Origin of the sequence: Meiothermus cerbereus (genome assembly GCF_051297115.1) — a bacterium.
GTDB classification, from domain to species: Bacteria; Deinococcota; Deinococci; order Deinococcales; family Thermaceae; genus Meiothermus; species Meiothermus cerbereus_A.
The window spans coordinates 1-54,485 of record NZ_JBEVAL010000006.1; the positions used below are offsets into that span (position 1 = coordinate 1).

The window sequence follows — 54,485 nt, forward strand, 5'->3', positions numbered from 1 at the left end:
CACATCGTGGGCAGTCCTCGTTGAACCAAGAATCCCACTGGCTTTAGCCGTGGGAGTGTCCAGAGAGGCTTTTGCGGCCTGTTGCCGGCTTGCTCTGGTGTGCCTGAGTACTAGGCTCAGTAGCGCCGCTTGCGCTGGGGCAGCAACAGCATGAAAACCCCAACCACCACGCAAGCATCGGCCAGGTTCCAGATGGGAAAGCTATCCAGGATAAAGATACCCGTGCGGTTGATGTCCACATAGTCCACCACCCAGCCGTGGCCCAGACGGTCTATTGCGTTGCCGAGGGCGCCTGCGGCAATTAGCGAAAAAGCCAGCTGGCTCAAAAGCGAGACCCGTCGGTGGTTCGTGCTCAGATAGACCAGAATCCCGATGCCCACCACCAGGCTCACCCAGACCAGAATGCGGGCGCCGCCCTGGAAAATTCCAAAGGCTGCGCCGGTGTTTTTGATGAAGGTCGCGTCCACGATCCAGAACAGATTGGTCAGAAAAATGGCACCCACCCCTTCGTCAAAAATGCGGGGGCCTACCGCCCACAGCACCATAAGTTTGATGGCCTGATCGGCGACCAGTAGGACGGGAACCAGCCAGGTGGCAATATTCATACCGCTGGGAAGTCTAGCACGGCCCCGTGAGGGTATGCTATACTCGCTACTGTTGCCCTGAAGCAAGGGGCTACCCCTTGTGTTGGCAGTTAGGAGTCCTGCGATGTCGAAGATCTGCGAAATTAGCGGCAAGCGCCCCACGGTGGCCTACAGCATCATCACCCGTGGTAAGGCCAAACGGGAAGGTGGGGTAGGTAAGAAGATTACCGGCTACACCAAGCACTGGCAAGAGCCCAACCTGCGCAAAGTGACCGTAACGGTGGCTGGCCACAACATCACCTTCCGGGTGGCCAACAGCCATGCCCACAAGGTCTACGAGCTGGTTGAGCGCTCCAAAGGTATGAAGCTCGAGGGCCTCAGCGCTAAGCAGATCAAAGCCCGCCTTCTGAGCCTGCTTTAAACAAAACCATACTTAGAGACGCGGCCTGCCGCGTCTCTCTATTTTTGGCATAGAATAAACCCATGCCGATCAAACCCGGCTGGATTGTGCTCGCTCTGGTTACGCTTATCGCCTTGTGGCAGAGCGCCCAACTATCCAGTGCGCGCCGGCAGATAGCGGGTTTGCAGGCGGAAATTGTCAGACTAAAGCAAGAGCTACAAAAAGGTCCCGAGGGCTTTATGCTGCCCTTGCCGGGAGCCTGCCTTCCCAAAACCGACAGCAACCTGCCCGGTGCCCCTCGCGAATACCGCAAAGGAACCAACCCCGGTTTTGTGTTTACCGGCGACGATGCCTGTGTGCCGGTGCGCTTTGGTATGGGGGTGGTGGCGGCGGCTGGGGGCGAGGTGATTAAGGCCGAGACCGCTTACAAAGAGATAACCCGCGCCGAGTATGAGGCCCTGATTCGGGCGGTTGCCAATGGGGCCAGCCCTGAGCAAATGGATAAGCTGCGCGGGCGGGAGGTCTGGATTCGCCACCCGGGTGGCTTTACCACCGTATATGCCCACCTTTCCGAGATTGCCCCTGGCCTTAAGCTGGGCAGCAAGGTTCACAAAGGGCAGTGGATTGGCCGGGTGGGCAACAGCGGCACCGAGGCAGCACTACGGGGCCGGAGCGAGGGGGCACGGCTGCTCTTCGAGCTGTGGGATGGTGAGCCCGACAAAGACAGGTACTTTGGTCAGGGCCTGACGCCGGAGATGGTGCGGGCCAAGGCCAAGCTCGAGTTCAGTCTTCCCTAGCTGTGCGGTATTGTAATCCCCATGCGCCGCGACCTTGCCGAAATCTGGAAGCTGCTGTGGGTGCGCATTGCAGTTTATTTGATTTTGGCCTACCTGCTGCTTCAGCTATTGGGGGCAGTGTTTGGGGGGGCTAGGGGGGCTTTGGTCACGCTCTTTTTAGCCTTTATATTCGCCTACCTGACCTCGCCCATCGTGTGGGCTTTGGAAAAGCGCAGGGTGCCCCGCTTTTTGGGGGTGCTCCTGGTATACCTGGGGCTTGGGTTTTTTTTAGGGCTGGCCTCGTTTTTGATTGCCGACATGGTGAATGTGCTGGCCCGCTTCGCTGCGGAGCTCCCCCGCATTCTCACGCCACTGCTAAACTGGATAGAAAATATCCCTTCGCGCGTGGGCCAGATTGAAATTCCCCCAGCTTTGGAAGGGGCCTTTGCCCAGGCTGCCCAGAGCTTACAAACCCTGCTCGAGGGCTTTACCCAGACCCTTTTGCAAGGGTTGCGGGCCCTGCTGGCCCAGGGGGGCAACCTGGTGGGGTTCCTGGCGTCGGTGGCGGGGGGGGTGTTCCAGTTTTTTGCTGCGCTCATCATCTCGATTTATCTGCTCTACGACCTGCCTAAAATCTCCCAGACCCTCTTCCAGATGGTTCCGCTGCCCTACCAGCCCCTGGTCGCCGATATCACCACCAAGCTGGATCGGGCCGTGGGGGGCTATATACGCGGGCAGATTCAGGTGGCTTTTTGGGTGGGCTTGCTGGTGGGGCTGGGGCTCTGGGTTTTCGGTGTGCCGCTGGCTGGTTCGCTGGGACTGCTGGCGGGACTATTCAATATCATCCCTTTTGCGGGGGTGATTATTTCCACCGTGCCTGCGCTGCTTTTAGCACTGACGGTAGGCTGGCCGCAGGTCATAGCCGCGCTGGGGGTGGTGGTGGTTGCGAACCAGGTAGAGGCCCACTTCCTGAGCCCCCGTATTCTGGGGCAGGCTACCAGCCTGCATCCCGTTAGCGTGATTGGCGCAATTCTGGTGGGCTCGAGCCTCTACGGGCTGGTAGGTGCGCTGGTGGCAGTTCCGCTGCTGGCCTTCTTCAAGGTTCTCTATGCCGAGTTTTACTTGAACAGCCGCTTCTATCGCGAGGGGTAAGGGGGTATGGGCGCAACGTTGAGCTGGGCCTGGCAGAACCCCTGGGTGCGGGTGGGGGTGTACGTAGCCCTGGCGGGCCTGGCATTTTTGCTGCTGAGCTGGGTGATGAACGGGGCGCGTACTGCCGTGGGTATCGTGCTGGTGGCTTTTGTGTTTTCGTATGTGGTCAGCCCGGTGGTGCGCTGGTTCGAGGTGCGCCGCCTCACCCGAGCTTTGGGTGTGGTGGTCGTTTTTGTGGGCATGTTGTTCTTTATGGGTCTGGCTACGGTGCTGCTGGCCGGCATGGTGGGTCAGCTGGCCCGTTTTGCCACGGGTTTACCGGCGTTGTTGTGGCCTCTGATTGGCTGGGTACAAGGCCTACCCGAACAGATAGGCCGCATCGAGCTGCCGCCGGTTTTGCTCGAGGCCCTCGATCAGGCTGCCCTTAACCTGCAAACCCTGCTCCAGGCCTTCACCCAGACCTTGCTACAGGCCCTCCAGGGGGTGCTGGCCCAGGGGGGCAACCTGCTGGGTTTCTTCACCGGGCTTTTGGGGGGGGCATTTCAGCTTCTGACGGTCATTACCATCTCGATTTACCTGCTCTACGACCTCCCCCGCATTGGGGCGGCTTTGCTGCGGGCCATTCCCGCGCCCTACCAGCCGCGCACCCTCGAGCTGGCCCAAAAAGCCGATATGGCCTTTGGGGGTTATGTGCGCGGCACCATACTGGGGGCGCTGTTCAATGGGGCGCTCATCACCCTGGCCATGTATATAGCCTTTGGGGTGTTCCAGGGGTTTGGCCTCGAGGTGCTTACCCAGGCCATGTCGCTGGGCTTCCTGGCCTTCATCTTTAGCTTTGTGCCGGTGCTGGGGGTGATTATCTCGGCCATACCGGCGCTGGTGCTGGCTTTGCCGCTGGGCTGGCTGGCTTTTGCGGTGGTGGCTTTGGCCTTGTGGTTGTGCAACCAGATCCAGGGGTTTGTCTGGCCGGTGATCATGGGCCGTACCACCAGCCTGCACCCGGTCACGGGCATTTCCGTGGTGCTGATTGCAGCCTCGCTATTTGGGCTGGGGGGCGCTTTGCTGTCGGTGCCGCTGGCGGCCTTTGTAAAAATCCTGTACACCGACTACTACCTGAACAGCCGCTTTTACCGGGAGGGGTAAGGTTTTATACAAGATGCCTCCTTACCCCACTTTGGCGCTCAGTAGGCCGAAGTGGTGTTCCAGGCGGGGCAGCTCTGCATCGCGAAAGCGAAGCTGGGCCACGGTATTAAGCGGCAGGTTTTGCTCGAGGGTTACCTGCGTAACCAGCCCCAGCTCATTCAGAAAGAAGAGGCCCTGCAGGCCGCGCCGCTCTACCAGGGTTCCGGGGCCTTCATAGCCTTTTTGCAGAAGGTGCACCAGGATCCAGTGCTCCCGGCTTTTTCGCTCGGCTTCCCGCACCAAATCGGCCATGGCCTCGGCAGCGCCGACCCGCTCGAGCAGCTCGGCCTGGGATAAGGGTTTTTGCCCGCGCAGCCAGGCCCTGAGCTGCTGATGGGCCACCAGGTCGAGGTAGCGCCGCAGCGGACTGGTCACCTGGGCGTAGAAGGGCAGGCCCAGACCGTGGTGGGGCGCAGGGGTGGACTTGAGCTGCGTGCGCTTGAGGCCCTTGCGCTGGGCCCACATGCCAGCCAGGCCGGCCTCCTCTACCTGGAAACTGGGGGCTTCCTGGGTGGCAAAGGGAAAAGGGAGATCTGCTTGCAGGGCTAGCTGGGCCGCGGCATAGCCGGCCAGCAGCATGGCCTCGCGTACCCAGACCCGGCTCGGGTAAGGGGGGAGGGGCAGGATATGGACGGCTTCTCCCTCGACCCGTATCTTGACTTCGGGCAGGGCGATGTCCAGCGCGCCTTGCGCCATTCGGCGGGCCCACAACACCTCGGCGACGGCCTGTAGCGTCTGGAGCGCTGCTACCTCGAGGGCTTCCTGGTAGGTGATCCGTTGCACCCGCACCAGGCTTGGGTAGACGCTTTGCTGCAAAAGTGCGCCTTCCTTCGAGAGCCACAACTCGAAGGTCAGGGCGGGGGAGACCTCCTTTAGCCCCAGCCCTAAAGCCTCGGTGAGGGCGGAAGGCAGCATGGGAATGGTCCCTTCGGGCAGGTAAAGGTTGGCCCCTCGGCGCATGGCCTCCTGGTCCAGCGGGCTGCCTGGGGTGACCAGGGCGGCCACGTCGGCCACATGAACCAAAAGACGGTAGCCTGAGGCAACCGGCTCAACGAAAATTGCGTCGTCTGGATCCTGGCTTCCGGGGTCATCAATCGCGTAAGCAAGCTGCGCGGTGAGGTCGGTTCGTTGCTCCGGCGGCAAGGGGGGTATAGCTAACTCGGGTGGAAAGAGACGGAGGCCTAGCCGCTGGGGGTGTGGGTTCTCGTAGCGAAAGACCCCCAGGTCGAGCAGAAGGCGGTGGGCGCTCTCCGGTGCTTCGGGATGTCCCAGGGCCCGCAACACGGGGCTTTCCTTGCGCTTGCCCAAAGCCAGGGCCTGGAGTTCGGCCAGGAGAGGGGCATCCTCCGGGGCCGGGGCTTTTTGCCTAAGGCGCTCTACGCCCTGCAAAAAGGCCTGTTCACGCTCTTCTTTGTGCCTTTTATCCCTCAAGATGGCCTCGAGCTCAGCCTGGGTACGGGCTCGAGCCCCGCTTCCTTCCAGCACAAAGCGCGGGTCGTTCTGGGTCAGTTGATACGCAGCATACGCTGCCTCGGGGGTGTACTGGCCATAGACCAGCTCGGCCAGCTCCCGCAGGCTTACGGTCTGGCCTTCTAGCAGGGCCCAGGCTGTCTCCACCTCACCCTGGGGCGGGCTGAGCTGTAGAAGGGCAGGCCCGGGGTGCAGCAGGAGAACGTCCTTAGGGCGCACCCTGAGGCGCTCGCCCGAGGGCAGCTCGAGCAGTAGCTTGTCCCCGGCCCCGCGGGCCAGGGCGGGCTTGCCTTTGTAGATCACCAGCGCGTCATGCACGTTTTCAGAATAACCTTACCAGTGCCCGCCTGCTTCCAGTGCCTTACTGAACCACGAGGGGGGCTCAGCGCCAAAGCGCCTTCGGGCAAAATCCCTGGCGAACTCGCCGTAACTGCCCGCCCGAATGGCCTCCCGGGCGCTTTCCATCAGGCGGTGCAGGTAGCGCAGGTTGTGCAGCGAGATCATGCGGGGGGCCAGCATCTCCTCGGCCCGCACCAGGTGGCACAGGTAGGCCCGGCTGTAGTGGGTGCAGGCGTAGCAGTCGCACGTGGGGTCGATGGGGTTGGGGTCGTCGAGGTGGCGGGTGAGCTTGAGGTTGAGGCGGCCTTCGGGCACCAGGGCATAGCCGAAGCGCCCGGTGCGGGTGGGGTAGACGCAGTCGAACATATCCACCCCCAGCGCCACCGCGGCCACCAGGTCTTCGGGGTGGCCCACCCCCATCAGGTAGCGGGGCTTATTTTCGGGCAGAAGCCGGGTGGAAAGCTCCACTGCCGGGTACATGCCCTCTTTGGGCTCCCCCACCGCTAAGCCGCCAATGGCAAAACCGGGGGTGCCAAAGGCCACCGTAGCTTCTGCGCTGGCTTTACGGAGAGCCAGGTCAACCCCGCCCTGGGCGATGGCAAAGAGGGCCTGGTCGGGGCGGGTTTTGGCCTTCAGGCTGCGCTCGAGCCAGCGCAGGGTGCGCTCGATGGAAGCCTTCAGGTACTCCGGGCTGGCCGGGTAGGGCGGACACTCGTCGAAGGCCATGATGATGTCGGCCCCCAGGGCTTCCTGCACCTGGATGCTGTACTCGGGGGTGAGCTCGATCAGGTCGCCGTTCAGGTGGCTGCGGAAGGTTACCCCTTGTTCGCTGATTTTTCGCAGGTCGCCCAGGCTCATCACCTGGAAACCGCCCGAGTCGGTGAGCCAGGGGCCGTCGTAGGCAGCAAACCTGTGCAGCCCGCCCAGCGCTTGCACCCGCTCGGGGCCGGGCCTGAGGAGCAGGTGGTAGGTGTTGCCCAGGATAATCTGAGAGCCAATTTCCCTAAGTTCCTGGGGCGAGATTCCCTTCACGCTGCCCTGGGTTCCCACCGGCATAAAGACCGGGGTTTGCACCACGCCGTGGGGGGTGTGAAAAAGCCCAGTGCGGGCCCGGCCAGACTGGGCGGTGATGGCAAACTCGAACACCTGGGTATTTTGCGGCCTAAAGGCGCAAAGTGCAACCGCCCTCAGTTGGCCGTGCAGGTGCTGGGGGCCTGACAGCTAAAGCTGCGGGCCTGTTCGATGCTGGGCCCGTCGTAGCTGGTTTCGAGGCCCTTGCCCAGCACCTTGAACCCGGCCTCGACCTTGCTTTTGCCGTTGATGCCGGTTTTGAGGGCCGCCGTGCCGTTGTTGCCGTTGAGGGTCAGGTTGATAAAAGGTTTGGCCTCGAGGCTGGGCCCCGCCACGCCATAAAACTTGATGTCCATGGCCAGCCCCGCGAAGGCCTGGCCCGAACCTTGCACCGGAACCGAGTAGTTGAAGGTGGGGTTCAGGGCAAAGTTGGCGCTAAAGGTGTTGTTCCACCCGCCATTGCTGCTGCGGCTGCGGTCGTAGTCGAGCTGGAGGCTGGTGGTGAAGGTGGGGGCGATGCCCACCTGCACCGTTACCTTGCCGCCGGCGTTGCTGCTCACCCCGGCAATCAGCCTGGGCTGCAAGACCACCACCACCGGCACACTGCCCACCAGGAAGGCCCGCTTGATGTTCCAGGAGGCCAGCTCTTTGCTCAGGCTAAAAGGGCTGTAGCTGGCGTCGGCCTGGATGGTGGCGGTAATAGAGGATTTGAGCGTGCCGCTCAGGCCGGCCTTAAACATCTCCACGCTGCCGCTGCTAATCTTGAGGTTGAAGCTGGGTTTGAGGGTCTGCTCGATAAAGCCGTTGAGGGTGATGCTCCCGCCGGGAACACCGGGGATGTCGAACTTGACGTTGGTCAGGTTGATGCGCCCGGTGAAGTCCTGCACGCTCACCCCATCCAGGGCCTGCACCATGTTGGCCTCGCCGATGGGCAGGTCGGTCTGGAGGGTCACCTCACCCGCAGCGATGGCGTCCTCGAGGGCCGCGTTCTCGGTTTTGAGGTAGAACTTCCGCACCGCCTGACCATTGACCATACCAGCACCGGTCTGCGTTACCTCGGTGATTTTCCGCACCAAGCCCTCTCCCTCATCACTGATGACAATCTGGCCCGCGGTCAGGTTTTTATCGGTCTGAACGTTCATCTCGGTAGCGGTAACGGAATCCACCTCATCTTCCGGCAGTACCACCGCATTGGGCTTCAAGTCCAGGCTGTTCTTTGGGAGTGCAGGGCCACAGGCCACCAGTAGAATCACGGCCAGGGGCAGCAAAAAGAGGGTTTTCATTGGGACACCGCCTCCATCCAGGTTTCGGCCACATCGCGCACCTGGGCCCCGCTAAGGTAAGCCTGGGTGTGGCGGTTGAACTCCTCGTTGCTCAGTTTGCCCCTAAACAACTCCCGGTTTGTGGCGGGCACATTGGTGTACAAAAGCCGGAAGCGCGAGGGCCCCAAAGGCGGTACGACCAGGTAGGTGGCCTGGCCCTGGGCGTTGCGGTCGGTGGCCAGCGGGAAAGTGTGGCGGCCTGCGGGTAGCTGCACGTTGCGCTCGAGCACCACCGTGGTGGTGTCGGAGTCCATGGTAACCAGGGTTACGTAGCCCGGCTGGCTCAGGGTAAAACTAAAAAACACCCGTTCGCGCAGCCTGTATTTGCCGCCCTCGCCCCGGTCGGGGGCAAAGTTGCTGATGATGGGCGCTAAGCCCCATTCCCGGCGCTGGTTGTCGCTAATGCCAGGTTGGGGCGCACAGCCGGCCAGTAGAAGCAGTACCAATGGGAGGCTTAGAAATCTCATCTCCAGAGTCTACCCTTTATTGGCTGAGAGCTTTGCAGTGGACTGGATTAAGATGGCCTTTAGAGAAGATACTGTGCAAGGTGGAGCGCTATCTGCTGGTCATGCTGGGCGGGGCTATTGGGGCTGCCCTGCGCTATGGGCTGGGGGCCTGGGTGCAGGGCCTCGCTGGGCCGGGGTTCCCCTGGAGCACCTTTTTAATCAACCTGACCGGCAGCTTTCTGATTGGGCTGGTGCTGCGCTTTAGCCTCGAGGGGGCCTTGAGCCCGGAGTGGCGGCTGTTTTTGGCGGTGGGGGTACTGGGCGGCTACACCACCTTCTCTACCTTTAGCTGGGAGACCCTTACCCTGGTGCAGCAAGGGGAGTGGTTCAAAGCCTTTTTGTATGTGGCTGGCAGTGTGGTGCTGGGGTTTGTCCTGGTCTGGCTGGCCTACCGTTGGGCCGGGAGGTGGGTATGAAGCTACAGGGAGAAGCCAAGCTGGTACGCATTTACCTGGGGGAGTCGGACAAATGGCAGGGCCGGCCCCTCTACGAAGCCATTGTGCTCGAGGCCAAAAAAGCAGGCCTGGCCGGGGCCACGGTGTTCAGGGGTTTCATGGGTTTTGGCGCCCACTCCCGCATCCACACCGCCAAAATACTCCAGCTTTCCGAAGACCTGCCCATCTGCATCGAAATTGTAGACAGCGAGGAGAAAATTCAGGCCTTCCTGCCCACCCTCGACCCGATGGTGCAAGAAGGGCTGATTACCATGGAGAAGGTCGAGGTCATTCGCTACCGCTCGCGCTGAGGTTTTGTGCCCCCGCTTACCCGGCCCTCCCGGCCCTGCGCCTATCCTGCATTTATGTTTGGCAATTTCTTCAAGCCCAAAAATGTGGAGGGTGAGCGGGTGCCCCCCGGCCAGGTGCTCACCGAGAAGTTTCCCGTGCTGACCTATGGCCCCACCCCCAGCGTGCGCCCTGAAGAAGTTAAGTTTGAAATCAAAGGACAGGTGGAAGAGGCCAAAACCTTGGGTTGGGAAGACCTGCTGGCCCTGCCGCAGACCGACCTCACCGCCGACTTCCACTGCGTGACCCGCTGGAGCAAGCTGGACGTAAAGTGGCGCGGTATCCGGGTGCCCGATCTGATGCAACAGGTTCGGCTCAAGCCAGAGGCCCGGGCGGTGCTGGTTCACTGCTACGGCGGCTATACCACCAACCTGAGCCTGGAGGACTTTTTGCGGGCAGAGAATATCCTGGCCCATACCCTTTTTGGTCAGCCCCTACCACGCGACCACGGCGGCCCTTTGCGCCTGGTGGTGCCGCACCTCTATGCCTGGAAGAGCGCCAAGTGGGTGCGGGGGTTTGAGTTTTTGGACAGGGAAGAGCTGGGTTTTTGGGAGGTCAACGGCTACCACCGCCGGGGTGACCCCTGGAAAGAAGAGCGTTTCAGCGATTGAGCTGCGGCCAGGCCTGTGCCAGAGCTGCCCATGACCCACCCAATGGCGCTGGGGAAGGCCCCCGGACGCGCCCCACACCCGCAGAGATGAGGGTGGCGGGCAGGGCAGTTTGCTTTCCGGAGCAGCGGTAAAATTGGCGAAGACTGCGATAAAATGCCAGAGTGGACTGGAACGTCTGGTTTGTTTTGGTGCTGGCTTACTTGTTTGGTGCGATACCTGCGGGGGCCTGGGTCGCCCGCTACTATGGTGTGGATATCCAGAAAGTGGGCTCCGGGAATACCGGGGCCACCAACATCCTGCGTACCCTGGGGGCTGGCCCGGCTGTGGTGGTGGCTGGGTTTGACGTGTTCAAGGGGGGCATTGCCGTTTTGCTGGCCCGCTTGTTTAACATCGAGGGACCCCTCTTGGGCGGGGTGGCCCTGGCTGCGGTGCTGGGCCACAATTACTCGGTTTTCCTGCGCTTTACGGGGGGGAAAGGGGTAGCGACCAGCTTTGGGACACTGCTGTTTCTGGACCCGCTGGTGGCCTTGCTGGCCTTTCCGGTGGGCATTCTGACCATGTGGCTGACGCGGTTTGTATCGGCTGGAAGTATGATCGGGGGTCTTACGGCAGTGGTTATTACCATCGCGCTGGGACGGCCTTTCTGGGAAATTCTAACCGTGCTGCTCCTGGCAGGGCTGATTTTCTGGACGCACCGCGAGAACATCAAGCGCCTGCAGGCGGGCAACGAGCGTCGCCTGGGGGATAAAACCGGGGCCTCTGGGGCTACCCAGGCCGACTCCGTTACGCCCTAATCGAATACCGTGTGCCAAATTGGCACCAGGCCCCTCGAGTCTCGTCTAGACTGGTGGGGTGCAGGGGTTGTCAACAAAAGATAGAAAACGAGCGGCCTATCTTTGGGGCGTTCTGCTGGCCATACCGGTTTTGCTTTTGATCTGGCTCATGCGCCCAGAGGAAGGCTTTATCCGGTGGTTGTACCCACTGTTTATTCTGATGTGCGCTAACTGGGCCTGGCGGCTACTTCACCAGGCCAACCTGGCGCGTATCGAGCGCGAGACAATCGCCGCAACAACGGTGTTTTTTACCGCAAAGCTGGTCTACTACCTGTTTTGGGGTAGCCTCGAGCAAAACTGGGTCGAGATCGAGAGCACCTACTGGGTGATGGCTTTTGTCATGGTTCTGGTCTACATTGTTTTTGATGCCCGGATGGGGCTGGTCTATAGCCTGGTTCTGGCGGTGGCTACCCTCGCCTTGGGCTTGCTGCGGCTGGGGGGCGAGGTGGCACTGGGGCAGTACCAGGCCGAGTTTTTAGCGTTTGTGCGTAACCAGATGCGATTGTTGGCTATGGCGGGCTTGCTGTACGCGCTGGCCATTGTTAAAGACCAGCTTGCCCATGCCCACCAGCAGGTGGAGCAGATGCATACCCTGGCCCGCACCGACCCCCTGACTGGCCTGCCCAACCGCCTGGCCTTGAGTGAGTTGCTGGAAGAAGCCTCACACCGCATCCATGGCTTGTATGTGGTGCTGCTCGACATAGACCGCTTCAAGCAGATCAACGACCGCTTCGGGCATGCCGTGGGCGATGATGTGCTCAAAGAGGTGGGGCGCCGCTTGCGCACCTCTTTGCGTAAGAGCGATGTGCTCGGGCGCTGGGGTGGGGAGGAGTTCATGATGATCATGCGCGGCGACAACCAGCACGAAGTGCTGGCGGCAGTGGAACGCTTGCGCGAGGACATTTCCTTCTGGCCCTTCGAGAAAGTTGGGGCGGTTTCGGCCAGCTTTGGCGTGGCCGAAGGGCATATAGGTGACAGCATCCACACCCTGGTTGAGCGGGCCGACAAGGTTCTGTACCAGGCCAAAAGCCTGGGGCGCAACCGGGTTGAAATCAGCCCGGCCTAGCCCTACCTCGAGGCCACCTCATCCCCTGGAGCGGGTGTCTGGGGTCCTACCTGGTACACCGCCTGCCAGGGGCGGTAGTTGGAGTTGAGCTGGTCGGTGCTTACCCTGCCGTCGGGGTGGGTGATGGTGCGGGTGATGCGGGTGCGGAAGCCATCCACGGCCCAGTCCACCTGCTTGATCTGGCCGGGGCGCAGGCTGGTGTCCACGATGTACTGCGGCGGCGGGTGGGGGGTGCGGGAGAGGATGGTGGGCTGGGAGACCACCACCTTGCGCCCGTCGGGGATGCCGTATAGCTGAACGGTAAGGCTAGACTGGGTAAACGCTGTGCGCACGACCATGGGGCCGGGGGTGTTGTTGGTGGCCCGCAGGTTGAGGTAAGGCTGATACACGGCTGCGTCGTAGCCCACGATGGGGTCGTACCAGCGCACCCGGTAGGCGTGCTGGTGGCGCTCGAGGATGGGCAGCCCGGCCTGGTACAAAGCCCGGAAGGCGGTGGTCGAGACCTGGCAGACCCCACCGCCCACGCCCTTAACCGTGCGCCCTTCCGAGATAACCAGGGCCTCCTTGAAGCCGTTCTCCAAGCTGATGTCGCCGATGGCCTGGTTGAAGTTGAAAACCCCGCCTGCTGGCACCACGTAGCCATCCAGGTTGCGGGCAGCGGCGTGGACATTGGCGATGCGCTCGTGGCTCGAGCCCGCGTACCTGGTGGTGGCCTCGGCCAGAAGCTGCAGGTTTTCGGCTTTGGGCAGGTCGGCAGCCCGCACCTGGGCTGTTTTGGGCACCACAGTCAGGCCAAACTCGCTCAGATCGGGGCGCAGGAGGGCCACCTCGAGGCGTTTGAGGGTCTCGGGCTGGTTCATCTTCCAGCCATCTACCTCGGGGCGCACCACCAGTTCACCCTCTGGGCTCAGGGTGTAGCGGGCATCCTGGGGCAATCGGTCGTGGCGGGCGGCGAGCTGGGCCAGGATTTTGCGCAGGGCTGTGGCGTTGACCTTAATCTCGTCCTGTACGCTCAAGAGCGAGGCCACCTCGGCGATGCCCAGGGTGCGCCGGTGGACCTTTCCGCTGCCAACCGGGTGGGGTTCGGTATACACCAGGGTAACGGGCCGCAGGAGTTCATTGGCCCTCTGGGCCACTGGCTCGAGCATGGCCGCCGTCAGGCGAGGGGTGAGGCTTTTGGGGAAAAACTCGAGCACGCTCTGCGTGGGGTGCTGGATATAGGTCTCGATGGCGTGCTCGATGTCGAGTTTCAAGCCCGCCTTTTCGGGAATGACCACGTACTGGCCGTTCTGAAACACCACCCTGGCGTCGGTGGGGGGGTACTCGAGCTTGTCGGCAATGACCTGCAGGCGCTTTTCCAGGGCTGCGGCATCCACCCTGGGCACCAGGGGAACCCTGACCTGCCCCCGCAGGGCTGCCAGGCGTTCGCTCAAGCGTGTTCGTCCCACAGCAAAGGCACGCTCGGCGGTGGCCCTGGGGTCGGGCTGCCAGCCAAGCTCGGCGGCGGAGACCTCTAGGGTTTTGTCGCCGGCCTTGAGGGTGAGCAGGGGTGGGGTGGTGTTTTGCGTAGCAGCCGCAATTTTCGCGGTGGCCTCCTCCAGCGTCAGGCCCCCCACCGGCACCCCGGCGGCCTGCACGCCCGCAAAGACCCGGTTGTGGTGGTAGCGCTCGAGCAGAGCCCAGCCCAGCAGAGACCCCGTAAGTATGCCCAGACCAATCAGCAAGCCCCGTCTCATCGGCTTTCGAGTATAGCGGCCCGATGTGGGCAAGGTGTGAAGGCAAACACCCAATCGGGTTTTGCAAAATCTCATCACCTCAGCCCTGCTCAAAAGAGGCTTGCCACAAGAGCCCATGCCCGGCCCTGCTTGAGCCTGGGCTGCGGGCGGGATAGGATGCCCCCATGCTACTTTATGGGCGAATAGAGACCATGACCGAGGCTGGGGCCGAGGCGGTGTATCTGGAAGGCGACCGCATCGCCGATGTGGGCAGCCTGCAAGACCTGGGTGCGCGCTACCCGGGAGCCAAAAAGCATTTTTTTGAGCAGGTTACCCCAGGCCTGCACGAAGCCCATGCCCACCCGCAGATGTGGGGGTTGCAACTGGACAGCCTGGATCTGGAGGGGCTTGGCGACCCCCAGGCGGTGGCCCAGAAAGTGGCCGAGAAGGCCCGCACCCTGCCCCCCGGTACCTGGATACGCGGCGGGGGTTATCTGTTTCGGGCCTACCCCACCCGCGAACTGCTGGATGCTGTAGCACCCCACCACCCGGTGTTTTTGCAAAGCCGCGACCGACACTCGGCCTGGGCCAACAGCCAGGCCCTGAGAGAGGCCGGTATTACCGCCCAAACCCCCGATATGCCCGGTGGGGTGGTGGTGCGGGATGCCCAGGGTGAACCGACCGGGTACCTGCTGGAAGCTGCCCAGGAGCTGATAAACCGGGTCTTGCCTTCGCCTGGCCTGGCCGAGCTCGAGCGGGGCCTGCAAGACCTGGCCCGCCGGGGCTACACCGCCGTTCACCACATGGGCTGGTGCCACTATAGCCTGGCAGAACAATTGGCGGCCTCTAGCCGGCTTCCGCTGCGGCTGTGGTGGGCCCTGGACCGCGACCACTGGCGCGAAACCCAGCCAGGCTGGCGGGGCGACCGGCTCGAGATCGCCGCGGTCAAGTTTTTCGCCGATGGGGCGCTGGGCAGCCGCACTGCCTGGATGGTGGAGCCCTACCCCGATGGTTCATATGGTCTTGCGCTCGACCCCCTCGAGTTCATCGAAAGCGAGGGCCAGGCAGCCCTGGCGGCGGGCTTTGGCCTGACCGTACATGCCATTGGCACCCGGGCGGTGCAGGGGGTGTTGGAGGTGTTTCACCGCCTGCAAGCCCGTATGGGACAGACCGCGGGCGCGGCTGTTCACCGAGCGGACGATCCCCTTGCGGGACAGACCGCTGGCGCGGCTGTTCACCGAGCCCGGCGCATTTTCCGGCTCGAGCACGCCCAGCATGTGCGCGATCAGGAGTTGCCGCGGTTTGCTGGGCTGAACCTGGCGATTTCCATGCAGCCCATGCACCTATTGGGCGACGCCGAGCTGGTGCGCTACCACCTGCCGGGCCACGAGCACCAGGCCTTCCGCCTGCGCGACCTCTGGAACACCGGCCTGCCCCTGGCTTTTGGCTCGGATGCCCCGGTGATGAAGCCGCTGTACGAGCTAAACCTGGAGGCTGCTACCCAGCACCCCCTGAACCCGGCCCAGCGCCTGACCCCCGCTGAGGTTTTGTGGGCCCATACCCGGGGCGCAGCGCTGGCGGCGGGCTGGCCCCAGCACGGCCAGATTCGCCCGGGGGCCCCCGCCGACCTGACCTTGTGGGCGCAGGGCCGCCCTGTGGGGCGGGTGTTTGCCGGGGTGCTCGAGCTGGGTTGAGATGAACCCCGGGCGCTGGCATCTGAGGGGTTCAGCAGACGGCTCTTATTGAAGGGTGCCTATGCCTTCCTGGAGAGTAAGAACTGCTCCAGGGCCTGGCCCGCGTTGCGGACGTGGGTTCGCATGGCGGTTTCGGCAGCCTCGGGGTCTTTGTCGCGTACCGCCTGCAAGATGGCTTCGTGTTCGGCGCGGGACTGGGGCAGGCGTCCTGGAATGGCCGCCGAACTGCTGATGAGCATGCGAATCTGGCCGTCTATGGTCTCGGCGGCGGCCAGTAGGCGCTTGCTGCCCGCGGCTTCCCAGAAAGTGCGGTGGAAGGCCAGGTCGAGGTCGCCATAGGTGTCAATATCGCCCTGATCGGCGGCTTCGCGCTGCTTGTTAAACAGGCGCTCGAGCTTCCTCAAAAGGGCCTTTCCGTCATTCTCGACGGCCAATCGGGCTGCCAGCCCCTCCAGTACCTCGCGCAGGCTGTAGATCTCCCGCACGTCCTCAAGCCTCGGCTCCAGTACAAAATAGCCCCGGTGGGGCACTGCTACTACCAGCCCCTCGCGCTCCAGTGCGCTCAGGGCTTCCTTGACCGGGGTGGGCGAGAGACCCAGGTCTTCGGCCAGTACCCGCACCACCAATTTTTGTCCGGGAGAGATTTTGCGTCCCAGAATGGCTTGCCGCAAAGCCTTATAGGCCTCTCGATTCAGGGTGGTTCGTGTCAGAGCCATATCTGCTTGGTAATTGTAACACATTGACCATAAAAGATTTTAGATATAAAATCTCGTGAAAAGCAAAGGAGGATCTGGTGGCACACAGGGCCTTAGCGCATAAAAGCACCGATGACGTGGCGATAGCCGTTGCCGACCTTAAAGCGGGCGAGGAGCTGACCATTCATAGCCTCGAGGGCGGTAAAACACACAGGATCAAGCTGCTGGAGGATATCCCGCTGGGACACAAAATTGCCCTCAAAGACTTACCCGAGGGCCATGTGGTTATCGAGTATGGCGAGAAGGTGGGCCGGATGACCAAACCCGTTAAAAAGGGTGGTTATGTGCACGTGCACAATATCCGTACCCTGCGCTGGGACTACGGAAAACCTAAAGCCGAAGGCCGCAAATCAAAGACCAGAGGGGGCAGCGATGCCTAAGAAAACAGCCTCCAGGGGCATGCAGTTGACCGGCTACCGCCGCCCCAATGGCGCGGTGGGCGTGCGTAACCATGTGCTCGTCCTGCCGGTAGACGACCTTTCCAACTCGGCCGCCGAAGGGGTGGCCCGGCTGATCAACGGCACCACGGCCCTGCCGCACCCCTACGGGCGCTTACAGTTTGGCGAGGACCTCGAGCTTACCTTCCGCACCCTTTCGGGCCACGGGGCCAACGCCAACGTGCACGGGGTAGTGGTTATCGGCATCGAACCCAAGTGGACCGAGCGGGTGGCCTCGGCCATTGCCAGAACCGGCAAGCCAGTGGAAACCTTCTCCATCGAACGCCACGGTGACCTCAACGTGATTAATGCGGCCAGCCGGGCGGCCTACCACATGGTGCAAGACGCCTCCGAGCTGCGGCGCGAGCCAGTAAGCGTCTCGGAGCTGGTGCTCTCCATCAAGTGTGGTGAGTCCGACCCTACCTTGGGCCTGGCCGGCAATAAAGCCCAGGGCCGCGCGGTGGATCGGCTGGTGGATATGGGGGCCTCGGTGATTTTTGGCGAAACCTCCGAGCTGACTGGCGGTGAACACCTCATTGCCAACCGCTGCGCCACCCCTGCCCTCCGACGCAAGTTCATGCAGATCTACAACGACTATATCCGGATGATCGAAGCCCAGGGGGTAGACCTGCTGGGCTCCCAGCCCACCGAGGGCAACATCCGCGGAGGGCTCTCCACCATCGAAGAAAAAGCCCTGGGCAACATCCAGAAAACCGGCTCCCGACCCATCAACGCAGTGCTGGGCTATGCCGAGCCGGTCAAGCCCGGCCAGGGCCTGGTTTTCATGAACAGCTCTTCGGCGGGGGCGGAGCAGGTGACGCTGTGTGCGGCGGGGGGCAGCGTGCTGCACTTCTTCACCACCGGCCAGGGCAACATCGTGGGGCACCCCCTTATCCCGGTCATCAAGGTCTCGCCTAACCCCATCACCTGCGCTACCATGAGCGAGCACATCGACGTCAAGCTGCCCGACCTGCTGGTCGGTGAGATTGGCCTTGATCAGGCTGCCGACCGCATCCTGGAGGTGTTTGAGCGTACCGCCAACGGTCGCCTGACTGCCGCCGAACTCCTGCGACACAACGAGTTCGTGATTACCAAGCTTTACCCCAGCGCCTGAAGTCCTAGCCATGATTGTCGTTAGCGAGTTCATCACCCCAAGCGGCCTCGAGCGCCTAAAGCAAAGCGGCCTGGAGGTCTACTATGACCCCAACCTCTGGAAAGACCGCCAGGCCCTCAAGGCCCGGCTGGCCCCCGCCACGGCCCTGGTGGTGCGTAACCAGACCCTGGTAAACGCCGACCTGCTGGCCGCGGGGCCCAGACTCAAGGTGGTGGGGCGGCTGGGGGTGGGCCTGGACAACATCGTGCAGCCCGACCTCAAAGCCCGCGGCGTACAGCTTTACTTTGCCCGAGGCATCAACGCGGGTGCGGTGGCCGAGTACGTGCTGGCGGCCATGCTGCACCTGGCCCGCAACATTGCGGGGGCGGCGGCCCATGTGGCCGAGGGCGGCTGGAACCGCGCGGCCTTTGGGGGGTTCGAGCTCTCGGGCAAGACCCTGGGCCTGGTGGGCCTAGGCGAGGTGGGGCTGCGGGTCGCCAAGCGGGCCAGGGCCTTTGGCATGAAGGTCGTGGCCTCCGATCCCATGCGCCTGCCCTGGGAGAGCGCAGTTGAAGATCTGGAAATTCGGCTGGCCTCCACGCCCGAGGTGCTGCGCTCGGCCCAGTTCCTCTCGCTGCACGCCCCCCTGACCCCCGAAACCAAAGAGCTAATCCGGGCCGAAACCCTCGCCGCCATGCCCAGGGGCAGCTACCTGATCAACACCGCCAGGGGCGAGCTGGTGAACCAGGCCGACCTGGTGGCCGCGCTGCGCTCAGGCCATCTGGCCGGGGCCGTGCTGGACGTGGTAGACCCCGAGCCCCTGCCCGCGCAGCACCTGCTGCGGGGTGTGGAAAACCTGTGGATAACCCCCCATGTGGCCGGCCTGACCGCCGAGGCCCAGGAAGCGGTGGGTCTGCGGGTGGCCGAGGGCGTTCTGAACATCCTGGGGGCGGCATGAAGGTTCCTTATTCCGAGCTGTTGCGGGTGGTCTCGAGCCACTTCCAAAGCCTGGGGCTGGCCCCGGGCCATGCCGAGGAGTTCGCCGAGGTGATCCTCGAGGCCGAAATAGAGGGCAACCTGGGGCACGGCCTGACCCGGATGGCCCAATACACCGCCCAGCTACAGGCCGGCGGGCTCAACCCCAAACCGCAGATGCGCCTGGAACGAAGCAGGCCCAGCGTAGCCGTTCTTCACGCCGACGGCGCACCAGGGCCGGTGGCCGGGCTCTTTGCGGTGCGGGTTCTGGCTCAGATGGCCCGGGAACAAGGCAGTGCAACGCTGGCCGTGCGGGGAGCCGGACATTCCGGGGTATTGTCGGCCTACGTGGGCCGGCTGGCCCAGCAGGGCCTGGTGGCCCTGGCCTTTGCCAACACCCCACCTGCCATTGCCCCGGGGCCGGTGCTGGGCACCAACCCCATCGCCCTGGGTGCGTCTGCACAGCCCCAGCCGATTGTCGTTGACACCTCCATCTCGGTGGTGGCCCGGGGCAAAATCATCGCCGCTGCCAAGAAAGGTGAGCCCATCCCAGAGGGCTGGGCCATCGACAAGGAGGGCCGCCCCACCACCGATGCCCGAGCGGCCCTGGAAGGCTCCTTGATTCCCATTGGGGAAGGCAAGGGCTTTGCCCTGGCGGTGCTGGTGGAAATCCTGGCCGGGGCCCTGGCGGGCGAGGTGCTCTCGCCCGAGCTGCCACTGCCCTGGATGCCCCCGGAGCAGGCGGCCAGGCCCGGGCTCTTGTTGCTGGCGCTCGAGCCTGCGGCATTCGGTACAGGCTACGCAGGGCGGGTGGCCCAACTCATCCAGGCTCTTGAAGCGGCCGGCAGCCGGATTCCCGGCTCGCGCCGCGCCGCTTTACGAGAAAAAGCAATGACAGAAGGAGTAGAGGTTAACGAGACACTAGAGGCCGAACTCGGTAAACTAGGCTTGCGTCTACAAGGAGGAGGAAACCCATGAAGAAGCTTTTTTGGCTCTTGGTCGCTGTGTTGGTGATGTCCACTGCGCTGGCACAGCAAACCCGCTTGCGGGTGTTTGTGGGTGGGCAGCAGCGCCCGGATGTGATGCGGAAAATTTTTGACCTTTATCAGTCGCGCAACCCTGGGGTGCGGGTGGATGTGGAAGTGGGGGGGGCCACCTCAGATCAACAGCAGCAGTACCTCACCACCGTGCTGGCCTCGCGCGATCCCAGCATTGACATCATCCTGATCGATGTGATCAGGCCCGCGCAATACCTGGCCAGCCGTTGGGCCGACACCATCGACAAATACCTGCCTGCTGCCTCGCGCCAGGCCCTGTTGCGGCAGTACCTGCCCGCCTACTCGCAGGCCAACGTGATCAACGGCCAGCTGGTGGCCCTGCCAGGCTTTGCCGACGCCATGTTCCTCTATTACCGCACCGACCTGCTTGAAAAATATGGCTTCAAGCCGCCCACCACCTGGGATGAGGCCATCCAGCAAGCCCAGACCATTCTTCAGCGGGAGAACAACCCCACCCTTAACGGCATTGGTTATATTGGTGCCCCTGCCGAAGGAACGGTGTGCACCTTCCTGTTGCCTATCTGGGCTGCTGGTGGCGATGTCACCAACGCGCAAGGCCAGTTCAGCCTCACCGTGGAACAGGCCCAGCGCGCCTTGCAGTTCTGGGTGGGCCTGATGGATCAGCGGGTCTCGCCGCCCAACATGGCCGAAAAACCCCAGGACACCATCCGCCAGGAAATGCAGGCTGGCCGCTGGATTTTTGGCACCCTGTTTGCCTATGCCTGGAACAGGTTCCAAAACGATGCCGACAGCCAGGTCAAGGGCAAAATTGGCGTAGTACCCCTGCCCGCTTTTGCTGGAGGTCGCCAGGCCAGCTGTCTGGGGGGCTGGCAGTGGGTGGTATCGGACTTTAGCCGCAACAAAGCCCAGGCCCACCGGCTGGTGCGTTTCCTGAGCAGCCCCGAGGTTTCCAAGATACTGGCCATCGAAGCCTCTAACCTGCCGGTTTTCCCCGCGCTCTACCGCGACCCCGACATTCTGCGGGTTAACCCCTGGTTCGGCCAGGCGCTGCCGGTGGTGCAGGCGGCCCGTGCCCGTCCACAACACCCCCGCTACGCTGAGATTTCAGAGGCCATCCGCGTAACCACCAACCAGGTGCTGGCCCGACAAAAAACCCCCGAGCAGGGTGCAAGGGAGATCGTGACCCGCCTGCAGGCGATCTACGGCGGTAGGTAAAGCGCTTTTTCCACGAGAAGCCATCTGGCCCTTTGTGCTGGCGCTGGCTTCTCGTGGACACAAAGAACCAGAGGATGTGATCCATGACCCAGCCAGAGCCCAGAATCCGCCGCAGCTTTGGCGACCTGAGTGAGCGCGCACTGGCCTTCTGGTTGCTGGTTCCAGCAGCCTTGCTCCTGGGGCTGGTAGCGCTTTATCCGGTTGGGCGGCTTTTGTACACGAGCCTATTTCGTCGCCGGCTGACGGACGAGACCGGCAACAGTCCGGTTTTTGTGGGCCTCGAGAATTTCGCCCAGGCTTTTTCTGACGAACGTTTCTGGACGGCGCTTTGGAACACCCTCTTGATTGTGCTGGTTACGGTGCCGGGTGCGTTGGTGGTAGGGCTCTTGCTGGCCCTGCTGGCCAACCTGCCCTTCCGGGTCAAGTGGCCGGTTCGGCTGGGCTTGCTACTACCCTGGGCCCTGCCGCTGGTGTTTGCAGGCCTTATTTTCAGATGGTTTTTCGACAGCCAGTATGGCGTGGTCAATGATGTGATCGTGCGCCTGGGGGGCGAACGTCTGTTCTGGGTGACCACGCCCGAACTGCTTTTTTGGGCCGTTTGCCTGAGCATCATCTGGAAAAGCAGTTCCTTTGTGGCGCTTATTTTGCTGGCCGGCTTGCAGGTCATTCCCAAAGAGCTTTACGAATCAGCAGCGGTGGATGGGGCCAACCGCTGGCAGAGTTTCTGGCGTATCACCCTGCCGCTTCTGTTACCGGCCATCCTGGTGGCGGCGATTTTCCGCACCATTACGGCTTTTCAGACCTTCGACATCCCCTTTGCTATGCAGAATGGGGGTAGCTCCTTCGAGACCCTGGCTATGTACGTGCGGACCATGAGCATCGAGAATCTGAACTTTGGCTACGGCTCGGCGCTGGCGGTGCTGATGTTCCTGATCAGCTTTGTGGTGACGCTGGTGTATCTACGCTACGTGAGGGGGGCCGATGACTAGGCCAGGTCGCCCGCACAGGTTTTTCGCCTCGCTGCGCGTATCATCGCGGTTGGGGGCAGTGGCAAAAAGTAAGCCTGGTATGGCCTTTTTGGGGGGATTGCGGCATTCTTGCGGAAGAGCCATCAAGGTACCCCTGCTCAAATCCGGAGGGCTGTATGAGATGGGATAATCCACGGATATGGCTCTGGATTGCGGCGGGCATCGTGGTGGTCAACGGGTTTTTCCCTACGGTCTGGATTTTGCTCACCTCATTCAAAACCGAGGGTGAGCTTACCCGCATACCCATCACCTGGCTGCCCGAAAACCCGACCTTGCAAAATTACGTACAGGCCTTTACCAATGCCCCCATCATGCGCTACTTTCTCAACAGCCTGATCGTGGCCGGCGGGGCCACCCTTCTGTGCGTGTTTGTTTCGGCGCTGGCGGCCTATGCCCTGGCCCGTTTGCGAATTCCCAACAAGACCCTGATCTTTTCGCTGCTGGTAGGGGTCTCGATGTTTCCTACCGTGACCTTGCTGCTGCCCTTATTCGAGATGGTGCTGGCGTTGGGGCTACGCAACAACTACATTGCCCTGATTCTGCCCCATGCGGCGCTTTCGATTCCGGTGGCTACACTGGTGCTGGTGAGCTTTTTTCAGGGCATCCCCCGGGATTTGGAGTCTGCCGCTATGGTGGACGGATGCTCCCGGGTGGGGGCGCTGTGGCGCATTGTGGTGCCGCTTTCGGCTCCGGGGGTGTTTACGGCGAGTATCCTGGCTTTTGTGAACAGTTGGGATGAGTTTTTGCTGGCCCTGACCCTGATGCCCTCTCAGGCGATGCGAACCCTGCCGGTGGGCATTCAGTTTTTGCAGGGGGAGTATACCTTTCCCTGGCCGCTCATCTCGGCGGCGTTGGTGGTGGCCCTGGTGCCGGTGGCGCTGGTGATTGCGCTGTTCCAGGAGCGGGTGGTGGGCGGCCTGACCCAGGGCGGAGTCAAGGGTTAGAGCGGCTTCGGTGCAGGAAAGCGAATGAAAAGAGATATGTCGAACCTACGAATCGGCCTGGTTCCCGTCGTGCGGCCTTTGTTCAGGGGCTCGAGGTTCGGCCTCGAGCACACCAGCCGCCAGGCCCTGGAAGCCCTGGGCCCCAAGCTGGGCTTTGAACTGGCCTATGTGGCCGAGCCGGTGGCCGACGCCGTCCAGGCCGAGGCGGCTGCCCGCGCGGCCCAGGACGCAAAGCTAGACTTGCTGCTGGTGCAGCACATTACCTTTGCTACCGGCGATGCCTTTGTGCCGCTCCTGGAGCTGCCCATCCCGGTAGGGCTGTGGGCCCTGCCCGAGGTGTGGGAGACTGGCCCCCTGCCGCAGAACGCGCTCTGCGGCCTCAACCTGGGGGTTTCGCTGGCGCAAAAACCCACCAAGTGGTTTTACGGAGCGGTGGAGGATGTCTGGTTCCAGACCCGCCTGAAGCTCAGCCTGGATGCCCTGCGCGGCGCCCGGGTGCTGCGCGAGGGCCGGGTGCTCTGGCTGGGCGGCCATGCGCCCGGCTTTTTTGCCTTTGGGGCCCTGCCCGAGACTGGCCTGGTGGTGGAGAAGGCCGACCTGAGCGAGCTGTGGGAGGCGCTGGCTGGGGTGAGCGAAGCCGAGGTGGCCGAACGGGCCGCGGCTTTCCAGGAGCTTTCGGAGTACCCCCTCGAGGCCCTGCGCCAGAGCTTCCGCCTCGAGCTGGCCCTGGAAAAACTGGCCCGGCCCTACGACGGGGTGGCCCTGCGCGAGTGGCCGGAAATTCCCGAGAAAACCGGAGTGATGGCCTATGCAGCCATGGCCCGCCTGGCCGATGCAGGCCACACCCTGGCCCCCGAGGGCGACGTGATGGGCCTGGCCGGTATGCTGGCCCTGAAGGCCATCTCGGGTCAGCCGGCCATCTTGCTGGACATCGCGCACATCTCGTCCAAAGGGGTGATGCTCTGGCACGGGGGCGAAGCCCCCCAGGCCTGGGCCGATGGCCCCACCCGGCTGGTGCCGCACTTCAACCGCAACCTGCCCGCCGTGCGCGACATGCCCCTGCGCCAAGGGCCCATTAGCGGCCTGCGCCTGCTGCCGGGCCGTAAAGCCGTGGTGCACGGGGGGATGCTGAGCGGCGAGAAGGGCTACGACGGCGACTCGGGGCACCTCATCCGCCCCACCTGGGCCGGCGAGCCCCTAACCCCCCGGCAGTTTCTGGCGAGCTGGCTTAATCACCGCATTCCGCACCACCTGGCGGTGGGGATGGGCACGCACGAGGAGGCCTTGCTGGAGATGTGCGTCTGGCTGGGGCTGGAGGTACTGCCCCCACGACCGGAGGAGCGCAGGCTGGTATGGTGAAGATACTGACCGTGGGCTGGGCCAACCTGGATCAGCGCTACTACGTCGAGGAGTTCCCACCCCGTGCCAGTCGAACCGGGGTGCGGGCCTACCGCGAGACCATTGGCGGCCCGGCCACAGTGGCCGCGCTGGCGGTGGCCCGGCTGGGGGGTGCGGCCCACCTGCTGAGCCGCCGGGGTGACGACGCGGCGGGCGAGCGCCTGCAGAAGATGCTCGAGGTCGAAGGAGTCAAAACCCACTTCCAGCTGGGCGCGGCCACCCCGGTTTCGGCGGTGCTGGTGACGCCGGAGGGGGAGCGTTTTATTTTTCCCTACCGGCCTGCCCTGCCCGAGGAACTGCTGCTGAGCCAGGAAGACCTGCTTGGAGGGGCGGGGGCGCTGCTTTTGGATGGGCGCTGGGCCGCCGCCGGGTACGGGCTGGGCCAGGCCGCCCGGGCGCGGGGCCTTCCGGTGGTGCTCGACCTGGACCGCGACCGGGAGGAAGACTGGAGGCTTATTCAGGTGGCCACACACGTGGTGGCCTCGGAGGAGCTGGCGCTGCAAAAGGGCGGGGTGGAGGCCCTCCTGGCGCAGCTTCAGGCCCAGCAGGTGTTTGCTGCTGTTACCCTGGGCGCAAAAGGGGTGGCCTACGGCGCTGGGCGGCTGGCTGCCCACCCGGTGCCTGTGCGCGATACCACCGGGGCGGGCGATGTGTTTCACGGCGCTTTTACCCTGGCTTTGGCCGAGGGGCAAAAAGAGCTCGAGGCGCTCGAGTTCGCCTCGGCGGTAGCGGCCCTGCACTGTGCCAACGCCACCCCCCCGCGCCGCGACGAGGTGCAGACCTTCCTGGCTTCCCTGGCATAAGGGCTTTTACTGGGGTAGAGCCCGGCTACTCCCGCACCAGCCGGTAGTGGATGCCCCGTGCCCCCACCTGAATCAGGTTCAGCACCGGCCCGGCTCCGGTCATCTCGAAGTAGGCCTCGAACACCTCGGTCTTGTTGTTGAAGCGGTTGGTCAGGCTCATCTGCCAGTCGTTCAGGGTCATGCGGCCCTGGTATTTTTGCGAGTAGAACTGCTGTGAGCCCACAAAGCCGCTGGCCCCCACGTGGCTGGAGCTATAGGTGCCGTCGCGGTTGAAGCTGAAGCTATGCGCGCTGCTCACCACGTTCATGCCGGCATACGCGCCGGTGATGGAGTTGTAGTACTGGCCTGCGGCGGAACTGCTATCTTTCCACGTGCCGGTTAGGTCGGCAGCTTTGACCGCAAACTTGTTGTAGCCGTACATCTTGCCCACCGCCTCGATGTTGGGAAACTCTTTTTGAAAGGCGGCAAAGCTGGGGGCCATCACCTGGACGGCGTAGCCCAGGCCCTTGTCAAACGAGATGTAGAGGGCCACGTGCTTGCGTGCGCCGGTGGCAATCTCGGTTGCGCTGCCCTCGCCAAAATAGAGGCAAAAATAACAGATGTCATTTTTGAAGACCTTGAGCTCGTCCACCCGGTAGCGAGAGGCCACCAGACGGTTCCAGTAGTAGCCCACCCGCTCCTGCTCGTTGCCCATCACCCACATGTTCTCTGGCAGCGGCAGGCCATAGTGCAATAGCACCACCACCTCGCCCTTGGCCACCCGCACGAAGCCCTGCTCGATGGTGGCCACCCAGCCGTCGTTGAAGCGGGTGGTGGGGGTGGCGATGGTGCGGTTGCTGGCCGGTGCGTTGGCGGGCGGACGGGCCGCATTGGCCGGAGGCGCCTGGGCCGCTTTGGGCTTGTTGAGCCTGAGCGTGCTGTTGAACCGGTCGAACAGGTCGAAGTGCTTTTCGTCGGTGGTAATGTAGAGCACGCTGGCCGCGCGCCCGTTGCCGGTAAAGGTGGAGAGCAGCACCACGTAGTTGAGCCCGTCCTGTGTGGCCGCAATGCCCCCCGCCATGTTCTGATACTCGCCGTTGGGTGGCCCCATCTCGGTGGTGGGCTCACCCGACAGCCCCAGCCCCTCTTCCACCAGCCGCTTCCACTCGCCCTTAAAGTTTTGCTCGGGGTTGTTGCCGGCGGGCACGCTGGCATACAGCACAATGCCGCCAAACGATTCTTTGGTTTGCAGCGACAGCATCACCCCGCCCTGCAGGTTGGTTTTCTTCCACCCCTGGGGTGGGGTGTACTCGAAAATGTCGAAGCTATCGGCCAGGGCTACCCCCCACCCCAGCCACAGCACCGCCGCCATAAGCCCAAACAGCTTTTTCATGCCCGTACCTCCTCAGGTTCTCTACCAGGGTACACACTGCAGGATGACTCGAGCGTGACTGAGGGGTGGCTGGCTTGGCAGCGGGCGCGTCAAGTGCAAATTGCCGTCTGAAATGGGCAGGGGTGGGTTAGTATGCGGCAAAAATACAAGGTCAAGCGGTTTTGGGGCAATGGATCATTTGGATAATATGGACACGTAGCGCGTTATTGGAGACGTTGAAAGAGGGTTGTAAGCGCCATTTGCAAAGAAAAGGTCGAGGTGGACATTGGCAAAGCGTAAGAACAGCACAAACAAGGCAAGTAACTCTGCAACCGTAGGTTATGAATCCCAACTCTGGCAGATGGCCGATGCCCTGCGCGGCAGCATGGATGCCGCCGAGTACAAGCATGTGGTTCTTGGCCTGATCTTCCTCAAATACATCTCCGACGCCTTCGAGGAGCACCACGCGAAGCTCGAGGCCGAACGGGCCCAGGGTGCCGACCCCGAAGACCCGGACGAATACCGCGCCCAGAACATCTTCTGGGTTCCGCCCGAGGCCCGCTGGGCACACCTCAAGGCACAAGCCAAACAGCCCACCATCGGCCAGCTCGTGGACAACGCCATGGCTGGCATTGAACGCGACAATCCGGCCTTGAAGGGGGTGCTGCCCAAGGACTACGCCCGCCCCGCGCTGGACAAAACCCGCCTGGGCCAGCTCATCGACCTCATCAGCAACATTAGGGTTGGCGATGAAGAAGCCCGCGCCAAGGATGTGTTGGGGCGCGTCTACGAGTATTTCCTCTCCCAATTCGCCAGCGCCGAAGGCAAAAAGGGCGGCGAGTTCTACACCCCGCGCTCTGTGGTGAAGCTGTTGGTGGAGATGCTCGAGCCCTACCGCGGGCGCGTCTACGACCCCTGCTGCGGTTCCTCGGGCATGTTCGTGCAGTCGATGGAGTTCATTCGCGCTCACGCTAATGGCAACGGCAACGGCGGCCGTAGGGGCGGGTCACCGACCCGCGCACGCGCCGACATCTCGATCTACGGGCAGGAGTCCAACTACACCACCTGGCGCCTGGCCAAGATGAACCTGGCCATCCGCGGCATCGAGGGCCAGATCGCCCACGGCGACACCTTCCACAACGACCACTTCCCCGACCTCAAGGCCGACTTCATCCTGGCGAACCCGCCCTTCAACGTCTCCGACTGGGGCGGAGAGCGGCTGCGCGACGACAAGCGCTGGCAGTACGGCGTGCCGCCGGTGGGAAACGCCAACTTTGCCTGGGTGCAACACATCATCCATCACCTCGCGCCAACCGGCGTGGCCGGATTTGTGCTTGCCAATGGCTCGATGTCCTCCAACCAATCCGGCGAGGGCGAGATTCGCAAAAACATCATCGAGGCCAACCTGGTGGACTGCATGGTGGCGCTGCCGAACCAGCTCTTCTACTCAACACAAATCCCCGCGTGTTTGTGGTTTCTCGCGCGCGACCGCTCGGGTAAGGGCGGGTCACTGACCCGCTCCTACCGCGACCGCCGCGGAGAAATCCTGTTCATTGACGCCCGCAAGATGGGCCGCATGGTAGACCGCACCCACCGCGAACTTACCGACGAGGAGATCAAGCGGATTGCCGACACCTACCACGCCTGGCGCGGTGTAGGGGCAGATGGTAGTCTGCCCAAGTACCAGGATATCCCCGGCTTCTGCAAGAGCGCCACGCTGGACGAGGTGCGTAAGCACGGCTACGTGCTCACGCCGGGTCGCTACGTGGGCGCCGAGGCGCAGGCCGACGACGGCGAGCCGTTCGAGGAGAAGATGCAGCGGCTGGTGGCGCAGCTTGCCCAGCAGCAAGCCGAAGCCCGACGGCTGGATGAGGCCATCCGGAAGAACCTGAGGGAGCTGGGCTATGACGCTTGAGGAGCTGTTGCACGTCAAACGCGAGGAAATCCTGAAGGTGTGCGCCAAGTACGGTGCCCGCAATGTGCGGGTCTTCGGCTCCGTCGCCCGCGGAGAGGCGGACGAACAAAGCGACCTTGACCTCGTTGTTGACTTCGAGCCCAGCCGCAGCCTGCTGGACCATGCCGGGCTTTGGCTCGAGCTCCAGGAGCTGGTGGGGGTCAAGGTGGACGTGGTGAGCAGTCGCGGTATCAAGCCCCAGATTCGGGAGCGGGTGTTACAAGAGGCCGTCCCACTATGAGGAAACCCCAGGAACGCTTGAAAGACATTTTGGACGCCATCGCCAAGATCGAGCGCTATGCCGCCCGGGGCCAAGAGGCGTTTGAGCAGGAAGAGCTGATCCAGACCTGGGTTTTGTACCACATTCAGCTCATCGGAGAGGCGGCTGCCCGGCTCGGCAAAGCCTTTCATGAGTCCCACCCCGAGATACCCTGGGCACAGATTGTCGCCATGCGGAATGTGGTCGTTCACGAGTATTTCGGGGTGGACTTGCTGGAAGTCTGGAGGACGGTGGAAAGAGACCTCCCCGTTCTAAAACACCAGATCGAGGCGCTTGTGAAACGGTTGGAGGAGCTGGGGTATGGCGGGTGAGTGGAACAAAGTTACCGTAGGGGCGTTCGCTCCCTTTGCTTACGGCAAGGGATTGCCAGAACATCGGCGCGATTCCTCTGGCCACGTTCCCGTCTTCGGCTCAAATGGTGTGGTCGGTTTTCACAGCGAAGCTTTGACCTCTGGCCCAACAGTTGTTATAGGGCGTAAAGGAACTGTCGGTGCAGTTCACTATAGCCCGAAACCGTGCTGGCCCATTGATACCACCTTCTATGTGGTCGACCCTGACCCATGCGTGCTTCGCTTCAAGTACTACCTGTTGAAGGCGCTGGGCCTGGAGCACATGAATGCAGATAGCGCGGTGCCGGGATTAAACCGGGATGCAGCACACGCACTGAAAGTTTCAGTCCCTCTACTTCCCGAACAGCGCGCCATCGCGCATATCCTCGGCACGCTGGACGACAAGCTCGAGCTAAACCGGCGGATGAGCGAGACGCTCGAGGGGATGGCTCGAGCGCTCTTCAAGTCGTGGTTCGTGGACTTCGAGCCGGTGCGTGCCAAGATGGAGGGCCGCTGGCAGCGCGGCCAGTCGCTCCCAGGTCTCCCCGCTCACCTCTACGACCTCTTCCCGGATCGCCTGGTGGACTCGGAGTTGGGGGAGATTCCGGAGGGGTGGGGGGTTGGGTGCGTGGATGACGAGTTCGACCTCACAATGGGCCAATCTCCCCCGGGGCACACCTACAACGAAGTTGGCGAAGGAGTGCCGTTCTACCAAGGGCGAACAGACTTTGGCTTCCGCTTCCCAACTCGCCGTGTGTACTGCACAGCTCCGACGAGGTTTGCTAAGAAAGGCGATACGCTTATCAGTGTGCGAGCCCCCGTCGGCGATATCAACATGGCAGCGGAGGACTGCGCGATTGGGCGCGGTGTGGCGGCCGCTCGCCACAAGACGGGAAGTCGTTCCTACTCGTATCAGTTCATGCGCGCGCTGGAGGATGTGTTCCTTCGCTTCGAGGCTGAGGGGACAGTCTTCGGCTCGATTGGCAAGAAGGACTTCCACGGCATTGCTTGCGTGGTGCCTCCGCGAAGTCTCGTGGAGGAGTTCGAACGACGGGCTGCGCCGCTAGATAGCAGGATCGAAGTTATCGATCATGAGTCCCGCACTCTCGCCGCCCTGCGCGATGCGCTCTTACCCAAGCTCATCTCCGGCGAGCTGCGGGTGAAGGATGCGGAACGGTTTTTGGAGGGGCGGGGGCTGTGAAATACGACCCGGCGCGCCACCACCGCCGCAGCATCCGGCTGAGGGGGTACGACTACACCCAGGCGGGGGCGTATTTCATTACCATCTGCACGCATGGTCGGGAATGCCTATTTGGCGAGGTCGCAGATGACGAAATGCATTTGAACGAATATGGCCGGATTGTCCGGGATGTCTGGTTCGACCTGCCCAACCATGTATCGAACGTGGTTTTGGATGCGTTCGTGGTTATGCCCAATCACGTACACGGGGTTGTGGTCATCGTGAATGGTGGCGTTGTAGGGGTGGGTTCCGTAGGGGTGGGTTCCGTAGGGGTGGGTTCGGAACCCACCCCTACGGTAACAACAACGACGACCGCCGAACCCACCCCTACGGCAACAACAACCACGCCCGCCCCAACAACAACCGCAGAACCCACCCCCACGCCAACGAAACGCCACGGATTGCCGGAAATCGTCCGTCAATTCAAAACATTTTCTGCCCGGCGTATTAACGAACATCGCGGCACAACCGGTACGCCGGTCTGGCAACGCAATTATTACGAACACATCATCCGAGACGACGCATCGCTGAACCGCATTCGCCAATACATCTTGAATAACCCCATAAAATGGGCACTTGACGGGGAAAATCCGGTTGTGGGGGTGGGGCTGGAATCTACCCCCACGAGAGATGAATCATGGCGCAGATGACCGAATCCGTGGTTGAACAGGCTGCCCTGTCCTGGCTCGAGGCAGTGGGTTGGCAGGTTGTCCACGGCCCCGACATTGCACCGGACGGAGCCGCGCCCGAGCGCACCGATTACAGCCAGGTGGTTCTGGAGCAACGTCTGCGCGGCGCGCTGGCGCGGCTTAACCCTGAGCTACCTACTGAGGCACTCGAGGATGCCTTCCGCAAGCTCACCCGGCCCGAGGGTTCGGACTTGATCCAACGAAACCGCGGGCAACACCGCCTGCTGGTGAACGGCGTAACCGTGGAGTACCGGACGGCCGAGGGCGCCATTCGCGGTGTGCAGGCCAAGGTAATCGACTTTGACAACCCAACCAACAACGACTGGCTCGCAGTTAATCAGTTCACTGTGGTGGAAAACAAGCACCACCGCCGGCCGGACGTGGTGCTGTTCGTCAACGGCCTGCCGCTGGTGGTGGTGGAACTGAAGAACGCCGCCGACGAAGAAGCCACCATCTGGAGCGCGTTTCGGCAACTCCAGACCTACCAGGCCGAAATCCCCTCGCTCTTTGCGCCCAATGCGGTGCTGGTGGTCTCCGATGGGGTGGGGGCGCGCGTAGGGGTGATTGGGGCGGGGCGGGAGTGGTTCAAGCCCTGGCGTACAGTAGCCGGTGACCGCCTGGCCGATGCCAAGATGCCCGAGCTGCAAGTGGTGCTCGAGGGGGTGTTCGCACCGCACCGCTTCCTCGACCTGGTGCGCGACTTTATCGTTTTTGAAGACGACGGCAGCGGACGATTGATCAAGAAAATGGCGGGCTACCACCAGTTCCACGCAGTACAGGTGGCGGTACAAGAGACGCTGCGGGCTGCCCTGGCCCAACGGGAGGGCAAGGGGGGTCAGCCGGGCGACCGGCGTATCGGCGTGGTCTGGCATACCCAAGGCTCGGGCAAAAGCCTGACCATGGCGTTTTATGCCGGGCGCATCATCCGCGAACCGGTCATGGAAAACCCTACCCTGGTGGTGCTCACCGACCGCAACGACCTGGACGACCAGCTCTACAGCACTTTTGCCCGTTGCCAGGAGCTGCTGCGCCAGCCACCGGTGCAGGCCGAAAGCCGCGCCCACCTGCGCGAGCTGCTCTCGGTGCAGTCGGGTGGGGTGGTCTTCACTACCATCCAGAAGTTCATGCCCGAAGAAAAAGGCGACCGCTACCCGAGGCTCTCTGAGCGGCGCAACATTGTGGTCATCGCCGATGAAGCGCACCGCAGCCAGTACGACTTTATCGACGGCTTCGCCCGCCACATGCGCGACGCCCTGCCGGGCGCCTCCTTTATCGGCTTTACCGGAACCCCGATTGAGCTTCAGGATGCCAACACCCGCGCTGTCTTTGGTGACTACATCAGTATCTACGACATCCAACGCGCCGTAGAGGACGGGGCCACGGTGCCCATCTACTACGAAAGCCGCCTGGCTAAGCTCGATCTGCCCGAGGAACTCAAGCCACAGATTGACGAGGAATTCGAGGAAGTTACCGAGGGAGAGGAACTCGAGCGCAAGGAGAAACTCAAGAGCAAATGGGCGCAGCTCGAGGCCATCGTGGGTGCGGCAAGGCGGCTGCGCTTGGTGGCGGAGGATATTGTCCAGCACTTCGAACAGCGGCTCGAGGCGATGGACGGCAAGGCTATGGTTGTCTGCATGAGTCGGCGCATTTGCGTGGAGCTCTACCACGAGATTGTGCGTCTCAGGCCCCAATGGCACCACGACGACGACGAAAAGGGCACCATCAAGATTGTGATGACCGGTTCCGCTTCCGACCCGCTCGACTGGCAGCCGCACATCCGCAACAAACCACGCCGTGAAGCGCTGGCCAAACGTTTCCGCGATCCCAAAGATGACTTTAGGCTGGTCATCGTGCGCGATATGTGGCTCACCGGCTTCGACGCCCCCAGCCTGCACACCATGTACCTGGATAAGCCCATGCGGGGCCACGGTCTGATGCAGGCCACCGCGCGGGTGAACCGGGTCTTCCGTGACAAGCCCGGCGGGCTGGTGGTGGACTACCTGGGCTTGGCCCCCGAGCTTAAAGCCGCGCTGGCGACCTACACCGAGAGCGGCGGCACCGGACGCACTGCGCTCAATCAGGAAGAGGCGGTGGCGCTCATGTGCGAGAAGTACGAGATTTGCTGCGGTCTCTTTTACGGCTTCGATTGGTCGAGGTGGATTACTGGCACGCCGACGGAGCGGCTGGGCCTTTTGCCCGCCGCACAGGAGCACATCCTCAAGCAGGAGAACGGCAAGGATCGGCTCTTGCGTGCGGTGCGCGAGCTGTCGCAGGCTTTTGCCCTGGCGGTACCCCACCAAGAGGCGCTCTGGATCCGCGATGATGTGGCCTTCTTCCAGGCCGTGCAAACGGTGCTGGCTAAACGCGCGCCAGGCCAGGCACGACCCGAGGAGGAACTCGAGCAGGCCGTGCGTCAGATTATCGCCCGCGCGGTGGCGCCCGAGGGTGTGGTGGATATCTTCGCAGCGGCGGGCCTCAAGAAGCCAGACATCTCCATTCTCTCCGACGAGTTTTTATCCGAGGTGCGGGGGATGCCGCAGAAGAACCTCGCGGTTGAGCTCTTGCAAAAGCTGCTCAAGGGGGAGATAAGGGCTCGAGGGCAAAAGAACCTGGTGCAGGCAAGATCGTTTGCCGAGATGCTCGAGCAGACCATCCGCCGTTACCAGAACCGTGCCATCGAGGCCGCACAGGTGATTGAGGAGCTCATCGCGCTTGCCCAGGATATGCGCGAAGCCAACGCGCGTGGCGAGAAACTCGGCTTATCCGAGGATGAGCTGGCCTTCTACGATGCCCTCGAGACCAACGATAGCGCAGTCAAGGTATTGGGCGATGCAACCCTGCGGGAAATTGCCCGCGAACTGGTACGGACGGTGCGCAACAACGTAACCCTCGACTGGACCTTGCGCGAGAATGTGCGGGCGCAGCTGCGCGTGCTGGTCAAACGCACGCTGCGCAAATACGGCTATCCGCCCGATAAGCAGGAGAAAGCCACCCAGACGGTACTCGAGCAAGCCGCGCTACTGTCGGCGGAATGGGCAGCCGCCTAGCCAGGTCGGGCACGTGTCTCTATACAGGCTCGGCATGATGGGTTTTCTCCGAGAATCGCTCTACGCCAAATGCCCCAACCCACTCCCCTCGAGCAACTCCTTCACCCACACCTTTTCCCCCCGCTTCACCGACTCCTCCGCCGCCACCCCCACCACCACGCTCCAGAAGCCCTCTTCGGCGGTGGCCGCGGTATTAGGTTGGCCGTCCATGGCCTCGATCCAGCGCAGGTGCTCGTAGTAGGTGGCCCCGCTGTGGCCGCTTTCCTCGATGAGGGCGGGGTAGCTGGGGGTCATGGTGCGGGAGGTGCGGTCGGGCAGGCAGATGACCTCGAGGTAGTTCTCCCACTTGGAGTAGGCCTGGCCGTTGACGCCCTCGCTGGCCTTAAGGCGGCCCTCGTCGCCGCAGATGACCATTTCCTCGTAGACCATGGGCGCGAACATGCACAGATTAAAGTTGGCCCGGATGCCGTTTTGGTACTCCACAATCACAAAGGCGTTGTCCAGGATGTCCGACTTTAGGCCGCCGTACTCGAAGTCGCGGAAGTTTACCGCCTGGCTGCCGGAGGCGTAGACGCTCACCGGCCTAGACTCGGCGAAGAGGTTGAACAGGTCGAAGTAGTGGCAGCACTTTTCCACCAGGGTGCCGCCGGAGTACTGGGAAAACTTGTTCCACTGCTTCACTTTGTCCAGGAACGGCTCGCGGTGCTCGAGGATGGTCAGGGTCTTGATCTCGCCCAGGCTGCGGCGCACCTTGGCCTCGTGGAGGGCCTCCACGTAGATGGGCTTGAAGCGGTACTGCAGGCCAATTTGCAGCACCTTGGGGTAGTTTTGCGCGATCTGCCAGATTTCGTAGGCGTCTTGCAGGTTGGTGGCCATGGGCTTTTCCAGCAGGATGTGCTTGCCCGACTGCACCGCCACCTTGAGCACCTCGAGGTGGGTGTGGTTGGGGGTGCAGATGATCAGCCCGTCCACCGCGGGGTCGTGGCAGGCGGCCTCGAGGCTCTCGTAGACCACCAGCGGCTCCTGGCTGAACTGGGCCTTGATGCGCCGGGCGGCCTCCAGGCTGGTGGGGTTGGGATCGTAGACGCCGTGGATGGTACAGCTACCCTCGAGCAGGGTCACCCGGAGGTGCTCCTGCCCATTCACCCCCACCCCAATCACGTTGAAGCGGTACTTGAGGGGGCCGGGGTTCATCAGGAAGCGGTCTTCCTGCGGCACATAGGCAAACTTGGGCGATAGCGCATGGAGGCGGTTGGCAAACTCCTTGTTGCGTTTCATGCTTTTTGGATTATAAATCTAAAATCTGCCATTTGATAGCAGGCCCCCACCTAAGACACAGACGGGAGCCCCTTGCAAACCCAGGCGCACTGGGGTCTGCTCCCAAACGAAATGACTATGGCGAGGTTTTTCGCACCCTTCGCAGACGCGGCCTCCCATCCGGGAGGCAACTGTGCTGTGCAGGACAAAGCAACCTGGTTATGGGCAGCTCAATAGCTGTGAAGAGCGCTCTATATCAGCCCCAGGGCCTGGAAATCGCCCCCCAGCACCTGTCGCGGGTTGGCGGCAATCCACTGCAGGGCGGTGGCATAGACGTTGCGGAAGTCGGTCTGGTACTTGAGGGCGTTGAGCTCGAGGTTCTCCAGATCCGGCTCGCTGCCGTAAAGCCCACCCCTGATGCCGCCACCCATCACCAGCATCAGGCCGCCTTCGCCGTGGTCGGTGCCAAAAGAGGCGTTTTCGGCGACCTGGCGACCAAATTCGCTAAAGACCATCACCATCACGTCCCTGTCCCGGCCAATGGCCCTCAGGTCGGCCCGAAAGGCCGCCATGGCCTGGGCCACATACCCTAAAAGCTCGGCTTGGCGCGGGGGCTGCCCGGCGTGGGTGTCCCAGCCCCCCAGGGTGGTGTAGTAGACGCTGCTGCCCAGCCCACCGGCAATCATGCGGGCGATGTCGGCCATGCTGCGGCCAAAGGCATTTTCGGGGTACTGGGCCTGGTTCTTGACCTGGCGTAGCTGGCCGACCTTGTCCAGTGCGCCGCGCAGCGCGAGCATGGCCCGGCGAACCTCTTCGGCGGTGCCGCTGCGAAGGCGCAGGGCTTCTTTGTTGAAGGCGTCCTCGAAGGGCCGGGGCAGCCGGATGCTGAAGGTGTCGATGCTGCTGATGGCCGGCGCACTGCGGCGTTCGCCCATCTGGGCCTGGGGGGTGGCCCCGCCCAGAAAGGTGTCGCAGAAGGGGTCATCCTGCAGGTCGCCCCAGCGGCCCAGCCAGCCGGTTTCCTGGCGTTGGCTGGGGTCGGCGGTGTGCCAGATGGAGGTGGAGATAAAGTGGCTGCGGTTGGGGTTGGGGTAGCCCACCTGGGGAACGAGGGCCAGCTCCCCGTTGTTCCACATCTGCATCAGGGGCCTCAGTTCGGGGTGCAGGCCCAGGCGTTGCCCGTTCGCGCCGAGCTCGAGCACCTCTTCGCGCTTGACGGCGATGTTGGGGCGCAGGCGGTAGTACAGCTCGTTGCGGTAAGGCACCAGGGTGTTGAGCTGGTCGTTGCCGCCGAACAGGTTGACCACCACCAGAATTTTGTCTTTGGACTGGGCCGCCAGGGCGGTTTTGGAGAGCAGCGAGGGTGCGCCCTGGCCCAGGGCCAGCGTCAGCAACGATTTCTGGATAAAATCGCGTCGGTTCATATAAACCTCACTCATGCCGCTATGCCTAAAGCAGCTGTGCCTCGGGCTTAACCAGGGCCAGCGCGCCGTCGGCGTGGTCCATAAACACCTCGAGGTCGAGCCGGGGCTCACGGCCCGCGAAGCTCGCCAGCAGGTTGATGCGGGTCAGGAAGGGTGACTCGGCCAGCCAGGCCATGCCGCCGTCCCATCCGGCCACGCTGGGCGGGTCGAAGGGAATCTGCCCCATGGCCGCTAAGGACTGGTACAGCGCACGGCCAGCGCGCTCCTCAAAGCTCACTTTTTCTACCCTGGCGGCATACCATAGCCCCACCAGGTACTCCAGCGGGCTTTTGACTAAGGCGTTGCGGTACTCGGGGCTATAAAAGACCTCGCTGGTGAAGAGCCAGCGCAAAAAGCCACGGGTGCCCTCGGTGCGGAAGACCCGCGCCCCTTGCTGCACCAGGGCTTCGGGGGGCTCGGGGCACAGGTAAAAGCGCAGCAGCTTGCGGGCCACAAACTCGTAGGTTTTGGGGTGGGCAATCAGGATTTCCAGCACCTCGTCGCCGCTTTTGACGCGCTTGCCCAGGAAGGTTTTTTCGCCGGGGTCGTGCCAGCTGCGGTTAAAGACGTACTCGAAAGCCAGGTTGGCGCTGGCTTCGCGGGGCCGCTGGTTGCCGGGCAGCCGCACGGTCCAGCCGGTAAAGGCGCGGGCGGCCTCCAGGATGTCCTGCTCGCTGTAGTGGCCGGGGCCTACGGTGTAGAGCTCTAAGAGCTCTCGAGCCCAGTTCTGGTTGGGGTGCTCCTTGCGGCTCTGGGCGTTGTTGAGGTAGAGCAGCATCACCGGGTTTTTGGCGATGGCCTTTAGAAGTTCGCCATAGGGGCCATAGCCCAGTTGTCGAAAGGTGGCAAATTGCTGCCAGAAGTCAATGCCCTGGGCCCCCATGGTCTCGCGAAACTCCGAGGTCAGGTGGCCGTGCCAGAACAACACCATGCGCTCGGCGGCGGGGGTGGGGGTGCTGAGCCAGTGGTTGAGCCAGAGCTGGCTAATCTCGCGGTGCTGCTGGCCGCGCTCGTTGCGGGTAGCGGCGGTGCGGTAGCTGGGGGCTGGGGCGGGGTCGCGCAGCAGGAACTCTACGGCGGCCTCGAGGCCCATTTCGGCAAGCTGCTGGGCCTCTTCCTTGCGTCCTCGGGCAGCCGCGCGGCGCAGCAGGTGGGTTGCGTTGGAAAAACTGAGGGGACGGGCCATATTGGACTCCTGGGTCTTGCCCCTCCAACATAGCCGCCCAAGCTGAAGCCAGCCTTAAGCTAGGCTAAGGCAACCCGCCCCGGATTCGACCGGCCTGAGGGCGGGGGCGTTGCTTTCACTGGCTTTTTTTGCACAGGCCGGTAGTGGGGATGGTGAAACCTGCGGGCCTTGCACTTGTCAACCCGTAAAGGGTATTTTGGTTGACGTGTCCGCTTTGCTAGGCTACCTCCACGACCATTACCAGAGCGGCGAAGCGCTGGCTAAAGCCCTGGGGGTTAGCCGCACGGCGGTCTGGAAGCAGGTTGCCGAGCTACGCAAGGCCGGCTACCCGGTAGAAACCCAGCGGGGCCAGGGCTACCGGCTGACCCCGGGCAGCCCCACACCAGCGGCCCTCGAGGCCCTGCGAAGCGGTAGTTTTGCCGCATTTTATGCCTACCTGGGCACAGTTGACAGCACCCAGGAGGTGCTCAAAAACTGGGCCCTGGATGGCGCCGAAGAAGGCGCGGTGGTGCTGGCCGAGCGGCAGCTAAAAGGCCGTGGCCGCCGCGGGCGGGCCTGGGCCAGCGTGCCGGGCAAAAGCCTTACCTTCTCGCTTTTGCTGCGCCCTGCGTTGCCGCTATCTGCGCTGCCCCTGCTGCCCCTGGCCGCGGGCCTGGCATTGCGCGATGCCTGCGGCGTGGGGGGGCTCAAGTGGCCCAACGACCTGCTAAGCCCGGACGGGCGCAAGCTGGCGGGGGTGCTTCTGGAAGCCCAGGTGAGCGGCGAGGAGGTGGCCTGGGTGCTCCTGGGCATCGGCCTCAATGTGCACCGGGGGGCCGCACCGCCTGGCGGCGCAGACCTGGAGGAGTTCGGCCCGGTTAGCCGCGTGCAGGTGCTGGCGCGGCTGCTGGCAAGCCTGGAGGCCCGCTACGCCCAGTTACGCAACCCCCAGGCGCTTCTGCAGGACTACCGGGCCAATAGCTACACCCTGGGGCAGCGGGTGCGGGTGGCCACGGCGCAGGGTGTGATAGAGGGCCAGGCCAGCGGTATCGCCCCCGATGGCGGGCTGCTGCTGCAAAGCGAGGGCACAACCCACCACATCGGGGCTGGCGATGTGGAGCTCGTTGGTTTTTTAGGAGGAAGCTGATGAACCCAACCCAAAGCCTACCGTACCTACCCCTTTCCAAGTCCCTTTTCCCGGCCCGAAGCTGGCAGCGCGACCTGCTGCTGGTGCTGGGGGGCAGCTTTTTGCTGGCGCTTTTGTCGCAGGCGGTAATTCCTTTGCAGCCGGTGCCCATCACCCTGCAGACCCTGGGGGTGCTCTTGGTGGGGGCTGCGCTGGGCAGCCGGCTGGGCTTTTTGGCGGTGGTGGTGTACTTGCTCGAGGGCCTGGTGCTGCCGGTGTTTGCCGGGGGGGCCACCTGGTTCCACCCGCGCATTCCCTTTACCGCGGGCTACCTGCTGGCCTTCCCCCTGGCGGCCTACCTGGTGGGCTACCTGGTCGAGCGCTACGGCACCGACCGCAGCGTGCTCAAGACCTTTGGGGCCATGCTGCTGGCCAGCCTGGTCATCTATGCCGTGGGCGTAACCTGGCTGGGCTTTGCGCTTTCGGGCGCGGGGCGCTATGCCGGGGTCTGGGGGGTGTTGCAGGCCGGAATGCTGCCCTTCTTGCTGGGTGACCTGATCAAAGCGGCCATTGCCGCAGCCCTGCTGCCTACCGCCTGGCGTTTTGTGCGTCGTTAGGGTCCGAGTTTCCGTCCTCCCTCCTACCGGGAGGGGGGTTTTCTTCGGGAGCCTCTTCCGCTGGCTTGACTCCTTTAGCGGCCCAGCGGATAACCCAGGGCATCAAAAGCCAGTAAAGAGCCCCCGCCAGAAGCCCCAGCAGCAGGCCCGCCAGCAGCGACGGCCAAAAGCCCATCTGCCGGATTTGCCCGACGATGCTAAAAATCCAGACAATGGCGATCACCATCGCCACTTCCTGCCAATGCACCCTCATGACTGGGCCTCTAACAGATCGGCCAGATAGACCAGCGCCATCTTGTAGGACATCGGCCCAAAGCCCGAGACCAGCCCCTTGGCCGCTGCTGCCGTAACCGAGTGTCGGCGGTACTCTTCGCGGGCGTGAAGGTTGGAGAGGTGCACCTCCACTACGGGCAGGCGCTGCCCCCGGATGGCGTCCAGCAGGGCCAGCGAGTAGTGGGTGAAGGCTCCGGGGTTTAGCACAATGGCCCGGAAGCCCTCATCTGCGGCTTGCTGAATCCATTCCACGAGCTGCCCTTCGAAGTTGGACTGGCGGCAGGCCACCCCCAGGCCCAGCTCGGCGCCCCAGGCTTCGCAGAGTTCCTCGAGCTCCTCGAGGGTGGTATGGCCGTAAATTTCGGGTTCACGCCTACCCAGAAGGTTCAGGTTGGGGCCGTTGAGGATCAGGATCATTTGACCCTATGGTAAGGGGTAGAGGACTTGTAGAACAACTTGGTTATCGCGGTCTTCGCTATTTTTGCCGCTGCTCCTAGCAGCAAAAAATAAGCCTCGAACAGCACTTGTTATGATCGGCTTTGTGCCATTTTCTCTGAAGATCGCTCTAAGCCCCCAGTTCTTTGCTGATGAATTCAGCCGTTGCGACAACCAGCCTGGCCACTTCGGGTATTCGCTCCTCTGCAAGATATAGCGCAGCGGTGGAGATACTCACGGCGGCTACAGGCTCACTGTTGCCATTGAATATTGCTGCGGCGATGCAGCGTACACCGGCTTCATTTTCCTCCATGTCCAGGGCATAGCCACGGGCTTTCGTGCGCAAGAGCTCGGCTTCCAGTGCCTCATAGCTCGAGATGCTCTTAGCTGTGCGGTTTAGGCCGGGTATAAACGCTTCCTTCCAGCGTTCTTGAGGTAGCCAGGCCAATAAGGCTTTGCCTAGCGCAGTTGATTGCGCGGGAAAGCGGGCCCCAATCTGAGAGGCGAGCTGCAACTCTCTGTATCCGGCCAGCTTGTCAATGTAAACAACCTCTTTCCCTTCTAAGACCGCCAGGTGGACGGTTTCCTGGGTAAGTCGCCGAAGCTCCTCGAGGTGGACTCGAGCCAGCGTAGGCAGATGCAGCTGTCCATAGGCCCGGAAACCCAGGCGAATTAGCTTTGGCCCCAAGTGGTAGCCCTTTCGAGGCTCATGACGCAGGTAACCTGCGCTAACCAGAGCGCTCAAAATGCGATGCGCAGTGCTTTTGTGTAATGCCAGCGCGCTTGCCAGGCCCTCGAGGTCATGGACTCCCTCAGCCACTTTTTCCAGTAAAGAAAGCCCCCGAAAAAGCGTTTGCGCTCCACCAACTCCTTTTTTTGTCAGGTCTGCTGTTTTTTTGGGCATAAGTTAGCAACCGGTCTCATTATATGAGATTTCTAGCTGAACTATGTAGTACTGTTGACAGTATATGAGACTAAATGTTATATATTGAGACCAAAGAGAAAGGAGGAACAAATGTTTAGGTTGGCAGTTTGGTGTGGGCTTTTGCTTTTGGGTGTTGCGCTGGGGGCGCCTACGTACGTGCTGCGCTACAACCACGTGCTGGGCCCTAGTCATCCCTACCATGCAGGTTTGCAGCAGTGGGCTCAGCGGGTTTCTGAGCGCACCAAAGGAGACCTGCAAATTCTGGTTTTTCATAGTGCCCAACTGGGTGTGGAAGAAGATATTATCGAGCAACTCCGCCAGGGCGTTCCGGTTGGCCAGAATACCGATGGAGCCCGCATGGGTAACTATGTGCGCGAACTAGGGGTGTTTAATGGCCCTTACTTCGTTGATAACTACCAGATGGTAGAGCGCCTGATTAGCCTGCCGGTAATTCAGACCTGGGTGGACCGGCTGGCCAGCCAGTACGGAATTCGCGTGCTGTGCTTTAACTGGGTGCAGGGTTACCGTCACTTTATGACCAATAAGCCCATTCGTACCCCTCAGGACTTACATGGGCTGCGGATCCGCACCCCGCCTGCTCCTGTATGGCAGGAATCAGTACGAGCTTTAGGCGCTACGCCAGTGGCCCTGCCCTTCGGGGAGATTTATAGTGCCCTTCAGCAGCGGGCTATAGACGGGGTGGAGCTAGTTTATGCCAACATCCCGGATATGAGCCTGTGGGAAGTTGTGCGTAACGTGAACGAGACCAAGCACTTCCTTCTCATCAACTTTCAGGTGGTGGGTGAGGCCTGGTACCGTCGGTTGCCCATGAACTATCGCCAGATTCTGACCGAGGAGTGCCGCCGGACGGGTCGGGAGGTCTCCCGCCAGATCGAGGAAAACGAGGCCCGGATAAAACAGGAGATCCAGCGACGTGGGATGACCATCGTGAGCGATGTGGATCTAAACGCCTTCCGGCAGGCGGGGCTGTCAGCTTACCAGAGGCTGGGGCTTTTGGATGTGCGGCGGTTAATTTACAGCCAACTGGGATTGGGGCGTTAGTACATGGGTTCTCGCTGGAGTCAGCGCTTGTTAAGGCTAGAGGAAGGGTTAGCCCAGGGCTTTTTAGCTCTTACGGTGCTGGTGGTTTTTCTGGGAGGGGTGGCCCGTTTCCTGGGGCGGCCATTGGACTGGTCAATGGAGCTGGCCACTTTTGCCTTTGCCTGGTGTGTTTTTCTGAGCGCGGATGTGGCGCTCAGGCATGATCGGCACCTAGCAGTGGAATTGCTGCTCAAATTCATGCCCCCCAGGCTGCAGCAAGGGGTGAGGTTATTCACCCTGATTTTGATGGCTTTATTCTTGACCACCCTGTTTTTTTACAGCTTGCAGATGGCCTACCTTACCCGCTTTCGGGCTTTTCAGGGTATTCCTGGGTTTAGCTACACTTGGATTACCCTCAGCGTGAGCACGGGTAGCTTTCTGCTTCTGCTGACTACTTTGGGTCGCATACGCCGCACTTTTTTAGCTCTAAAAGGGGACGTATGCTCCTGAGTTTGTTGGTCTTTTTGCTGCTGCTCCTCTTGGGTATGCCGGTGGTCTTTGCGATAGCTATAGGGGGCATGGTCTTCTTTTTTCAGCAACCCAGCCTGCCCCTGACCATGCCCGCCCAGCTTTTGCTCTCCGAGACACAAAACTTTTCCCTTCTGGCTATCCCGGCTTTTATCCTGGCGGGCAATCTGATGAACGAACTGGGGGTTACGAGGCGGTTGATACTTTTTGCTCGCGCCCTTACCGGCCACCTCCGGGGAGGCTTGGCCCAGGTGAGCGTGGTTTTAAGCCTGCTCATGGGGGGGGTTTCGGGCTCGGCCATTGCCGACGCTACCATGCAGGCCCGCATTCTGGGGCCGGAGATGGTGAAAAGGGGCTATACGGCAGCCTTTGTGGCCGCGCTTCAGGGATTTACAGGCCTGATCGTAGTGGCTATTCCCCCCAGTATCGGCCTGATTCTGTATGGCAGCATCGGTCAAGTCTCTATTGGCCAGCTTTTCGCTGGAGGAATTGGGATAGGGGTGTTGCTGGCCCTGGTTTACATGGTGGTCGTGGCCCTGCTGGCCAGGGTGCGAGGTTATCTGCCAGAACTGCCGCAGCGGCCAACCCTGCAGGAAACGTTGCCAGCTTTATGGGGCGGTCTTTGGGCGGTACTGTTCCCGATTTTGCTTTTGCTCGCCTTGCGCACGGGGGTTTTTGTGCCATCAGAAGTAGGGGCCGCTGCGGTGGTTTATGCCTTGCTGGTGGGAGCGATATATCGGGAGCTGAGCTGGGAACGGGTAGCGCGGGCCTTCAAAAACTCGATTTCGGATATTGGGATGGTGGCTTTTCTTATTGCCGCTTCGGCTTTGCTGGGCTATGGAATGAAATGGGAGATGATCCCCCAATCGCTATCTCAGTTTTTGGTTGGAATGGTGGAAGATCCCCATGTAGCCCTGGCAATTATTCTGCTGGGTCTTTTATTGTTGGGTACTATTCTTGACTCCACAGTGATGATTATTCTTCTGACCCCTATTCTGGTGCCAGCGGCTAAGGCTTTAGGGCTGGATCTGGTGCACTTTGGGGTGTTGATGGTGATGACCAGCGCCCTAGGGCTGCTGACCCCACCGGTAGGGCTTTCCATGTACTCGGTTTGCTCGGTTATGCGATGCTCTGTGGAGGCGTATATACAAGAAGGATGGCCTTTTTTTGTCGTAGTGCTGGGGGTTCTCCTTCTGGCGTATTTTTTCCCGAGCATTGTAACCTTCCTACCCAGGCTACTCTTTTAAACTTGCCGACCAATACCGATAACAATCAACGAACCGGTTGTGCAGGAGAAGAAAATGGGCAAATTGAGTGGTAAAAAGGCCTTGGTAATTGCAGCAGGACAGGGTATTGGGCGAGCTATTGCCAAGGCCTTTCAAAAAGAGGGTGCGGAGGTGCTGGCTGCTACTTTGCATCCAGAGAAACTCCGGGCAGTTTGTCCCGCAGTGGCCTTGGATGCACGAGATAAAGTGGCTGTCTTCCATCTGATAGGGGGTTTAGAACGCCTGGACTGCCTGGTAAATGCTCAGGGACTTGTGCCCGTGGGCGGTTTGCTGGAAGCCTCTGACCAGGATTGGGAAGAGGCCTTCTTACTCAACGCCCAGAGCATTTTTTGGTCGATGCAGGCGGCCGTACCTAAGATGCAGGCTCAGGGTGATGGGTGTGTGATTAATATTGCCTCGGTGGCAGCCTTTAAAGCCGTACCGGAACGTTTTGTGTATTCGACCACTAAGGCGGCAGTGGTCGCGATGTCACGTGCTGCTGCGCTGGAACTCGCGCCTTATGGGGTGCGAGTAAACGCCATCTGCCCAGGCACCGTGGAGACTCCCTCGTTGCGTGAGCGAGCAGGAGGGGAGGATGGACTTGCAGCTTTTGCTGCTCGACAACCCTTGGGTCGCCTGGGTCAGCCTGAGGAGATTGCGGGGCTAGCCGTCTACCTGGCTTCGGATGAGGGCAGGTTTGCCACGGGGGGAGCCTTTGTGGTGGATGGAGGGATGAGCCTATGATTTTTCCTGCCGAGCGACTTCGCCACTGGACTGAAGCGCTGCTTGAAGCCGCTGGGGTGGACGCACCCTCGGCGCAAGCTACCGCTGAGGTTTTGCTGGATGCCGATCTAAAAGGCGTAGCCAGCCACGGTCTGGTGCGCTTGCCAATTTATGTACGCCGCGTTGAGGCCGGTTTGGCTAACCCTAGACCGGAACTTAGGCTGCTACGGACTCACGGAGCGGTGCAACTATTGGACGGAGATCTTGGTTTGGGGCCTCGAGTGGGGGTTTTTGCAGCGAAACAGGCTTTTTCCTTGGCCCAGATTTATGGGGTGGGGGTCGTGGGGGTACAGCGAAGCACTCATTTTGGCATGGCCGGTTTTTATGCCGAACAAATGGCAAAAGAAGGCTGTCTGGGCCTAGTCTTCAGCAACGTGGAGCCCGATGTGGTGCCATATGGAGGCCGAAAGGCGGCGCTGGGTACCAACCCTTTAGCCTTTGCAGCTCCCGCACCCCAGGGCCTGCTGGTGGCGGATCTGGCTACCTCCCAGACTGCAATGGGAAAGGTGTTTTTGGCTCGAGCTCGCGCCGAATCTATTCCACCTGATTGGGCAGTAGACGAGCAAGGGCATCCAACCCAGGATCCCCACCGGGTCAAGGCGCTTCTTCCGCTGGGAGGGGCTAAGGGGTATGCCTTGTCACTTATGGTTGAGATCTTGGCAGGGGTTTTGACTGGAGCAGGGATTACCCACGGGGTAGGCCGGATGTATGACCAATGGGAGAGGCCCCAGAATGTTGGTCATCTTTTCTTGGCCATAAATCCAGATCACTTTCTAACCCGCTCAGCTTTTTTGGAGCGAATGGACTGGCTTTGGATGGAAATCAAGGCTACCGACCCGGCTCCTGGTTTTGACCAGGTGTTTCTTCCAGGTGAGCGAGAACAGTCGCTCAGGGCCTTGCGGCTTAGGGAGGGGGTACCGTTGGAAGCGAGCACTGTGCACGCATTGATGGATCTGGGATGGCGCTACGGGAAGCCTTTGGAGGTGCCTAATGCCTGAGGTGATAACCGTAGGTGAGGCTATGGCGCTTTTTCTTTCGCCGAGAACGGGCTATCTTCGCCACCAGCCGTATCTTGAGCTGCACGTTGGAGGAGCAGAAGCCAACCTGGCGATTGCCCTGGCCCGGCTTGGCATCGACGTAAGTTTTGTTGGATGGCTGGGCCGAGACGAAGTGGGGGAGTTTGTTTTGTCTAGGCTTCGTGCAGAGGGTGTCGAGGTGGGGGAAGTACGCCATGTAGATGCGCCCACCGGTTTGTATATCCGCGAGCGCCTGCCCGGTGGGCGGGGGAGGGTATACTACTGGCGTCATGGATCAGCAGCTTCTTTGATGGGGCCGGGTGCATTTGATCCGACCTGCTTTGATGGGGCCCGCCTTTTTCATCTCACCGGGATTACCCCAGCCCTTTCCCCCACGGCCCGAGCCTGTGCTACCTGGGCTTTACAAGAGGCCAGAAGCCGTGGTGTGAGGACTAGCCTGGACGTCAACTACCGGGCCAAGCTTTGGGACATAAAGGAGGCTCGAGCCTGGTTTGAAGAGGTGTTGCCCCTGATAGACTATTTGTTCTTAAGCGAGGAAGATGCCCGGTTGTGGGAGTATAAGGGGGATGATCTGCTAAAACAACTTGTGGCCACAGGACCACAGGAAGTGGTTCTAAAGCGGGGTTCGGCAGGAGCTATGGCAATGGTCAATGGATTATTAGTTGAATCACCGGCTTTTGTGGTAGAGGAGGTAGACCCAGTCGGGGCAGGAGACGCCTTTACCGCAGGCTATCTGGCAGGACTTCTCTGGGGAAAACCCCCTTTGGAGAGGCTCAAGCTTGGCAACGCTATGGGGGCCATGGTGGTTTCGGTGCTCGGGGATTATGAAGGTACTCCAACTCACGGAGATTTGATGGGCTTTTTGCACTGTCAGCCTTTGGTAGAACGCTAGTGGGGCAGGCAATGGAGCGGGTAGCACTGATTACTGGAGGGAGCCGAGGTATCGGAAATGCCCTGGCCGAGGCGCTATTGCACAAAGGTTTTCGGGTAGGGATTGTTAGCCGAAACCCCGAAAACGCTGTGGAGGCTTTTAGGGCGGAGGGGTTGCCGGCTTTTGGTGTGCCCCTTGATCTCGAGCGCGACCCGCCACAACAGGCAATTGAGCAAGTACTGGCTCAGGCTGGAGGGGTTCATGTTTTGATTCATGCAGCTGGAATCAATGTACGCAAACCTTCCCTGGAAATGTCTTTTGAGGAGTGGAGAAGGGTTTTATACCTGCATCTCGATGTAGCCTTTCTTTTAGCCCAGGCGGCTGCCCCTCATATGATTGAGGCGGGCTGGGGGCGGATTCTTTTCATTGGTTCGGTGACTACTTTTTCGGGTGGGGGCCCGATACCCATTTCAGCTTACGCTACCGCTAAAACTGGGTTGTTAGGGCTTACTCGGGTTCTGGCCAAAGAGTGGGGTGCTCGAGGCATCAGGGTCAACCTGCTCTGCCCAGGGTATGTACAAACAGACTTTACGGCGGCTGTTTGGAGCAACCCTGCCCTATATAACCCCATCACGGCTCGCATTCCTTTGGGCCGCTGGGCTTTACCAGAGGACATTGCCCGGGTGGGGTGCTTTCTTTGTTCGGATGAGTCCGACTACCTGACCGGTCAGGCAGTGGTGGTGGATGGGGGGTTTCTGGCTTACTGAATTGGCCCGAAACCTTCTGCCAAGTTCGGGTAGAGTCGGGGTGAGATTGCAGGTTTGTGATTGTATTTTTGGCTTATGTTTTGGGTGGGGATTTCCGTGGAAATGGTGGTGGATTTAGAGGTATAAACACTCAAAACACCCCGCGCAGCAAGAACTTTGCGAAGGTGGTAACGGTATGCATACCGAAGAGTTTGTAAAGTTAATGCGGGAAGCCAAGGTGGTTGGAATCCTGCGGGCCTCGAGGCCAGAGGCAGCGGTTGCTGCTGGGCAAGCAGCTATAAGAGGCGGGCTTAGGCTGCTCGAGGTTGCCTATACCACCCCCGATGCGCTGGAAGCAGTGCGTGAGTTAAGTCGGCTGACTGTGGTTTTGGGTGTAGGAACGGTATTAAGCCGAGCTCAGGGGGAAGCGGCGCTCGAGGCAGGCGCAAGTTTTTTAATCAGCCCCCACCTGGGCGAGGATTTGCTGGCCCTGAGCCTTGAAGCGGGTGTACCTTATCTGCCAGGGGTACTGACGCCAACTGAGATACAGCGTGCCCTCAGCCTGGGTGCGCAAGTGCTCAAGCTGTTCCCCATTGGTTCTTCTGGGGGGGTGGCTTACCTTAAGGACCTGTTAGGGCCTTTTCCGGGGCTGCAAGTGATGGTGACGGGAGGAGTCGATCTTGCACAAGTGCCCCAGTATCTTCAGGTGGGTGCTCTAGCGGTCGGACTAGGCTCCAACCTCTTCCCCAAAGAAGCAATGCAGACAGGGGACTGGAGTAGCATTGAAGCAGCAACCCGAGTTGTTTTGGCCATGGCAAGGATGGCAGTATAACAATAGGTGACTGGCTTATACTTTGTGCATGCGCGACCGCATCCTGGCCCGTATAAGGCGGAGCCTCGAGCACCGCCCTCAGCCCGCACTGCCTGAGCCTTTGGTGCTGCCCGCACTGCCGCGGGCGGAGGCTTTGGATATTTTCAGTGAGCGCCTGATGGGCAATGGGGGAGAGGTGGTGCGGCTAGAGCAGCTCGAGGCCGCCCAGGAATGGCTGGCTCGCTTTGCCCAGACCTTTGCCGGGGTAGCGGTGGGCCGCACCGTTCCGTCGGAGCTGCACCCCAGGCTGCCTGTTCTGCCCCCCGAAGAAGCCCCCCTGGGCATCTCCTGGGCCCTTGGCGCGGTGGCCGAGACCGGCACGGTCATCCTGAGCAGCCAGGAAGGCCGCCGTACCCAGCTTCTGCCCCCATCGCACCTGGTGTTTGTGCCCGCGAGCAAGGTCTACGCAAGTCTTGAGGAGGCCCTGGGTGCGCTAAAAGCCGAGCTGCCTTCGGCCCTGGGGCTGCACTCCGGCCCCAGCAAGTCTGCCGACATCGGCCAGATTATGGTCAAAGGGGTGCATGGGCCTGGGCGGCTGGTGGTGGCCCTGCTGCTAGACGAGTAAAGGCCGGAAAAGTCTGGCGACAGATGGGCATTCTGCAATACCAATCTGATTTACACAGTCTTGGGGCCAGCCGGTCTAGACTTGAGCCATGACCAAGGCCCGAACCCTCGGAGAACTCAAGCGCACCTACCCCCTGGAGATGCTCCGCCGTAGCGTAAAGGACGAGGCGCGGGAAAACTTGATTGCCAAACTTCGTGCAGGTGAGCGGCTATTTCCTGGTATTCAAAGCTACGACGACTCGGTCATTCCCAACCTGGTCAATGCCATCCTGGCCCGACACAATTTCATTCTGCTGGGCTTGCGCGGTCAGGCCAAAAGCCGCATCCTGCGCCAGCTTACCGAACTTCTGGACGACGAGATACCCGCCCTGCCCACCGAGATTCGCGACAACCCCCTCTTCCCGCTTTCGGCAGAGGCCAAACGCCTGCTGGAAGAAGCCGGCGACGATGCCCCCATCGTCTGGATTCCCCGCTCCGAGCGGTATGTAGAGAAGCTGGCCACCCCCGACACCACCGTGGCGGATATTTTGGGCGACATTGACCCCATCAAAGCGGCCAAGCGGGGCACCGGGCTGGCCGACCTGGAAGCCGTGCACTACGGCCTTTTGCCCCGTGCCAACCGGGGAATCTTTGGCATCAACGAGGTGGCCGATCTGGCCCCCAAGGTACAGGTGGCCCTCTTCAACATCCTGCAGGAGGGCGATGTGCAGATTCGGGGCTACCCGGTGCGGCTGATGCTGGACGTGTGGATTGCCTTCACCGCCAACCCCCAGGACTACACCGCCCGGGGCAAGATCGTTACGCCGCTCAAAGACCGCATCGGCTCGGAAATCCGCACCCACTACCCCCGCACCCTCGAGGAGGGCCTTTCCATTACCCTTCAGGAAGCCTGGGTGGCTCGAGAGGAAGGCATGTACATACCCGCTTACGTGGCCGAGGCCTCGGAAGCGGTGGCTTTTGTGGCCCGCGAGGACAAGCGGGTGGACAAGACCTCGGGGGTCTCGCAGCGCCTCTCGATCAGCCTGCTCGAGCTGGTGGCTTCCAACGCCGAACGCCGTGCGTTGCTCCTGGGGGAGCGCCCGGTGGCCCGACCACTAGACCTTTACGCGGCCCTGCCGGCCATTACCGGCAAAATCGAGCTGGAGTACGAAGGCGAACTTCAGGGGGCCGAACGGGTGGCCCGCGACCTGTTACAAAAAGCCTTTGGTATGGCTTATGGGGAGCGGGCCCGCGGCCTGCAGGTGGACGAAATTGTGCAGTACTTCGCCGATGGCAACCTGCTCACCCTGCCCGAGGGTAGCTCTAAGGCAGTGCTGAAGGAAATGGAAAAGGTGCCGGGGCTGATTGCTGCTGCCAAAAAGCTGGAATCCCAAACCGCTCCCGAAGCCCTGGTGGCGGCGGGGGAGTTTATCCTGGAAGGCCTGGCAGGCCGCCGCAAGATTGCCCGGGGCGAGGAGAGCTACAGCGCCCCCATCGAGCGGGAGCGCGAACGCTGGGGAAGCGGCAACTGATCGGGAGCAAGTATGCGTGTCCGGTACTCCAAATACGAACCCGGCTTCGACGACCTTACCGGCGCCGACCTGATGGACATGATCCAGGACTTCCTGATGGACTCGGGCTTTTCTGACCCCTATAACCGTTACCAGCCCGACCCCAACCGCGGCCCCACCGCCGAAGACCTGATGGACGCGCTGCTGCAAGCCCTGCTAGAGCAAGACCGCATTCCCGAGGAGTGGCTGCAAGAGGCCCGCAATGCCCAGAATTTTCAGGAAACCCGGCTGGGCCAGGAGCTGCAGCGCCTGATGCAACGCCTGCAGGACGAGGGCTTCATCCGACTGCCCGGCAACGACCCCACCAACCCCCAGGGCCAGGGCATGCGGGGCGAGGCCCAGGACACCCGCCTCGAGCTCACCAACAAATCGGTGGACTTTTTGGGGCTCAAAAGCCTGCGTACCTTGCTGGGTTCGCTGGGCAAGAACGCCCCTGGCGCGCATCTCACACGGCACTTTGCTTCGGGCGTGGAGTCGAGCGGCGAGACCAAGCCCTACGAGTTTGGTGACCAACCCAACCTCAACATCGGTGAGACGCTCAAGCAGGTGGTGATGAAGGGGCTGGAAAATATCGAGGAGCGCGACCTGACCATCGAGCTATCCGAGTACACCGCCGCCATGAACACGGTGCTGCTGCTGGACTGCTCACACTCCATGATTCTCTACGGCGAAGACCGCTTCACCCCTGCCAAGCGTGTGGCTTTGGGCCTGGCCCACCTGATCCGCACCCAGTACCCCGGCGACCAGGTGCGCTTTGGCGTCTTCCACGATACCGCCGAGGAAGTGCCACTGGGCAGGCTCCCCACCGTGCAGGTGGGGCCCTACCACACCAACACCGCCGAGGGCCTCAAGCTGGCCCGCAAGATGCTCAGGAAGATGAGCGGTGAGATGAAGCAGATCATCATGATTACCGACGGCAAGCCCTCGGCGCTCACCCTGCCTTCGGGCCAGATTTACAAGAATGCCTGGGGCCTCGATCCGGTCATCCTGGCCGAGACCCTCAAAGAGGCCACCCTGGCCCGCAAGGAAGGTATTCCCATCCACACCTTTATGCTGGCCCGCGAACCCGAGCTGCTGGCTTTTGTCAAAAAACTTACCCAGATCACCAGGGGCAAGGCCTACCTCACCACCCCCGGCAACATTGGGCGGTATGTGCTGATGGACTTTTTGAACCGCAAGGTCAGCCGGAACTGAGCGACAGCAGATTTGCTCTAACTCATCCTTTGCCTTCCGTTTCCGACTAGACTACTTCTTGTGAAAACAGCCCGTGACTGGGGGATTGCGGCCTACCTGGCCCTCCTCATCGAGCGCGTTTCCCAGGCCGTGCAGTTGCGGCCCCGGCCCGCCTTTAACCCGGCCCAGCTTCGCCGCTTTGAAGGGATAAGGCGTGAGCTTTCGCTCGAGGTGGTCTACTACCCTGCCCAAAGCCTGGGGGGTTATGTGTTCATTCCCAAAGACACCTACTTCCAGCAAGCAGAAGAGGTTTTGGAGCAACTCTAGCGGGTTGGGCCATAAGGTGCACTGCACCCTATAACTTTGCGGCGGTATGGCCTACCCTGGCGGTATGCACCGTGTGTGGGCTATCAGGCGGGCTTGGCGGGTGCGGTTATTGCTGGCCGCAGGGCTGGCCCTTTTGCTGCTGCCTTTGGCCCTGCTGGTACACCCGGCCTGGGTTCTGGCCTCTTTGCTGGGATTGCTGTACCCCACACGCTGGGAAGAGCCGCGTGCGCTGGCTGAGCTTGACCGACGCTATGGCCTGGCCTACCGCAGTGCGCTGGAAGCCCCGCTTCATCATCCCTGGCGGAGCCAGCTACAAGCAGAAGCGGAAGCCAGCCTGCGCGAGGCGCGCCCGCCAAACTGGCCCTGGGTGCTGGCACTGGCATACCTGGCCCTGGTAGGCATGGCCTGGGTTTTGCCCCCGCTGGGCTGGCCATCGGCAGCGCCGCCGGTGGTTGCCGGCAGTCCTTCTGGCCCAGGCGATGCCCTGCCGCAAAACGGGGGTTCTGCCTCGAGCCCACCCCCACCCAACCCCGGCCCGCAAACTGAGCGAGGCCCAGAGGAAGCCCCCCCTGCGGAAAAGGAGCGCGTGCAAGGGGCAGCAGATCAGAATCAGACCCAGAATCCCGCCGCTCAGGACGCAGCCCGCACCGAGCAACCCGGTCAAAGCTCGCAGGATCGCGAGCAGCCCGCACCCAACACCGTGCAATCGCCGCAAAATACCCCCACGGGCCAACCCCAACCCAACCAGACCGGGCAAGAGACCAACCCCGCGGAGCAGAGCCCGCCCACATCCCAACCCGGCCAGGCGCAGCCCCAGCAACCTGGACAGGCACAGCCACAACAACCTGGACAAGCGCAGCCACAACAACCCGGACAAGCGCAGCCTGCCCAACCTGGACAAGCCCAGCCGCCTCAGACGGGCCCGCTGGGGGAGCAGGCGCCCCCCGCACCTGGGCCGCGGGCTTCAGAGACTGCCCCTCAACCTGGACAAACCCAGCCCGCCCAGCCTGGACAGGCGCAGCCCCAGCAACCGGGTCAAGCGCAGCCACAACAACCCGGCCAAGCGCAGCCCCAGCAACCTGGGCCGCAGACGGGTCAGGGGCAGGCTTCGGGCCAGAGCCAGCCTCGAGGTGAGCGGGGGAGCGGCCAGGTAGCCAATCCTCCCTTGCGCCCTCCGACCAACGCACAGCGCCCGGCAGGAGAGGCCCCCCTTGGCCGGGGGGAAAACCGGCAGGGAAGACCCCAGCCCCTGCCCAGCCCCTGGCCCTCGGGCCAGCCCCCGCAAAACGTGCAGCGCCAGGCCGAGAAGTACCTCGAGTCCGAGCCCCTGCCCCCCGAGGTGCGCGACCTTTTGCGGCGCTACTTCGAGTTGCCACCGCCATAAAAAAACCCGCTCCGGAACGAGCGGGTTTTCTCTAGCAGGATGTTAGAAGCGCAGGACGCCCTGACCGCCGCCCCAGGTGATGGTCATGGCGCAGCCGGCTAGGTCGGGGGTGCTGGTGGTGTTGACAGTGGCATTCAACGTAGCCGTGTTCTGTCCACCGTTTTGGATGATGGGTAGAATCTGACCCACGTTGAGGTTGAGGGTACCGTTGGTCAGGTTGCCTACAGTGACCTGGCTCCCGCTAGTGGTGATCGTGAATTGTACGTTGCTGGCAGAAGCTGTGCTACTGCGTTGGGCACCTCCGGTTCCTCCGTTGTCGGAGACGGTTAGGGTAGCGCTCATGGTGACATTGATGGGCGAGGGGATGGTGGCTGGGCAGCCTGCGCCAAAGCTTACGCTCGAGATAGCTAGGTTATATGAAAAGCTGCTTGGGTTGGCGGGAAGGTTTAGGTTGGTGAGGTCGTCGAAGGTAGCGGTTACGCTGGCTGTACCGGTGGCAGCCGCACTGGGGCCGAGGTTGAAGGTGGTCTGTGTGCCATTGAGTTGGAAGGGGTTATCAATGGGCGGGCTGCTAATGAGTCCACAGCCCACAAAAGCCAGAGCCAAAACACTGCCGAGTAGTGCTAAACGTTTCATAAATTCCTCCTGCTCGCTTTTTGAAGCAATGAAATTGTACACCCATACCAGAGGGGTACTCAGTTACATTTGACCTTGCAGGGGCGTTACATAACGGCCTTGCGGCCTACACGGTCTTAAAGCTTTCGAAAGGCTCCTGGCAATTATTGCAGACGTAAATGGCCTTGCACAAGGTAGGGCCAAAGGTGTTCTTCACCGATGTGTTAAGAGAGCCGCAACGGGGGCAGGGGGTGGGGGAGGGCTCGAGCTCTATCAAAAAGCCCTGTTCGCTGCTGGGCTTGGGGGGTGCAATGCCGTACTGGCGCAGGCGTTCCTTGGCTTCGGGGGTAATCCAGTCGGTGCTCCAGGGCGGTGAGAGCACGGTCTGCACCTCGACTTCCTGGAAGCC

The 54,485-nt window shown here is 61.7% G+C and carries 56 protein-coding genes and 1 pseudogene (1 of these 57 running past the window's edge); 40 read left to right on the top strand and 17 right to left on the bottom strand.

The features are described from left to right. Positions 1–116: 116 nt before the first annotated feature. Complete coding sequence (gene lspA, locus ABWU19_RS02205) at positions 117–605, bottom strand: signal peptidase II (protein ID WP_435900137.1); 489 nt, start codon at positions 603–605, stop codon at positions 117–119. Positions 606–708: 103 nt separating this feature from the next. On the opposite strand from lspA, the gene ABWU19_RS02210 reads away from it, so the two are divergent. The 4 genes from ABWU19_RS02210 (at position 709) to ABWU19_RS02225 (ending at position 4,055) form a co-directional block, all read left to right on the top strand. Next, positions 709–1,005: a large ribosomal subunit protein bL28 gene (locus tag ABWU19_RS02210; protein WP_027876984.1), complete on the top strand. Its 297-nt coding sequence runs from the start codon at positions 709–711 to the stop codon at positions 1,003–1,005. A gap of 62 nt (positions 1,006–1,067) precedes the next feature. After that, on the top strand, positions 1,068–1,781 hold the full coding sequence (locus ABWU19_RS02215; protein ID WP_435900138.1) for a M23 family metallopeptidase: 714 nt from the start codon (positions 1,068–1,070) through the stop codon (positions 1,779–1,781). 21 nt (positions 1,782–1,802) lie between these two features. Continuing rightward, a complete protein-coding gene (locus tag ABWU19_RS02220) occupies positions 1,803–2,912 on the top strand; it encodes an AI-2E family transporter (protein WP_435900139.1) in 1,110 nt (369 codons plus the stop codon). A gap of 6 nt (positions 2,913–2,918) precedes the next feature. Further along, positions 2,919–4,055 (top strand): AI-2E family transporter, encoded by a 1,137-nt coding sequence (locus ABWU19_RS02225; RefSeq protein ID WP_435900140.1) that lies wholly within the window; start codon positions 2,919–2,921, stop codon positions 4,053–4,055. 21 nt (positions 4,056–4,076) lie between these two features. On the opposite strand, the gene ABWU19_RS02230 is transcribed toward ABWU19_RS02225, so the two are convergent. The 4 genes from ABWU19_RS02230 to ABWU19_RS02245 are packed head-to-tail and all read right to left on the bottom strand — an operon-like array spanning position 4,077 to position 8,763. Further along, on the bottom strand, positions 4,077–5,882 hold the full coding sequence (locus tag ABWU19_RS02230; RefSeq protein WP_435900141.1) for a ribonuclease catalytic domain-containing protein: 1,806 nt from the start codon (positions 5,880–5,882) through the stop codon (positions 4,077–4,079). A gap of 15 nt (positions 5,883–5,897) precedes the next feature. Next, positions 5,898–7,049: a tRNA guanosine(34) transglycosylase Tgt gene (gene tgt, locus ABWU19_RS02235; RefSeq protein ID WP_435900142.1), complete on the bottom strand. Its 1,152-nt coding sequence runs from the start codon at positions 7,047–7,049 to the stop codon at positions 5,898–5,900. Positions 7,050–7,090: 41 nt separating this feature from the next. Then, entirely contained in the window at positions 7,091–8,257 is a 1,167-nt protein-coding gene (locus tag ABWU19_RS02240; RefSeq protein ID WP_435900143.1) for a hypothetical protein, read from the bottom strand. Then, positions 8,254–8,763: a DUF4384 domain-containing protein gene (locus ABWU19_RS02245; protein ID WP_435900144.1), complete on the bottom strand. Its 510-nt coding sequence runs from the start codon at positions 8,761–8,763 to the stop codon at positions 8,254–8,256. The genes ABWU19_RS02240 and ABWU19_RS02245 overlap by 4 nt, the downstream gene beginning before the upstream one ends. 80 nt (positions 8,764–8,843) lie before the next feature. Here ABWU19_RS02245 and crcB point away from each other — a divergent pair, with 80 nt between their 5' ends. From crcB to ABWU19_RS02270, 5 genes are all read left to right on the top strand, one after another. Next, positions 8,844–9,218 carry a fluoride efflux transporter CrcB gene (crcB, locus tag ABWU19_RS02250; RefSeq protein WP_435900145.1) on the top strand — a complete coding sequence of 125 codons (375 nt, stop codon included), beginning with the start codon at positions 8,844–8,846 and terminating at the stop codon, positions 9,216–9,218. Then, on the top strand, positions 9,215–9,547 hold the full coding sequence (locus tag ABWU19_RS02255) for a DUF190 domain-containing protein (RefSeq protein ID WP_435900146.1): 333 nt from the start codon (positions 9,215–9,217) through the stop codon (positions 9,545–9,547). Before crcB ends, ABWU19_RS02255 begins: the two co-directional genes overlap by 4 nt. A gap of 54 nt (positions 9,548–9,601) precedes the next feature. After that, positions 9,602–10,195, top strand: coding sequence for a sulfite oxidase-like oxidoreductase (locus ABWU19_RS02260; RefSeq protein WP_435900147.1), 594 nt, complete (start codon positions 9,602–9,604; stop codon positions 10,193–10,195). 161 nt (positions 10,196–10,356) lie between these two features. Continuing rightward, positions 10,357–10,989, top strand: a complete 633-nt coding sequence (plsY, locus tag ABWU19_RS02265; RefSeq protein ID WP_435900148.1) for a glycerol-3-phosphate 1-O-acyltransferase PlsY — start codon at positions 10,357–10,359, stop codon at positions 10,987–10,989. 148 nt (positions 10,990–11,137) lie between these two features. Further along, positions 11,138–12,094 (top strand): GGDEF domain-containing protein, encoded by a 957-nt coding sequence (locus ABWU19_RS02270; protein WP_435900149.1) that lies wholly within the window; start codon positions 11,138–11,140, stop codon positions 12,092–12,094. 2 nt (positions 12,095–12,096) lie between these two features. Here the strand turns inward: ABWU19_RS02270 and ABWU19_RS02275 are convergent, their stop codons facing one another. Then, a complete protein-coding gene (locus ABWU19_RS02275; RefSeq protein ID WP_435900150.1) occupies positions 12,097–13,830 on the bottom strand; it encodes a VanW family protein in 1,734 nt (577 codons plus the stop codon). A gap of 164 nt (positions 13,831–13,994) precedes the next feature. Here ABWU19_RS02275 and ABWU19_RS02280 point away from each other — a divergent pair, with 164 nt between their 5' ends. Next, the gene (locus tag ABWU19_RS02280) at positions 13,995–15,503 is read left to right on the top strand and encodes an amidohydrolase (RefSeq protein ID WP_435900151.1); all 1,509 of its coding nucleotides are present in this window, start codon (positions 13,995–13,997) and stop codon (positions 15,501–15,503) included. Between the two features lie 59 nt (positions 15,504–15,562). On the opposite strand, the gene ABWU19_RS02285 is transcribed toward ABWU19_RS02280, so the two are convergent. Next, positions 15,563–16,219, bottom strand: a complete 657-nt coding sequence (locus tag ABWU19_RS02285; RefSeq protein WP_435900152.1) for a GntR family transcriptional regulator — start codon at positions 16,217–16,219, stop codon at positions 15,563–15,565. Between the two features lie 77 nt (positions 16,220–16,296). On the opposite strand from ABWU19_RS02285, the gene ABWU19_RS02290 reads away from it, so the two are divergent. The 9 genes from ABWU19_RS02290 (at position 16,297) to ABWU19_RS02330 (ending at position 25,170) form a co-directional block, all read left to right on the top strand. Further along, positions 16,297–16,638 (top strand): UxaA family hydrolase, encoded by a 342-nt coding sequence (locus tag ABWU19_RS02290; RefSeq protein ID WP_435900153.1) that lies wholly within the window; start codon positions 16,297–16,299, stop codon positions 16,636–16,638. Continuing rightward, positions 16,631–17,809 (top strand): UxaA family hydrolase, encoded by a 1,179-nt coding sequence (locus tag ABWU19_RS02295; RefSeq protein ID WP_435900154.1) that lies wholly within the window; start codon positions 16,631–16,633, stop codon positions 17,807–17,809. Before ABWU19_RS02290 ends, ABWU19_RS02295 begins: the two co-directional genes overlap by 8 nt. A 10-nt stretch (positions 17,810–17,819) precedes the next feature. Then, a complete protein-coding gene (locus ABWU19_RS02300; protein WP_435900155.1) occupies positions 17,820–18,746 on the top strand; it encodes a hydroxyacid dehydrogenase in 927 nt (308 codons plus the stop codon). Further along, complete coding sequence (locus ABWU19_RS02305) at positions 18,743–19,741, top strand: Ldh family oxidoreductase (protein WP_435900156.1); 999 nt, start codon at positions 18,743–18,745, stop codon at positions 19,739–19,741. Before ABWU19_RS02300 ends, ABWU19_RS02305 begins: the two co-directional genes overlap by 4 nt. After that, positions 19,738–20,997, top strand: coding sequence for an ABC transporter substrate-binding protein (locus ABWU19_RS02310; RefSeq protein WP_435900157.1), 1,260 nt, complete (start codon positions 19,738–19,740; stop codon positions 20,995–20,997). The genes ABWU19_RS02305 and ABWU19_RS02310 overlap by 4 nt, the downstream gene beginning before the upstream one ends. Before the next feature lie 83 nt (positions 20,998–21,080). Next, the gene (locus ABWU19_RS02315) at positions 21,081–21,986 is read left to right on the top strand and encodes a carbohydrate ABC transporter permease (protein ID WP_435900158.1); all 906 of its coding nucleotides are present in this window, start codon (positions 21,081–21,083) and stop codon (positions 21,984–21,986) included. Between the two features lie 155 nt (positions 21,987–22,141). Continuing rightward, positions 22,142–22,969: a carbohydrate ABC transporter permease gene (locus ABWU19_RS02320; RefSeq protein ID WP_435900159.1), complete on the top strand. Its 828-nt coding sequence runs from the start codon at positions 22,142–22,144 to the stop codon at positions 22,967–22,969. A 36-nt stretch (positions 22,970–23,005) separates the two neighbouring features. Beyond that, entirely contained in the window at positions 23,006–24,328 is a 1,323-nt protein-coding gene (locus tag ABWU19_RS02325) for a fucose isomerase (protein WP_435900160.1), read from the top strand. Beyond that, positions 24,322–25,170: a PfkB family carbohydrate kinase gene (locus ABWU19_RS02330; RefSeq protein ID WP_435900161.1), complete on the top strand. Its 849-nt coding sequence runs from the start codon at positions 24,322–24,324 to the stop codon at positions 25,168–25,170. Before ABWU19_RS02325 ends, ABWU19_RS02330 begins: the two co-directional genes overlap by 7 nt. A gap of 25 nt (positions 25,171–25,195) precedes the next feature. Here the strand turns inward: ABWU19_RS02330 and ABWU19_RS02335 are convergent, their stop codons facing one another. Next, positions 25,196–26,542, bottom strand: a complete 1,347-nt coding sequence (locus ABWU19_RS02335; protein ID WP_435900162.1) for a hypothetical protein — start codon at positions 26,540–26,542, stop codon at positions 25,196–25,198. Between the two features lie 265 nt (positions 26,543–26,807). Between ABWU19_RS02335 and ABWU19_RS02340 the strand changes: the two genes are divergently transcribed. From ABWU19_RS02340 to ABWU19_RS02365, 6 genes are read left to right on the top strand one after another with little or no spacing between them, the layout of a single operon-like run. Further along, on the top strand, positions 26,808–28,436 hold the full coding sequence (locus ABWU19_RS02340) for a type I restriction-modification system subunit M (RefSeq protein ID WP_435900163.1): 1,629 nt from the start codon (positions 26,808–26,810) through the stop codon (positions 28,434–28,436). Continuing rightward, complete coding sequence (locus ABWU19_RS02345) at positions 28,426–28,716, top strand: nucleotidyltransferase family protein (RefSeq protein ID WP_435900164.1); 291 nt, start codon at positions 28,426–28,428, stop codon at positions 28,714–28,716. Before ABWU19_RS02340 ends, ABWU19_RS02345 begins: the two co-directional genes overlap by 11 nt. Beyond that, positions 28,713–29,066, top strand: coding sequence for a HepT-like ribonuclease domain-containing protein (locus ABWU19_RS02350; protein WP_435900165.1), 354 nt, complete (start codon positions 28,713–28,715; stop codon positions 29,064–29,066). The genes ABWU19_RS02345 and ABWU19_RS02350 overlap by 4 nt, the downstream gene beginning before the upstream one ends. Further along, entirely contained in the window at positions 29,056–30,285 is a 1,230-nt protein-coding gene (locus tag ABWU19_RS02355) for a restriction endonuclease subunit S (protein WP_435900166.1), read from the top strand. The genes ABWU19_RS02350 and ABWU19_RS02355 overlap by 11 nt, the downstream gene beginning before the upstream one ends. Next, a complete protein-coding gene (locus ABWU19_RS02360; RefSeq protein WP_435900167.1) occupies positions 30,282–30,974 on the top strand; it encodes a transposase in 693 nt (230 codons plus the stop codon). Before ABWU19_RS02355 ends, ABWU19_RS02360 begins: the two co-directional genes overlap by 4 nt. Then, positions 30,971–34,060 (top strand): type I restriction endonuclease subunit R, encoded by a 3,090-nt coding sequence (locus ABWU19_RS02365; RefSeq protein WP_435900168.1) that lies wholly within the window; start codon positions 30,971–30,973, stop codon positions 34,058–34,060. The genes ABWU19_RS02360 and ABWU19_RS02365 overlap by 4 nt, the downstream gene beginning before the upstream one ends. Positions 34,061–34,120: 60 nt before the next feature. Here ABWU19_RS02365 and ABWU19_RS02370 read toward each other — a convergent pair whose 3' ends face one another. From ABWU19_RS02370 to ABWU19_RS02380, 3 genes are all read right to left on the bottom strand, one after another. Next, positions 34,121–35,338 carry a Gfo/Idh/MocA family protein gene (locus ABWU19_RS02370; protein ID WP_435900169.1) on the bottom strand — a complete coding sequence of 406 codons (1,218 nt, stop codon included), beginning with the start codon at positions 35,336–35,338 and terminating at the stop codon, positions 34,121–34,123. A gap of 230 nt (positions 35,339–35,568) precedes the next feature. Then, the gene (locus ABWU19_RS02375; RefSeq protein ID WP_435900170.1) at positions 35,569–36,741 is read right to left on the bottom strand and encodes a DUF1501 domain-containing protein; all 1,173 of its coding nucleotides are present in this window, start codon (positions 36,739–36,741) and stop codon (positions 35,569–35,571) included. A 25-nt stretch (positions 36,742–36,766) separates the two neighbouring features. Then, a complete protein-coding gene (locus ABWU19_RS02380) occupies positions 36,767–37,966 on the bottom strand; it encodes a DUF1800 domain-containing protein (RefSeq protein ID WP_435900171.1) in 1,200 nt (399 codons plus the stop codon). A 205-nt stretch (positions 37,967–38,171) separates the two neighbouring features. Here ABWU19_RS02380 and ABWU19_RS02385 point away from each other — a divergent pair, with 205 nt between their 5' ends. Then, a complete protein-coding gene (locus ABWU19_RS02385; protein ID WP_435900172.1) occupies positions 38,172–39,092 on the top strand; it encodes a biotin--[acetyl-CoA-carboxylase] ligase in 921 nt (306 codons plus the stop codon). Continuing rightward, complete coding sequence (locus ABWU19_RS02390) at positions 39,092–39,688, top strand: biotin transporter BioY (protein WP_435900173.1); 597 nt, start codon at positions 39,092–39,094, stop codon at positions 39,686–39,688. Before ABWU19_RS02385 ends, ABWU19_RS02390 begins: the two co-directional genes overlap by 1 nt. Here ABWU19_RS02390 and ABWU19_RS02395 read toward each other — a convergent pair. The 4 genes and pseudogenes from ABWU19_RS02395 to ABWU19_RS02410 all read right to left on the bottom strand — a co-directional run. Further along, entirely contained in the window at positions 39,660–39,941 is a 282-nt protein-coding gene (locus ABWU19_RS02395) for a hypothetical protein (protein ID WP_435900174.1), read from the bottom strand. The two genes, ABWU19_RS02390 and ABWU19_RS02395, sit on opposite strands and share 29 nt — an antisense overlap. After that, positions 39,938–40,378 (bottom strand): type II 3-dehydroquinate dehydratase, encoded by a 441-nt coding sequence (gene aroQ, locus ABWU19_RS02400; protein WP_435900175.1) that lies wholly within the window; start codon positions 40,376–40,378, stop codon positions 39,938–39,940. Before aroQ ends, ABWU19_RS02395 begins: the two co-directional genes overlap by 4 nt. 148 nt (positions 40,379–40,526) lie before the next feature. Then, positions 40,527–41,084, bottom strand: a complete 558-nt coding sequence (locus ABWU19_RS02405; protein WP_435900206.1) for an IclR family transcriptional regulator — start codon at positions 41,082–41,084, stop codon at positions 40,527–40,529. A 27-nt stretch (positions 41,085–41,111) separates the two neighbouring features. Continuing rightward, positions 41,112–41,300 (bottom strand): annotated as a pseudogene (locus tag ABWU19_RS02410) (helix-turn-helix domain-containing protein); the annotation flags it as partial. A 111-nt stretch (positions 41,301–41,411) separates the two neighbouring features. Here ABWU19_RS02410 and ABWU19_RS02415 point away from each other — a divergent pair. The 13 genes from ABWU19_RS02415 to ABWU19_RS02475 all read left to right on the top strand — a co-directional run bounded on the left by ABWU19_RS02415 (position 41,412) and on the right by ABWU19_RS02475 (position 53,461). Continuing rightward, the gene (locus ABWU19_RS02415; protein ID WP_435900176.1) at positions 41,412–42,383 is read left to right on the top strand and encodes a C4-dicarboxylate TRAP transporter substrate-binding protein; all 972 of its coding nucleotides are present in this window, start codon (positions 41,412–41,414) and stop codon (positions 42,381–42,383) included. Positions 42,384–42,410: 27 nt separating this feature from the next. Further along, positions 42,411–42,872 carry a TRAP transporter small permease gene (locus ABWU19_RS02420; RefSeq protein ID WP_435900177.1) on the top strand — a complete coding sequence of 154 codons (462 nt, stop codon included), beginning with the start codon at positions 42,411–42,413 and terminating at the stop codon, positions 42,870–42,872. Beyond that, a complete protein-coding gene (locus ABWU19_RS02425; protein ID WP_435900178.1) occupies positions 42,863–44,137 on the top strand; it encodes a TRAP transporter large permease in 1,275 nt (424 codons plus the stop codon). Before ABWU19_RS02420 ends, ABWU19_RS02425 begins: the two co-directional genes overlap by 10 nt. Before the next feature lie 54 nt (positions 44,138–44,191). Next, positions 44,192–44,899, top strand: coding sequence for an SDR family oxidoreductase (locus ABWU19_RS02430; protein ID WP_435900179.1), 708 nt, complete (start codon positions 44,192–44,194; stop codon positions 44,897–44,899). Further along, complete coding sequence (locus tag ABWU19_RS02435; protein WP_435900180.1) at positions 44,896–45,936, top strand: Ldh family oxidoreductase; 1,041 nt, start codon at positions 44,896–44,898, stop codon at positions 45,934–45,936. The genes ABWU19_RS02430 and ABWU19_RS02435 overlap by 4 nt, the downstream gene beginning before the upstream one ends. Beyond that, entirely contained in the window at positions 45,929–46,867 is a 939-nt protein-coding gene (locus tag ABWU19_RS02440; RefSeq protein WP_435900181.1) for a sugar kinase, read from the top strand. The genes ABWU19_RS02435 and ABWU19_RS02440 overlap by 8 nt, the downstream gene beginning before the upstream one ends. Positions 46,868–46,878: 11 nt before the next feature. Beyond that, entirely contained in the window at positions 46,879–47,613 is a 735-nt protein-coding gene (locus ABWU19_RS02445; protein WP_435900182.1) for an SDR family NAD(P)-dependent oxidoreductase, read from the top strand. A gap of 202 nt (positions 47,614–47,815) precedes the next feature. Further along, a complete protein-coding gene (locus tag ABWU19_RS02450; protein ID WP_435900207.1) occupies positions 47,816–48,424 on the top strand; it encodes a bifunctional 4-hydroxy-2-oxoglutarate aldolase/2-dehydro-3-deoxy-phosphogluconate aldolase in 609 nt (202 codons plus the stop codon). Between the two features lie 28 nt (positions 48,425–48,452). Beyond that, on the top strand, positions 48,453–49,028 hold the full coding sequence (locus tag ABWU19_RS02455; RefSeq protein ID WP_435900183.1) for a LutC/YkgG family protein: 576 nt from the start codon (positions 48,453–48,455) through the stop codon (positions 49,026–49,028). Between the two features lie 88 nt (positions 49,029–49,116). Further along, positions 49,117–50,538, top strand: coding sequence for a sigma 54-interacting transcriptional regulator (locus ABWU19_RS02460; RefSeq protein WP_435900184.1), 1,422 nt, complete (start codon positions 49,117–49,119; stop codon positions 50,536–50,538). 12 nt (positions 50,539–50,550) lie between these two features. Further along, the gene (locus tag ABWU19_RS02465; RefSeq protein WP_435900185.1) at positions 50,551–51,771 is read left to right on the top strand and encodes a vWA domain-containing protein; all 1,221 of its coding nucleotides are present in this window, start codon (positions 50,551–50,553) and stop codon (positions 51,769–51,771) included. A gap of 60 nt (positions 51,772–51,831) precedes the next feature. Beyond that, the gene (locus ABWU19_RS02470) at positions 51,832–52,077 is read left to right on the top strand and encodes a hypothetical protein (protein ID WP_435900186.1); all 246 of its coding nucleotides are present in this window, start codon (positions 51,832–51,834) and stop codon (positions 52,075–52,077) included. A gap of 64 nt (positions 52,078–52,141) precedes the next feature. Beyond that, positions 52,142–53,461, top strand: coding sequence for a hypothetical protein (locus ABWU19_RS02475; protein WP_435900187.1), 1,320 nt, complete (start codon positions 52,142–52,144; stop codon positions 53,459–53,461). A 42-nt stretch (positions 53,462–53,503) separates the two neighbouring features. Here the strand turns inward: ABWU19_RS02475 and ABWU19_RS02480 are convergent, their stop codons facing one another. Beyond that, a complete protein-coding gene (locus ABWU19_RS02480) occupies positions 53,504–54,097 on the bottom strand; it encodes a hypothetical protein (RefSeq protein WP_435900188.1) in 594 nt (197 codons plus the stop codon). Positions 54,098–54,203: 106 nt separating this feature from the next. Then, positions 54,204–54,485, bottom strand: partial view of a 1,2-phenylacetyl-CoA epoxidase subunit PaaD gene (paaD, locus tag ABWU19_RS02485; RefSeq protein ID WP_435900189.1) — the 3' portion only. It continues 213 nt past the right edge of the window; 282 of the gene's 495 nt are visible here — the last part of the coding sequence; its start codon lies beyond the right edge, outside the window; its stop codon occupies positions 54,204–54,206.

Coding starts and splice junctions, on each gene's coding strand:
- ABWU19_RS02275 (WP_435900150.1), bottom strand. CDS start 13,830: ATGAGACGGGGCTTGCTGATTGGTCTGGGCATACTTACGGGGTCTCTG.
- ABWU19_RS02480 (WP_435900188.1), bottom strand. CDS start 54,097: ATGAAACGTTTAGCACTACTCGGCAGTGTTTTGGCTCTGGCTTTTGTG.
- lspA (WP_435900137.1), bottom strand. CDS start 605: ATGAATATTGCCACCTGGCTGGTTCCCGTCCTACTGGTCGCCGATCAG.
- ABWU19_RS02465 (WP_435900185.1), top strand. CDS start 50,551: ATGCGTGTCCGGTACTCCAAATACGAACCCGGCTTCGACGACCTTACC.
- ABWU19_RS02225 (WP_435900140.1), top strand. CDS start 2,919: ATGGGCGCAACGTTGAGCTGGGCCTGGCAGAACCCCTGGGTGCGGGTG.
- ABWU19_RS02345 (WP_435900164.1), top strand. CDS start 28,426: ATGACGCTTGAGGAGCTGTTGCACGTCAAACGCGAGGAAATCCTGAAG.
- ABWU19_RS02425 (WP_435900178.1), top strand. CDS start 42,863: ATGCTCCTGAGTTTGTTGGTCTTTTTGCTGCTGCTCCTCTTGGGTATG.
- ABWU19_RS02455 (WP_435900183.1), top strand. CDS start 48,453: ATGCGCGACCGCATCCTGGCCCGTATAAGGCGGAGCCTCGAGCACCGC.
- ABWU19_RS02300 (WP_435900155.1), top strand. CDS start 17,820: ATGATTGTCGTTAGCGAGTTCATCACCCCAAGCGGCCTCGAGCGCCTA.
- ABWU19_RS02320 (WP_435900159.1), top strand. CDS start 22,142: ATGAGATGGGATAATCCACGGATATGGCTCTGGATTGCGGCGGGCATC.
- ABWU19_RS02365 (WP_435900168.1), top strand. CDS start 30,971: ATGACCGAATCCGTGGTTGAACAGGCTGCCCTGTCCTGGCTCGAGGCA.
- ABWU19_RS02350 (WP_435900165.1), top strand. CDS start 28,713: ATGAGGAAACCCCAGGAACGCTTGAAAGACATTTTGGACGCCATCGCC.
- ABWU19_RS02435 (WP_435900180.1), top strand. CDS start 44,896: ATGATTTTTCCTGCCGAGCGACTTCGCCACTGGACTGAAGCGCTGCTT.
- ABWU19_RS02325 (WP_435900160.1), top strand. CDS start 23,006: ATGTCGAACCTACGAATCGGCCTGGTTCCCGTCGTGCGGCCTTTGTTC.
- ABWU19_RS02295 (WP_435900154.1), top strand. CDS start 16,631: ATGCCTAAGAAAACAGCCTCCAGGGGCATGCAGTTGACCGGCTACCGC.
- ABWU19_RS02430 (WP_435900179.1), top strand. CDS start 44,192: ATGGGCAAATTGAGTGGTAAAAAGGCCTTGGTAATTGCAGCAGGACAG.
- ABWU19_RS02255 (WP_435900146.1), top strand. CDS start 9,215: ATGAAGCTACAGGGAGAAGCCAAGCTGGTACGCATTTACCTGGGGGAG.
- ABWU19_RS02475 (WP_435900187.1), top strand. CDS start 52,142: ATGCACCGTGTGTGGGCTATCAGGCGGGCTTGGCGGGTGCGGTTATTG.
- ABWU19_RS02460 (WP_435900184.1), top strand. CDS start 49,117: ATGACCAAGGCCCGAACCCTCGGAGAACTCAAGCGCACCTACCCCCTG.
- ABWU19_RS02260 (WP_435900147.1), top strand. CDS start 9,602: ATGTTTGGCAATTTCTTCAAGCCCAAAAATGTGGAGGGTGAGCGGGTG.
- ABWU19_RS02220 (WP_435900139.1), top strand. CDS start 1,803: ATGCGCCGCGACCTTGCCGAAATCTGGAAGCTGCTGTGGGTGCGCATT.
- ABWU19_RS02245 (WP_435900144.1), bottom strand. CDS start 8,763: ATGAGATTTCTAAGCCTCCCATTGGTACTGCTTCTACTGGCCGGCTGT.
- aroQ (WP_435900175.1), bottom strand. CDS start 40,378: ATGATCCTGATCCTCAACGGCCCCAACCTGAACCTTCTGGGTAGGCGT.
- ABWU19_RS02315 (WP_435900158.1), top strand. CDS start 21,081: ATGACCCAGCCAGAGCCCAGAATCCGCCGCAGCTTTGGCGACCTGAGT.
- ABWU19_RS02395 (WP_435900174.1), bottom strand. CDS start 39,941: ATGAGGGTGCATTGGCAGGAAGTGGCGATGGTGATCGCCATTGTCTGG.
- ABWU19_RS02415 (WP_435900176.1), top strand. CDS start 41,412: ATGTTTAGGTTGGCAGTTTGGTGTGGGCTTTTGCTTTTGGGTGTTGCG.
- ABWU19_RS02215 (WP_435900138.1), top strand. CDS start 1,068: ATGCCGATCAAACCCGGCTGGATTGTGCTCGCTCTGGTTACGCTTATC.
- ABWU19_RS02210 (WP_027876984.1), top strand. CDS start 709: ATGTCGAAGATCTGCGAAATTAGCGGCAAGCGCCCCACGGTGGCCTAC.
- ABWU19_RS02390 (WP_435900173.1), top strand. CDS start 39,092: ATGAACCCAACCCAAAGCCTACCGTACCTACCCCTTTCCAAGTCCCTT.
- ABWU19_RS02285 (WP_435900152.1), bottom strand. CDS start 16,219: ATGGCTCTGACACGAACCACCCTGAATCGAGAGGCCTATAAGGCTTTG.
- ABWU19_RS02270 (WP_435900149.1), top strand. CDS start 11,138: ATGCGCCCAGAGGAAGGCTTTATCCGGTGGTTGTACCCACTGTTTATT.
- ABWU19_RS02450 (WP_435900207.1), top strand. CDS start 47,816: ATGCGGGAAGCCAAGGTGGTTGGAATCCTGCGGGCCTCGAGGCCAGAG.
- ABWU19_RS02310 (WP_435900157.1), top strand. CDS start 19,738: ATGAAGAAGCTTTTTTGGCTCTTGGTCGCTGTGTTGGTGATGTCCACT.
- ABWU19_RS02445 (WP_435900182.1), top strand. CDS start 46,879: ATGGAGCGGGTAGCACTGATTACTGGAGGGAGCCGAGGTATCGGAAAT.
- ABWU19_RS02335 (WP_435900162.1), bottom strand. CDS start 26,542: ATGAAAAAGCTGTTTGGGCTTATGGCGGCGGTGCTGTGGCTGGGGTGG.
- ABWU19_RS02440 (WP_435900181.1), top strand. CDS start 45,929: ATGCCTGAGGTGATAACCGTAGGTGAGGCTATGGCGCTTTTTCTTTCG.
- ABWU19_RS02305 (WP_435900156.1), top strand. CDS start 18,743: ATGAAGGTTCCTTATTCCGAGCTGTTGCGGGTGGTCTCGAGCCACTTC.
- ABWU19_RS02355 (WP_435900166.1), top strand. CDS start 29,056: ATGGCGGGTGAGTGGAACAAAGTTACCGTAGGGGCGTTCGCTCCCTTT.
- ABWU19_RS02280 (WP_435900151.1), top strand. CDS start 13,995: ATGCTACTTTATGGGCGAATAGAGACCATGACCGAGGCTGGGGCCGAG.
- ABWU19_RS02375 (WP_435900170.1), bottom strand. CDS start 36,741: ATGAACCGACGCGATTTTATCCAGAAATCGTTGCTGACGCTGGCCCTG.
- ABWU19_RS02370 (WP_435900169.1), bottom strand. CDS start 35,338: ATGAAACGCAACAAGGAGTTTGCCAACCGCCTCCATGCGCTATCGCCC.
- ABWU19_RS02240 (WP_435900143.1), bottom strand. CDS start 8,257: ATGAAAACCCTCTTTTTGCTGCCCCTGGCCGTGATTCTACTGGTGGCC.
- ABWU19_RS02380 (WP_435900171.1), bottom strand. CDS start 37,966: ATGGCCCGTCCCCTCAGTTTTTCCAACGCAACCCACCTGCTGCGCCGC.
- ABWU19_RS02330 (WP_435900161.1), top strand. CDS start 24,322: ATGGTGAAGATACTGACCGTGGGCTGGGCCAACCTGGATCAGCGCTAC.